Annotated in this window: 49 protein-coding genes (2 of these 49 cut by a window edge); 13 read left to right on the top strand and 36 right to left on the bottom strand. The window is 70.8% G+C overall.

What is annotated here, in order from left to right; translation table 11 throughout:
* From lepB (ACQEWB_RS35015) to proS, 11 genes are all read right to left on the bottom strand, one after another.
* Nucleotides 1-156: the 5' end (the start) of a signal peptidase I gene (gene lepB / locus ACQEWB_RS35015; protein WP_432838204.1), read on the bottom strand. Its footprint begins 621 nt before the window's first position; only the first 156 of its 777 coding nucleotides appear in the window; the start codon lies at nt 154-156; its stop codon lies beyond the left edge, outside the window.
* A gap of 104 nt (nt 157-260) precedes the next feature.
* The gene (gene lepB / locus ACQEWB_RS35010; RefSeq protein ID WP_432838202.1) at nt 261-1,181 is read right to left on the bottom strand and encodes a signal peptidase I; all 921 of its coding nucleotides are present in this window, start codon (nt 1,179-1,181) and stop codon (nt 261-263) included.
* Entirely contained in the window at nt 1,132-2,277 is a 1,146-nt protein-coding gene (gene lepB / locus ACQEWB_RS35005; protein ID WP_432838200.1) for a signal peptidase I, read from the bottom strand. The genes lepB (ACQEWB_RS35010) and lepB (ACQEWB_RS35005) overlap by 50 nt, the downstream gene beginning before the upstream one ends.
* A complete protein-coding gene (lepB, locus tag ACQEWB_RS35000; RefSeq protein WP_432838198.1) occupies nt 2,270-2,965 on the bottom strand; it encodes a signal peptidase I in 696 nt (231 codons plus the stop codon). Before lepB (ACQEWB_RS35000) ends, lepB (ACQEWB_RS35005) begins: the two co-directional genes overlap by 8 nt.
* A 45-nt stretch (nt 2,966-3,010) precedes the next feature.
* Nucleotides 3,011-3,361: a 50S ribosomal protein L19 gene (rplS, locus tag ACQEWB_RS34995; RefSeq protein ID WP_003973398.1), complete on the bottom strand. Its 351-nt coding sequence runs from the start codon at nt 3,359-3,361 to the stop codon at nt 3,011-3,013.
* Between the two features lie 132 nt (nt 3,362-3,493).
* Nucleotides 3,494-4,327: a tRNA (guanosine(37)-N1)-methyltransferase TrmD gene (trmD, locus tag ACQEWB_RS34990; protein WP_432838195.1), complete on the bottom strand. Its 834-nt coding sequence runs from the start codon at nt 4,325-4,327 to the stop codon at nt 3,494-3,496.
* Between the two features lie 3 nt (nt 4,328-4,330).
* Nucleotides 4,331-4,873, bottom strand: coding sequence for a ribosome maturation factor RimM (gene rimM, locus ACQEWB_RS34985; RefSeq protein ID WP_432838193.1), 543 nt, complete (start codon nt 4,871-4,873; stop codon nt 4,331-4,333).
* Between the two features lie 84 nt (nt 4,874-4,957).
* On the bottom strand, nt 4,958-5,197 hold the full coding sequence (locus ACQEWB_RS34980) for an RNA-binding protein (protein ID WP_003973401.1): 240 nt from the start codon (nt 5,195-5,197) through the stop codon (nt 4,958-4,960).
* Nucleotides 5,198-5,199: 2 nt separating this feature from the next.
* A complete protein-coding gene (gene rpsP, locus ACQEWB_RS34975; RefSeq protein ID WP_274243681.1) occupies nt 5,200-5,619 on the bottom strand; it encodes a 30S ribosomal protein S16 in 420 nt (139 codons plus the stop codon).
* A gap of 306 nt (nt 5,620-5,925) precedes the next feature.
* Nucleotides 5,926-6,522, bottom strand: a complete 597-nt coding sequence (locus ACQEWB_RS34970) for a hypothetical protein (protein ID WP_432838190.1) — start codon at nt 6,520-6,522, stop codon at nt 5,926-5,928.
* Between the two features lie 261 nt (nt 6,523-6,783).
* Nucleotides 6,784-8,199: a proline--tRNA ligase gene (gene proS, locus ACQEWB_RS34965; protein ID WP_432838188.1), complete on the bottom strand. Its 1,416-nt coding sequence runs from the start codon at nt 8,197-8,199 to the stop codon at nt 6,784-6,786.
* Between the two features lie 198 nt (nt 8,200-8,397).
* Between proS and ACQEWB_RS34960 the strand changes: the two genes are divergently transcribed.
* On the top strand, nt 8,398-9,303 hold the full coding sequence (locus ACQEWB_RS34960; protein ID WP_432838186.1) for an SAM-dependent methyltransferase: 906 nt from the start codon (nt 8,398-8,400) through the stop codon (nt 9,301-9,303).
* On the opposite strand, the gene ftsH is transcribed toward ACQEWB_RS34960, so the two are convergent.
* The 6 genes from ftsH to nsdA form a co-directional block, all read right to left on the bottom strand.
* A complete protein-coding gene (gene ftsH, locus ACQEWB_RS34955; protein ID WP_432838184.1) occupies nt 9,300-11,243 on the bottom strand; it encodes an ATP-dependent zinc metalloprotease FtsH in 1,944 nt (647 codons plus the stop codon). The two genes, ACQEWB_RS34960 and ftsH, sit on opposite strands and share 4 nt — an antisense overlap.
* A 100-nt stretch (nt 11,244-11,343) precedes the next feature.
* Nucleotides 11,344-12,906, bottom strand: a complete 1,563-nt coding sequence (gene ffh / locus ACQEWB_RS34950) for a signal recognition particle protein (RefSeq protein WP_432838182.1) — start codon at nt 12,904-12,906, stop codon at nt 11,344-11,346.
* 86 nt (nt 12,907-12,992) lie between these two features.
* Nucleotides 12,993-15,440: a [protein-PII] uridylyltransferase gene (locus ACQEWB_RS34945; protein ID WP_432838180.1), complete on the bottom strand. Its 2,448-nt coding sequence runs from the start codon at nt 15,438-15,440 to the stop codon at nt 12,993-12,995.
* Nucleotides 15,441-15,464: 24 nt separating this feature from the next.
* On the bottom strand, nt 15,465-15,803 hold the full coding sequence (locus tag ACQEWB_RS34940; protein WP_003997576.1) for a P-II family nitrogen regulator: 339 nt from the start codon (nt 15,801-15,803) through the stop codon (nt 15,465-15,467).
* On the bottom strand, nt 15,800-17,131 hold the full coding sequence (locus ACQEWB_RS34935) for an ammonium transporter (protein WP_432838177.1): 1,332 nt from the start codon (nt 17,129-17,131) through the stop codon (nt 15,800-15,802). Before ACQEWB_RS34935 ends, ACQEWB_RS34940 begins: the two co-directional genes overlap by 4 nt.
* Before the next feature lie 326 nt (nt 17,132-17,457).
* The gene (nsdA, locus tag ACQEWB_RS34930) at nt 17,458-18,942 is read right to left on the bottom strand and encodes a transcriptional repressor NsdA (protein WP_432838175.1); all 1,485 of its coding nucleotides are present in this window, start codon (nt 18,940-18,942) and stop codon (nt 17,458-17,460) included.
* A 445-nt stretch (nt 18,943-19,387) separates the two neighbouring features.
* On the opposite strand from nsdA, the gene ACQEWB_RS34925 reads away from it, so the two are divergent.
* On the top strand, nt 19,388-20,047 hold the full coding sequence (locus ACQEWB_RS34925) for a bifunctional DNA primase/polymerase (RefSeq protein WP_432838173.1): 660 nt from the start codon (nt 19,388-19,390) through the stop codon (nt 20,045-20,047).
* Nucleotides 20,048-20,155: 108 nt separating this feature from the next.
* On the opposite strand, the gene ftsY is transcribed toward ACQEWB_RS34925, so the two are convergent.
* Entirely contained in the window at nt 20,156-21,358 is a 1,203-nt protein-coding gene (gene ftsY, locus ACQEWB_RS34920) for a signal recognition particle-docking protein FtsY (protein WP_432838171.1), read from the bottom strand.
* A 108-nt stretch (nt 21,359-21,466) separates the two neighbouring features.
* Here ftsY and ACQEWB_RS34915 point away from each other — a divergent pair, with 108 nt between their 5' ends.
* Together ACQEWB_RS34915 and ACQEWB_RS34910 are read left to right on the top strand one after the other, a co-directional pair.
* Nucleotides 21,467-22,885, top strand: coding sequence for a cytosine permease (locus ACQEWB_RS34915; RefSeq protein WP_432838169.1), 1,419 nt, complete (start codon nt 21,467-21,469; stop codon nt 22,883-22,885).
* Between the two features lie 54 nt (nt 22,886-22,939).
* Nucleotides 22,940-23,968, top strand: coding sequence for an LLM class flavin-dependent oxidoreductase (locus ACQEWB_RS34910; RefSeq protein ID WP_432838167.1), 1,029 nt, complete (start codon nt 22,940-22,942; stop codon nt 23,966-23,968).
* 78 nt (nt 23,969-24,046) lie between these two features.
* Here ACQEWB_RS34910 and ACQEWB_RS34905 read toward each other — a convergent pair whose 3' ends face one another.
* The 4 genes from ACQEWB_RS34905 to ACQEWB_RS34890 form a co-directional block, all read right to left on the bottom strand.
* Nucleotides 24,047-25,465: a sugar porter family MFS transporter gene (locus ACQEWB_RS34905; RefSeq protein WP_432838165.1), complete on the bottom strand. Its 1,419-nt coding sequence runs from the start codon at nt 25,463-25,465 to the stop codon at nt 24,047-24,049.
* A 193-nt stretch (nt 25,466-25,658) separates the two neighbouring features.
* The gene (gene smc / locus ACQEWB_RS34900) at nt 25,659-29,282 is read right to left on the bottom strand and encodes a chromosome segregation protein SMC (protein WP_432838163.1); all 3,624 of its coding nucleotides are present in this window, start codon (nt 29,280-29,282) and stop codon (nt 25,659-25,661) included.
* A 215-nt stretch (nt 29,283-29,497) separates the two neighbouring features.
* The gene (locus tag ACQEWB_RS34895; protein ID WP_037649730.1) at nt 29,498-29,701 is read right to left on the bottom strand and encodes a hypothetical protein; all 204 of its coding nucleotides are present in this window, start codon (nt 29,699-29,701) and stop codon (nt 29,498-29,500) included.
* Between the two features lie 381 nt (nt 29,702-30,082).
* Nucleotides 30,083-30,364 carry an acylphosphatase gene (locus ACQEWB_RS34890; protein WP_432838160.1) on the bottom strand — a complete coding sequence of 94 codons (282 nt, stop codon included), beginning with the start codon at nt 30,362-30,364 and terminating at the stop codon, nt 30,083-30,085.
* Between the two features lie 169 nt (nt 30,365-30,533).
* On the opposite strand from ACQEWB_RS34890, the gene ACQEWB_RS34885 reads away from it, so the two are divergent.
* Nucleotides 30,534-31,688, top strand: a complete 1,155-nt coding sequence (locus tag ACQEWB_RS34885) for a CAP domain-containing protein (RefSeq protein ID WP_432838158.1) — start codon at nt 30,534-30,536, stop codon at nt 31,686-31,688.
* 79 nt (nt 31,689-31,767) lie between these two features.
* Nucleotides 31,768-32,169 carry a winged helix-turn-helix transcriptional regulator gene (locus ACQEWB_RS34880; protein WP_432838156.1) on the top strand — a complete coding sequence of 134 codons (402 nt, stop codon included), beginning with the start codon at nt 31,768-31,770 and terminating at the stop codon, nt 32,167-32,169.
* Here ACQEWB_RS34880 and mutM read toward each other — a convergent pair.
* From mutM to ACQEWB_RS34840, 8 genes are all read right to left on the bottom strand, one after another.
* Nucleotides 32,142-33,002, bottom strand: coding sequence for a bifunctional DNA-formamidopyrimidine glycosylase/DNA-(apurinic or apyrimidinic site) lyase (mutM, locus tag ACQEWB_RS34875; RefSeq protein WP_432838154.1), 861 nt, complete (start codon nt 33,000-33,002; stop codon nt 32,142-32,144). The two genes, ACQEWB_RS34880 and mutM, sit on opposite strands and share 28 nt — an antisense overlap.
* Before the next feature lie 117 nt (nt 33,003-33,119).
* Nucleotides 33,120-33,971: a ribonuclease III gene (rnc, locus tag ACQEWB_RS34870; RefSeq protein WP_432838152.1), complete on the bottom strand. Its 852-nt coding sequence runs from the start codon at nt 33,969-33,971 to the stop codon at nt 33,120-33,122.
* A 7-nt stretch (nt 33,972-33,978) separates the two neighbouring features.
* Complete coding sequence (gene rpmF, locus ACQEWB_RS34865) at nt 33,979-34,152, bottom strand: 50S ribosomal protein L32 (protein WP_003951102.1); 174 nt, start codon at nt 34,150-34,152, stop codon at nt 33,979-33,981.
* Between the two features lie 2 nt (nt 34,153-34,154).
* Nucleotides 34,155-34,805, bottom strand: coding sequence for a YceD family protein (locus ACQEWB_RS34860; RefSeq protein WP_432838150.1), 651 nt, complete (start codon nt 34,803-34,805; stop codon nt 34,155-34,157).
* 134 nt (nt 34,806-34,939) lie between these two features.
* Entirely contained in the window at nt 34,940-35,998 is a 1,059-nt protein-coding gene (locus ACQEWB_RS34855) for an ATP synthase F0 subunit B (protein WP_432838148.1), read from the bottom strand.
* Nucleotides 35,999-36,073: 75 nt separating this feature from the next.
* On the bottom strand, nt 36,074-36,553 hold the full coding sequence (gene coaD / locus ACQEWB_RS34850; RefSeq protein WP_432844179.1) for a pantetheine-phosphate adenylyltransferase: 480 nt from the start codon (nt 36,551-36,553) through the stop codon (nt 36,074-36,076).
* A 26-nt stretch (nt 36,554-36,579) separates the two neighbouring features.
* A complete protein-coding gene (rsmD, locus tag ACQEWB_RS34845) occupies nt 36,580-37,182 on the bottom strand; it encodes a 16S rRNA (guanine(966)-N(2))-methyltransferase RsmD (protein ID WP_432838146.1) in 603 nt (200 codons plus the stop codon).
* 126 nt (nt 37,183-37,308) lie between these two features.
* Nucleotides 37,309-40,473, bottom strand: coding sequence for a helicase-related protein (locus tag ACQEWB_RS34840; RefSeq protein WP_432838144.1), 3,165 nt, complete (start codon nt 40,471-40,473; stop codon nt 37,309-37,311).
* Between the two features lie 167 nt (nt 40,474-40,640).
* Between ACQEWB_RS34840 and ACQEWB_RS34835 the strand changes: the two genes are divergently transcribed.
* Complete coding sequence (locus ACQEWB_RS34835) at nt 40,641-42,503, top strand: HSP90 family protein (RefSeq protein WP_432838142.1); 1,863 nt, start codon at nt 40,641-40,643, stop codon at nt 42,501-42,503.
* On the top strand, nt 42,503-45,535 hold the full coding sequence (locus tag ACQEWB_RS34830; RefSeq protein WP_432838140.1) for a tetratricopeptide repeat protein: 3,033 nt from the start codon (nt 42,503-42,505) through the stop codon (nt 45,533-45,535). Before ACQEWB_RS34835 ends, ACQEWB_RS34830 begins: the two co-directional genes overlap by 1 nt.
* Before the next feature lie 21 nt (nt 45,536-45,556).
* Here ACQEWB_RS34830 and ACQEWB_RS34825 read toward each other — a convergent pair whose 3' ends face one another.
* Nucleotides 45,557-47,266, bottom strand: a complete 1,710-nt coding sequence (locus ACQEWB_RS34825) for a DAK2 domain-containing protein (RefSeq protein ID WP_432838138.1) — start codon at nt 47,264-47,266, stop codon at nt 45,557-45,559.
* A 201-nt stretch (nt 47,267-47,467) separates the two neighbouring features.
* Here ACQEWB_RS34825 and rpmB point away from each other — a divergent pair, with 201 nt between their 5' ends.
* From rpmB to ACQEWB_RS34810, 3 genes are all read left to right on the top strand, one after another.
* Nucleotides 47,468-47,653, top strand: a complete 186-nt coding sequence (gene rpmB / locus ACQEWB_RS34820; protein ID WP_003993230.1) for a 50S ribosomal protein L28 — start codon at nt 47,468-47,470, stop codon at nt 47,651-47,653.
* 113 nt (nt 47,654-47,766) lie between these two features.
* Nucleotides 47,767-50,775 carry a BTAD domain-containing putative transcriptional regulator gene (locus ACQEWB_RS34815; RefSeq protein ID WP_432838135.1) on the top strand — a complete coding sequence of 1,003 codons (3,009 nt, stop codon included), beginning with the start codon at nt 47,767-47,769 and terminating at the stop codon, nt 50,773-50,775.
* Nucleotides 50,776-50,809: 34 nt separating this feature from the next.
* Nucleotides 50,810-52,006, top strand: coding sequence for an FAD-dependent monooxygenase (locus ACQEWB_RS34810; protein ID WP_432838133.1), 1,197 nt, complete (start codon nt 50,810-50,812; stop codon nt 52,004-52,006).
* Here the strand turns inward: ACQEWB_RS34810 and thiD are convergent.
* Nucleotides 51,981-52,787, bottom strand: coding sequence for a bifunctional hydroxymethylpyrimidine kinase/phosphomethylpyrimidine kinase (thiD, locus tag ACQEWB_RS34805; protein WP_432838131.1), 807 nt, complete (start codon nt 52,785-52,787; stop codon nt 51,981-51,983). The two genes, ACQEWB_RS34810 and thiD, sit on opposite strands and share 26 nt — an antisense overlap.
* Nucleotides 52,784-53,752 (bottom strand): thiamine-phosphate kinase, encoded by a 969-nt coding sequence (locus tag ACQEWB_RS34800; protein WP_432838129.1) that lies wholly within the window; start codon nt 53,750-53,752, stop codon nt 52,784-52,786. The genes thiD and ACQEWB_RS34800 overlap by 4 nt, the downstream gene beginning before the upstream one ends.
* Nucleotides 53,753-53,949: 197 nt before the next feature.
* On the opposite strand from ACQEWB_RS34800, the gene ACQEWB_RS34795 reads away from it, so the two are divergent.
* The gene (locus tag ACQEWB_RS34795; RefSeq protein WP_003997603.1) at nt 53,950-54,183 is read left to right on the top strand and encodes an Lrp/AsnC family transcriptional regulator; all 234 of its coding nucleotides are present in this window, start codon (nt 53,950-53,952) and stop codon (nt 54,181-54,183) included.
* 20 nt (nt 54,184-54,203) lie between these two features.
* On the top strand, nt 54,204-54,689 hold the full coding sequence (locus ACQEWB_RS34790; RefSeq protein WP_432838126.1) for a DUF3515 domain-containing protein: 486 nt from the start codon (nt 54,204-54,206) through the stop codon (nt 54,687-54,689).
* Between the two features lie 25 nt (nt 54,690-54,714).
* Here ACQEWB_RS34790 and ACQEWB_RS34785 read toward each other — a convergent pair whose 3' ends face one another.
* The 3 genes from ACQEWB_RS34785 to ACQEWB_RS34775 all read right to left on the bottom strand — a co-directional run.
* A complete protein-coding gene (locus ACQEWB_RS34785) occupies nt 54,715-55,869 on the bottom strand; it encodes a D-alanine--D-alanine ligase family protein (RefSeq protein WP_432838124.1) in 1,155 nt (384 codons plus the stop codon).
* Between the two features lie 69 nt (nt 55,870-55,938).
* Nucleotides 55,939-56,949 carry an NAD(P)H-dependent glycerol-3-phosphate dehydrogenase gene (locus tag ACQEWB_RS34780; RefSeq protein WP_432838122.1) on the bottom strand — a complete coding sequence of 337 codons (1,011 nt, stop codon included), beginning with the start codon at nt 56,947-56,949 and terminating at the stop codon, nt 55,939-55,941.
* A protein-coding gene (locus ACQEWB_RS34775) for a lysophospholipid acyltransferase family protein (protein ID WP_432838120.1) crosses the window boundary here: on the bottom strand, nt 56,946-57,671 show its 3' portion. Its footprint extends 51 nt past the window's final position; only the last 726 of its 777 coding nucleotides appear in the window; its start codon lies off the right edge, out of view; the stop codon is at nt 56,946-56,948. The genes ACQEWB_RS34780 and ACQEWB_RS34775 overlap by 4 nt, the downstream gene beginning before the upstream one ends.

Here is a 57,671-nt window from a genome sequence, read left to right as displayed (position 1 = left end):
GTACACCACCGCTCCCCAGGCGAACCCTCCGAGGAACAGCACAATGCCCAGTGCGACCGCGATGCCGGACAGTCGCTGTCCGGCCTTGCTGCCCACCGGGCCCGTGCTCTTGCCGCCGCTGCGCGGGGCCGTACGCGTCGTGCTCTCGCCACCCATGGGTCCGCACCCTACCCGGCGGTACCTGACCCGGTCAGCCCCTCACGGGCCGCCGAGGTCACAGCTCCACCAGGGTTTCACCAAGGCGGGGTGCGGGACCCCGCTCAGCGCGTCTCGGCCGCCGCGATCTTCCTGCGCCGCCACAGCGCCACCGGTACGACACCGGTGAGGGCGAGCGCGTTCGGCGCGGCCGTCAGGGCGCCGGCCGCCGAGGCCTGCTTGCCGAGGCCGGGCTGGTCGAAGGTGTCCGGGATCGGCAGGGTGTCCCAGCGGTTGATCGGCCAGGCGATGACGATGGCGCGTCCGACGACCTTGTCGACCGGGACCATGCCGTGGTTCTTGTCGCTCTGGTTGTAGCGGGAGTCGCGGGAGTTCTGCCGGTGGTCGCCCATGACCCAGATGTAACCCTTGGGGACCTTCACCGTGAACTGGCCGCCCTGGTCGTCCACGCTGCACGGGGTGTTGCCGGCGTAGACGAACGACGTGTCGTTGAGCGGATGGCCGTTGACCTTCAGCGGGCCGCTGCCCTTGCAGGAGACCGTGTCGCCACCGACGCCGATGACGCGCTTGATGAGGTCCTTCTCCTCGGCGGACGGCATCAGGCCGATCCAGCTGAGGACCTTCTGGAACGCGTTCGGGTTCGCCGTGGGCTCGCCCGCCAGCCAGTTGTCGGGGTCGTGGAAGACGACGACCTCGCCGCGCTCGGGCTTGGAGCCGAACCAGGGGGTGAGCTTGTCGACGAGAACGCGGTCGCCCTGCTGGAGGGTGTTCTGCATCGAGTCCGACGGGATCGAGAACGCCTGCACCAGGAACGTCTTGATCAGCAGCGCGAGGACGAGCGCGATGCCGATGAGGATGGGCAGCTCCTTCCAGAAGGAGCGCTGCTTCTTCGGCCTGGGCGCCGAGTCGCCCGGCCCCTGGCCGTCCGACCTGGTCTGCGTGTCGCGCGGCGTACCGTCGTCGCCCGCCGCGGAGTCACTCCCGGAGGTCACGGCGCTGTCCGCGGCCGGGACGGCTGCCGACATCCCTTGACCGGGCTGCCCGCGGTGCTCCTCGCCGTCGTGTCCGGACCGTGCGCCAACCGCCACATCCCCCACGCCAACTCCTCACTCTGTGCCGCTGCCTGCCCCACCTACGACGCAGGCCCACCACTCCCATAACGAGCGGGAGTTCCGCAGGGGTCGGGAGTTGGATCGCTGTGTTCAGATCGTCGGGAGCAACCCTATGCGACAGCTGCGGGGACGCGGTCGTCCCCGACACCGAGTTGGAAACGGAGGAGAAAGTTTTAGGTTCCGCCAGGGAGGTCCAGTGGCCCATCGGCCACGCGATGACCTTCGCCCGCCCCACCACGGAGTCCAGTGACACCGTGCCTCCGTAGGCGGTGTTCATGTGGGCGCGGGAGTCCGCGGAGTTGCCCCGGTGGTCGCCCATCACCCACAACCGCCCCTTCGGGACGGTGATGTCGAACTCCTGGGTGGACGGGGCGTTTCCGGGATAGAGGTAGTCGCCCTCGGTCAGCGGTACGCCGTTGACGGTGACGCGCCCTTGCGCGTCACAGCACTTGACGCGGTCACCGCCGACACCGATGACCCGCTTGATGAGGTCCTTCTCGTTGTTGGACGGCAGCAGGCCGATGAAGGTCAGCCCCTCCTTGACCTGCTTGACCACGATGGGGTCGCTGCCGGTCGTCGTGGTCTGCTCGTCCGCGAGCCAGCCGCCGGGGTCCTTGAAGACGACGACGTCACCGCGCTTGGGCTCGGAGCCGAACCACGGCGTGAACTTGTCGACCAGGACCCGGTCGCCGATCCGGATCGTCTGCTCCATCGAGCCGGACGGGATCACGAACGCCTGGACGAGGAAGGTCTTCAGGACCAGGGCTATGAGTACGGCGACGCCGACCAGGAGGGGTATCTCCCTGACCGCGCTGCGCCTGCGCTTTCGCTTGACCTTGCGCTGGAGCTTGCGCCGCTCCGCGCGGCTACGGCCGCCACCGCCGACACCGCCGCCGCCGCCGCTGGAACCCGTACCGCCGCCGGCCCGCCGGGAGCCGGTGGGCAGCAGGTTCTCGGTGCCGAAGGGGCTGCTGGGCGCCGCGCCGCGCGGCTTGCCGCGGTTACCCATGCGCACCGTCCGCGGCGGGCACGCGCGCGTAGGCGCTCGGGCGGTGCAGACGCGTGAGGTGGGCGGCCGGCCAGACGATCCAGTCGGCCCGTCCGATCACGTCGGAGAGCGGGATCATGCCGCCGCCGGGCGAGCCCAGATGGTCGCGGGAGTCGCTGGAGACGCTGCGGTGGTCGCCGAGGACGAAGAGGGTGCCCTCGGGCACCACGACGCGGAACGGCACCGTGGACGGAGTGTCCCCGGGGTACAGGAAAGTCGACTCGTCGACCGACCGCCCGTTCACCTCGATCCTCCCCTCCTTGTCACAGCAGACCACGCGGTCTCCCCCCACACCCACGACGCGCTTGATGTAGTCGGCGTTCCCGAAGTAGCCGGTGCCGTCGAACACAACGACATCTCCCCGCCGCGGCTGGGCACCGAAACGGTACGCCAACTTATTTACGAGAACGCGGTCGCCGATCCTCAATCCCTTTTCCATGGATCCGCTGGGAATCTGGAAGGGTTGCACCACGAAAGCGTTGAGGAGCAGCAAAAACACCAGGCAGACCAGCAGGTTCAGGGTGATCCACCCGCCCGGCAGCCAGTCGGTGATCCGCGCCACCAACGCGAAACGCGACCGGTCCTCCACAGCCACTGGTTCAGGGCGGGAGGAGCGGTCGCGCTCCGTCTGCTGTGCTTCGGTGTCCATCGGGGCCAGATGCTATCCGGCCCCGCTGTGACCACCGGCGCGAGCTCAGCTGTCGCGCTTCTCCTTGATCTTCGCGGCCTTACCGCGCAGCTCACGCAGGTAGTAGAGCTTGGCGCGACGCACGTCACCGCGGGTGACGAGCTCGATCTTCTCGACGATCGGGGTGTGCACCGGGAAGGTGCGCTCGACGCCGACGGAGAAGGAGACCTTGCGGACCGTGAAGGTCTCGCGGACACCGGCGCCCTGGCGGCGGATCACAACGCCCTTGAACTGCTGCACACGGGAGCGGTTGCCCTCGATGACGCGGACGTGGACGTTGACGGTGTCACCCGGGCGGAAGGCCGGGACGTCGCTGCGCAGCGACGCGGCGTCGACGGAGTCGAGCAGGTGAGACATTTCGTCTGCTTTCTTCGCCCATGCCACAGGTCATAGGCGGGAACTAGGTTTTCAGAGGATGCTGTCCGGGTCGGGGCGGGCGTCGTGTCCCCCTGTGGCAGGGGCGCACGCCGGACGACGCACAACAGCGGTCTATTCTTCCACGCCCTCTGGCCTGCGCCAAAATCGGCCGTACGGCTCACCCTCCGGATCCGGGGCCCAGCCCAGGATGGAGAGCATCTCGCGGTCCTTCTTGTCGAAGACCTTGGGGTCGCAGCGCTCGATGAGGTCGGGCCGGTTGGCCGTCGTACGCCTGAGGGCCTCGTCGCGGCGCCAGCGGGCGATCTTGCCGTGGTGGCCGCTGAGCAGCACGTCCGGAATGCCGCGGCCGCGCCACTCCGGAGGCTTGGTGTAGACGGGCCCTTCCAGGAGGTTGGCCATGGCGCCGGGCGCGAACGAGTCGTCGCGGTGCGACTCGGCGTTGCCGAGGACGCCGGGGAGCAGGCGGGCCACGGCCTCCGTGACCACCAGTACGGCCGCCTCGCCGCCGGCGAGGACGTAGTCGCCGATGGACACCTCGTACACCGGCATACGGGTCGCGTACTCGTCGACGACCCGGCGGTCGATGCCCTCGTAGCGCGCGGGCGTGAAGATCAGCCAGGGGCGCTCGGAGAGCTCGACGGCGAGTTCCTGGGTGAAGGGGCGTCCGCTGGGCGTGGGGACGATCAGCGCGGGCGCGCGGGAGCCCGTCTCGTAGCCGTCGGCGAGGGCCGAGTCCAGGGCGTCGCCCCAGGGGTCGGTCTTCATGACCATGCCGGGGCCGCCGCCGTAGGGGGTGTCGTCGACGGTGTTGTGGCGGTCGTACGTCCACGCGCGCAGGTCGTGCACATGGACGTCGAGCTGTCCACGCGCGCGTGCCTTGCCGACGAGGGAGACGTTCAGGGGTTCCAGGTACTCGGGGAAGATCGTGACGACGTCGAGGCGCATCTCTTACGACTCTTCCCGCGAGGAGACGATCTCCGCCTGGTCGTCGATCAGCCCGGGCGGAGGCTTGATGACCGCCCGCTGCTCCTCCAGGTCGATCTCGGTGACGATCTCCTCGACGAAGGGGATCATCACCTCGCTCCCGTCGGGCCGCTCGACGATGAAGAGGTCCTGCGAGGGCAGGTGTGAGATCTCGGTGATCCGGCCGACCTCTACACCGTCCGCGGTGACCACGTCCAGGTCCATCAGCTGGTGGTCGTAGTACTCGTCCTCCTCTTCGGGCAGCTCCTCCGGGTCGACCTCGGCGATCAGGAGGAGGTTACGCAGGGCCTCGGCGCCGGTGCGGTCCCTGACGCCCTCGAAGCGGAGAAGGAGACGACCGCTGTGGACGCGGCCCGCCTCGATGGTGAGCGGGCCGGCCGAAGCCGGATCGGTGGCCAGTACGGCCCCGGGCCCGAGCCTGAGCTCCGGCTCGTCGGTGCGGACCTCGACGGTGACCTCGCCCTTGATCCCATGGGCACGGCCGATACGAGCGACTACCAGCTGCACTGTGCTTGCTCTCCTGTAGATACGACTACGGGCCGGGGACGGCCCAGTGGCCCTCCCCGGCCCGAGCCGGTGCTGCGTTCGGCGTCAGCGGACGTGGTCGACGTCGACCAGGTCGACGCGGACACCGCGGCCGCCGATGGCGCCCACGACGGTGCGCAGAGCGCGTGCGGTGCGGCCGTTGCGGCCGATCACCTTGCCGAGGTCGTCGGGGTGGACCCGGACCTCGAGCACGCGTCCGCGGCGCAGGTTGCGGGACGCGACCTGCACATCGTCAGGGTTGTCGACGATGCCCTTCACGAGGTGCTCGAGAGCCTCCTCGAGCATGCTCAGGCCTCGGCCGACTCGGACTCGGCGGCAGCCTCGTCCTTCTTCTCCGCCTTCTTCTTCTGGGTGATCGCCTCACCCTTGCCCGCGTCGTCGCCACCGAGGGCCTCGAACGACGGGCGCGCCTTCTTCGGCTCGGCGACCAGCAGCGGAGCCGGGGCGGGCTCGCCCTTGAACTTCTGCCAGTCGCCGGTCTTCTTCAGAATGGCGAGGACGGGCTCGGTCGGCTGAGCGCCGACACCCAGCCAGTACGCGACGCGGTCGGCGTCCACCTCGATGACCGACGGGTTGTAGGTCGGGTGGTACTTGCCGATCTCCTCGATCGCACGGCCGTCACGGCGGGTGCGGGAGTCGGCGACGACGATGCGGTAGTGAGGCGAACGGATCTTGCCCAGACGCTTCAGCTTGATCTTGACTGCCACGGGAGTGGGTTCTCCTGGTTTTGACGTGGTTGGGCACGGCGAGATTGCCGCGTGGGGTTGCGGTACCCGAGTGCCCGATGGACGCGTCAGCCGGAGGAGAGAGGGGTCCTGTGCGGCTGTCGAGTACAGCTAGCCATTGTGCCACACCCTGCGGGTCACTTCCGGCCGAGGGCGGGGGTACGGGCGCCGGGGCATGCCTAAGGGGCGCCGGGCACCGCAGTCGCCGTAACGACGCTGCGCGGCCCGGCGCCCCGGGGCGGCTGATACCGGCAGCCACGAGATGCCGGTCTCCGAGCCCCCGCGCGGCTAGGCCGCCCCGACGACCTCCGGGATCTGGAAGGGCTTCCCGCAGCCCCCGCAGACGATCGGCGCCTGGGCCAGCACCGAGGGGACGACCCGGACGTTACGACCGCAGTCGCAGACCGCCTTCACGCGCACCCCGCCGCCCGAGGAGCCGTGCCGGGCCGCCGGGCCCCGGAAGCTCTTCGGAGTGTCCGCGGAGGTGGCCGCCGTGTGGGCCTTGAGGGCGCGCTGCAGCCGCTCCATGGTGGGGCGGTAGCGGCGCTTGGCCTCGGGGTTGAGCGTGACCAGCGAGAAGCCGCTGCTGGGATGCGGTTCCTCGGGGTGGTCCAGGCCCAGCTCCTCGGCGATCGCGAGGAATCTGCGGTTGTGGTACCGGCCGGCGCGGGACGTGTCGCGCACGCCGCGTGCCGCGGCGATGCCGTGGACTGCCTCATGGAGCAGTCGCTCGAAGGAGAGTTCGTGACCGCACGCGGACGACGACTCCCCGATCAGGGACTCTGGCGCGGCAAGGTCAGGCAGCTCGGGGTGGTACCGCTGAATATCGGCCCACGCCTCTGCCAGCTCTGCGGCGAGAACAGGTGGTGTCTGTGTCGTGCTCACGTAATGACAACGAGCGGGGGTGCCGCTGTGTTCCTATTCCGGGCCATCCCAAATAATTTGCACGTACCCGTCAGTTGCCGCTGATGCGTGGAGACGAGTACGGGTGCGCTGATCTGCGGAGAAGCCTCACAGCTCGTACCAAGCCGGTACGTAGCCTGACGTACGCACCGGCGCGTAGCGGATGTCCACGCGCCGGTGCGGCTGTGATCCGCAGGTGCGCAAGGGGCGTTTCGGTCGCTCTCGCGGCGGAAGCCCGCTACCTCAGTAAGCGCGCGCGACGACCGCGACGTTACCGGGTGCGTCCTCGGAGTCCGGCACCGACCCGTCGGAAGCGACCAGACACCGTACGGTCACCGCGTGCTCGGCCAGCCGGGCCTCGCCCTCTTCGCCGAGGTCGGCCCACGGGATGCGGGCCCAACCGCCGGCGGCGACCGCCTCGACGGCCTCCTCGATCGTCGACACGTCGGCCGTTCGCGACTCCCGGCGCTCGCGGGACTGGGCCAGGAGCAGCGCCTGGTCCTCTTCGAGCATCGCGGGCAGCAGTCGTACGAGCGTGTCGATCGCGACCGGCTCCTTGCCTCCCGGGATCCGGCGGGCCAGCATCGCCGTGCCGTTCTCCAGGTCGCGGGGTCCGACCTCGACACGTACCGGCACGCCCTTGAGTTCCCAGTCGACCGCGCGGCGGCCGAAGGGGGTGTCGGTGCGGTCGTCGACATGGACGCGGAGGCCCGCCGCCGTCAGCCGGTCGCCGATTTCGCGGACCTTGGCCAGAACCGGCTCGTCGCCCTTGATCGCCAGGACGACGACCTGGATCTGCGCGAGCCGCGGCGGGACGCGCAGGCCTTTGTCATCTCCGTGAGTCATCACCAGGGCGCCGATCATGCGGGTGGTCGAACCCCAGGAGGTCTGCCAGACGAGTTCCTGCTTGCCCTCCCTGGACAGGTACCGGGTGTTGAAGGCCTTGGCGAAGTTCTGGCCCAGCTCGTGGCTGGTGACCATCTGGAGGGCCTTGCCGTCGCCCATCATGCTTTCCAGCGTGAGGGTGTTGATGGCGCCCGCGAAGCGCTCCTTGACCGTCTTGCGGCCGGCCACGAAGTCCATGGCGAGGACGTTCTCGACGAACTCCCCGTAGACGTCGCGCTGGATGTGCGCGGCGAAGTCGCGCGCCTCCTCGTAGCTCGCGTGCGCCGTGTGGCCCTCCTGCCACAGGAACTCCGTGGTGCGCAGGAAGAGACGGGGGCGCAGCTCCCAGCGGACCACGTTCGCCCACTGGTTGATCTTCAGGGGCAGGTCGCGGTAGCTCTGCACCCACTTCGAGAAGTAGTCGTTGATGATCATCTCGGAGGTGGGGCGGACGACCGCGGGCTCCTCCAGCTCCTTGCCGCCGCCGTGGGTGACCACGGCCAGCTCGGGCGCGAAGCCCTCGACGTGGTCGGCCTCCTTGGCGAAGTACGACTGCGGGATCAGCAGCGGGAAGTACGCGTTCTGCGTGCCCGTGGCCTTGATCCGGGCGTCCATCTCGGCCTGCATCCGCTCCCACAGCCCGTATCCGTACGGTCGGATGACCATGGTGCCGCGCACCGGACCGTTGTCGGCCAGCTCGGCCTTGTTGATCAGATCCTGGTACCAGCGCGGGAAGTCGTCCGCCCGGGATGTGAGTACGGGTGCCTTTGCCATGACGGGATGTTACGGGCCCACGTTGCGCCGATGTGAATTCTTTTTTTCCCGTACGGGCAACCCGCAAGCCGGGACCCACAACCCCTGGACGAGCGGTCGAGTGCGGAGTTACCTGGCATACGGGGGGAGTGCGAGCGCACGTCACGGGGGCTACGGAAACGGGCACAGCGGCAACTCACGGCGGATTGGGGCGCTTTGATGACACCTACGCTCGTGCGGCAGCACCCAGCACACGCGGACGAGGCACCCCGTGTGGATCTGTGTGCACGCGCGCGTGACTGGTCCGAGATCCAGGAGCGGATGCTGGTGCCGCTCTACGAGGCCGTCTACGAGCGACTCGAAGTGGGCCGCGGCACCCGGATGCTGGGCATCGGCTGCGGCTCCGGGCTGGCCCTGCTGATGGCGGCCTCGAGAGGCGCGGCGGTCACCGGTGTCGACCACTCCTCCCCCCAGCGGCTCGCCCTCGCGCGCGAGCGGCTGCTCCCGGACGCGTGGGACGCACGCGCGCGTGCCGACACCCGGATCGTCGACGGTTGGCCCGCCGACCTGGCGTCCGCGGGCGACGCGGAGACGCCCGCGTACACCCTGGTGACGGCTTTCGAGCCGATCGGGTGTCTGGCGGGCGACTCGGAGGGGCTCGGCGGGCTGCTGCGGGCAGCGGCACCGCTCGCCGAGCGCGGGGCGCCCGTGGTGCTCGCCGGCTGGGGTCCGCCGGAACGTTGCACCACGTCGTCCGTGCTGCGGGTGGCCACCAGGCTGGCGGATCCTCCCCCTAGCTCTCGACTTCTCTCGATCTGGGGGGACCCCCAGCGCAGCACCGGCAGTTGGCGCCCCGCCCTTCGCGACGACCTGGAGGAGGTGGCCCAGCGGGCCGGACTGAAGCCCGACGGCTCGGGCCGGGTCGGCTGCCCCTTCGGCTACGCCGGCATGGAGAGCGCGGTGCGCGGGCTGCTGTCGACGGGCCTGTTCGACGCGGCGGTCGCGGCGACCGACCAGACCCAGGTGGACAAGGAGCTGACGGAGGCCCTGCACCCGTATCTGCGCCCGGACGGCACGGTGTGGATGCCGAACGTGTTCCGCTACCTGATCGCACGCACGCCCTAGGTGCCGCCGCTCTCCTTCGTCAGGCGGGTGATCCCGGCGATGCGGTACGCGTCCGCCTCCTCCAGGGTCTCCCGTTCCAGCAACGCCTGGGCCAGTGCGTCCAGTTGGCCGCGGTGGTCGACGAGCTTGCGGCGGGCCTCGTCGTAGCACTCGTCGACGATGCGGCGCATCTCGCCGTCGATGACGTCGAGGGTCTGCGGGGCGGCGGCCAGGCCGTACGCCTGCTGGGCGTCGTTCGGGAGGGCGGAGAGGCGGCCGACGCGCTCGCTCATGCCCCAGCGGGCGACCATGCCGCGCGCGATGTTGGTGACCTGTTCGAGGTCGTTCTCGGCGCCGGTGGTGATCACCCCGTAGACGACCTGTTCCGCCGCCATGCCGCCGAGCGCGCCGATGATCCGACCGCGCAGGTACTCCTCGGTGTACGCGTACTTGTCGGACTCCGGCGTCGAGAGCGTGACGCCGAGGGCGCGGCCGCGCGGCACGATGGTGATCTTGCGGACGGGGTCGGCGCCGGGCTGGAGCATGCCGAGGAGGGCGTGCCCGCTCTCGTGGTACGCGGTGCGGCGGCGCTCCTCCTCGGGCATCACCAGGGGCCGTTCCGCGCCCAGTTGGACCTTCTCCAGCGCCTCCGAGAGGTCGGTCTGGGTGACCTGCTCCTGCTTGCGCTTGACGGCGAGGAGGGCGGCCTCGTTGGCGAGGTTGGCGAGTTCCGCGCCGGTCATGCCCGGGGTGGTGCGGGCGACCTGGGCGAGGTCGACGTTCTCCGCAAGGGGGATCTCGCGGGTGTGGATCTGCAGGATGGCCTCGCGGCCGCCGCGGTCCGGGGGCGAGACCATGACGACGCGGTCGAAGCGGCCGGGGCGGGTGAGGGCCGGGTCGAGGACGTCGGCGCGGTTGGTGGCCGCGATGACGATGACGCCCTCCGAGCCCGAGAAGCCGTCCATCTCGGTGAGGATCTGGTTGAGGGTCTGCTCGCGCTCGTCGTGCCCGCCCATGCCCGAACCGCCGCCGCGGGCCCGGCCGATGGTGTCGATCTCGTCGATGAAGATGATCGACGGGGCCACCTTGCGCGCCTCGGCGAACAGCTCCCGCACGCGTGAAGCACCCACGCCGACGATCATCTCGATGAACTCGGACGCCGAGGCCGAGAAGAACGGCACCCCCGCCTCCCCCGCGACCGCCCGCGCGAGCAGGGTCTTGCCGGTGCCGGGCGGGCCCGCGAGCAGCACGCCCCGGGGCATCTTCGCGCCCATCCTGCGATAGGCGTCCGGGTTCTTCAGGAAGTCGACGACGTCGTTGAGCTCGCCCTCGACCTCGTCGATGCCGGCCACGTCCTCGAAGGTCGTCCGGGTCTGCCCCGGCTCCAGCTCCACCGGCCTGGGCGGCGCCTTGCGCCCGAGCATGCCGCCCGCGCCGCCCAGACCCGAGCTCATCCGCCGCGCGATGAACACCCACAGCACGACCAGCAACAGCATCGGCGCCAGCGAGATCAGCAGGTTGGCCAGGAAGCTGCGGTGCTGGACGACCGGCTCGGCCGTGACGGTGACGTTGTGCTTGGTCAGGTCCTCCCAGAGCTGGTCGTCCGCGAAGGACGGGCGCTGGGTGTTGAACTTGGTGTACTTCCCGCCGCCGTCCGGGTTGTCCTGCTCCTTCTTGAGCTGGCCCTGGATCGCGTCGCCCTTGGCGTAGATCTTGGTGACGTTGCCCGCGTCGACCTGCTTGCTGAACTCCGTGTACGAGATGGTCGGCTCGTCGCCCTCGTTGAAGAACGACAGCACCAGGTTGGCGATCAGGTACACGACCAGCGCGGTCAGGATGAGACTCCACCAGCCGCCGCGCATCTTCCGCCCACCCGGCGGCGGCTTCGGCGGCTCCTCCGGGGTGCCCTCGGTGCGCCAGGGCTGGTCGGGCGACTTGCGTGGCGGCGCGGGGTTGCTCATATCGGGACGTTACGACAGGAAGGCCGCACAGGCATGCGGATGTACGACGCCGGGGGCGCCCTTGGTGAAGGGCGCCCCCGGCGTCGTAGGAGATGAGCCGTCAGCCCATGAACTTCTTGAACTCGTCGGGCAGCTCGAAGTCCTGGCCGCCCTGCTGGCCCGGCAGGCCGAAGGCGCCGCCCGGGGCGCCGCCCTGGGGCCCGGCGGCGCGGCGTGCGGCCTCCTCGGCCTCCTGCTGCTTGCGCTTCATCGGGTTGCCGGAGCGCTGCTTGCCCTTGGCCTGCTTCGGCTGCTTCTTGGAGCGGCCGGGGCCGCCGCCCATGCCCGGGACCCCCGGCATGCCGGGCATGCCGCCGCCCTGGGCCATCCGGGACATCATCTTGCGGGCCTCGAAGAACCGCTCGACCAGGTTCTTGACCGCGCTGACCTCGACACCGGAGCCCTTGGCGATACGGGCGCGACGGGAGCCGTTGATGATCGTGGCGTCGGCGCGCTCGGCCGGGGTCATCGACTTGATGATCGCGGCGGTGCGGTCGACGTCCCGCTCGTCGATGTTGTTGATCTGCTCCTTGATCTGGCCCATGCCGGGCATCATCCCGAGGAGCTTCGAGATGGAGCCCATCTTCCTGACCTGCTCCATCTGGGCCAGGAAGTCGTCGAGGGTGAAGTCCTGGCCCTTCTTGGAGGCGAGCTTGGAGGCCATCTTGGCGGCCTCTTCCTCGCTGAACTCCTTCTGCGCCTTCTCGAACAGGGTGGCCAGGTCACCCATGTCGAGGATGCGGGAGGCCATCCGGTCCGGGTGGAAGACGTCGAAGTCGTCGAGCTTCTCGCCGTTCGACGCGAACATGATCGGCTTGCCGGTGACCGAGGCGATCGACAGGGCCGCACCACCGCGGGCGTCGCCGTCGAGCTTGGAGAGGACCACACCGTCGAAGCCGACGCCGTCACGGAAGGCCTCCGCCGTGTTGACGGCGTCCTGCCCGATCATCGCGTCGACGACGAAGAGGATCTCGTCCGGCGAGACCGCGTCCCGGATGTCCGCGGCCTGCTGCATCATCTCCTGGTCGATGCCGAGCCGGCCGGCGGTGTCGACGATGACGATGTCGTGGACCTTGGTCCTGGCGTGCTGGATCGAGTCCTTGGCGACCTTGACCGGGTCGCCCACGCCGTTGCCCGGCTCCGGGGCGAAGACGGCCACGCCCGCGCGCTCGGCGACCACGCTCAGCTGGGTGACCGCGTTCGGGCGCTGGAGGTCGGCGGCGACCAGGAGCGGCGAGTGGCCCTCGCCCTTGAGGTGCTTGGCGAGCTTGCCCGCGAGGGTGGTCTTACCGGCACCCTGGAGACCCGCGAGCATGATCACGGTCGGCGGCTGCTTGGCGAAGCGCAGGCGCCGGGTCTGTCCGCCGAGGACGGTGACCAGCTCTTCGTTGACGATGTCGAGGACCCGCTGGGCCGGGTAACGCGAGCCCGAGACCTCGGCACCGAGGGCACGCTCCTTGACGTTCTTGATGAACGCCCGCACGACGGGCAGGGCCACGTCCGCTTCGAGCAGCGCGATACGGATCTCGCGCGCGGTGGCGTCGATGTCCGCCTCGCTCAGACGCCCCTTGCCGCGCAGATTCTTGAAGGTCGCTGAGAGGCGATCGGAGAGAGTGTCGAACACGGCGGCGTCGGTCCTCGGGAGTCGGGGGCAGTATGGGCGTCTTCAAGGGTATCCCGGGTCGGTACGACACCGGGATCCCGCGTCCGTCATCCCCTGAGGGTCTCCTCCAGCTTGCGCGCCACGGACGCCGCCTCCTCGCCGGGCAGGGGCGCGCCCTCGGGTCCGGTCACGTAGAAGGCGTCCACGGCGTTCGCGCCCAGCGTGGACACGTGCATGCTGCGCACCCGCACCTTGGCGTCGTCCAGCGCCCGTCCGATCCGGTGCAGCAGCCCCGGGCCGTCCTGGGCGCGCACCTCGATGACCGTGGCAAGACGGGACGCGGCCGAGGCGACGGTCACCCGCGGCGGCGGCGCCACGACGCCACGACGGCGCGGATAGGCGGCGTCCCGCTCGGCGAGCCGGCCCGCGATGTCCAGGGAGCCGTCCAGGGCCCGTACGAGGTCGGCGCGCAGCCGGGCGGCCTGCGGCAGTGAGCCGTACTCGGCGGCGACCCGCCAGTCGAGGAGCAGCACAGCGCCCTCGACGCCGTCCGGCAGGTCCAGGGCGCGCAGTTCCGCGGTGCGCACGGTGAGCCGGTGCACGGCGAGCACGCCGGCGACCGCGGGCAGCACGCCCGGCTGGTCCGGTACGGCGATGAGCAGCTCCACGCCCAGCGGTTCGGGGTCGCCGGAGGGCTGGTCCTCGGCCGGCGGCTCGGTCTGGGCGCGCAGGGACAGCACCGGGCTGCCGGTGGCGATCGCCTCGATGGCGAGCCGCTCCTGCTCGGCGGTGGGCGCCGCGGCCTCGGGCTCCTCGGGCACGTCCCCGGCGAGCACGGCCCCGACCCGCTTGACCAGGTCGGCGACGAGCGAACCGCGCCAGGACGACCAGGCGGCCGGTCCGGTGGCCAGCGCGTCGGCCTCGGTCAGCGCGTGCAGCAGCTCAAGGGTGGACTGCGTCCCGACGGCCTCGGCGACCGAGCGCACGGTGGCCGGGTCCTCCAGGTCACGGCGGGTGGCCGTGTCGATCAGCAGCAGGTGATGTCGTACCAGAGTCGCGAGTACGGCGACGTCCTCGCGGTCGAAGCCGATGCGGGCGGCGACGTCCTTGGCGATGATCTCGCCGGCCACCGAGTGGTCGCCGGGCCAGCCCTTGCCGATGTCGTGCAGCAGCGCGGCGACCAGGAGCAGGTCGGGGCGGTGCACGCGGCGGGTGAACTCGGAGGCGCGGACGGCCGTTTCGATGAGGTGCCGGTCGACGGTCCAGATGTGCACGGCGTTGCGCTGCGGCCGGCAGCGGACCCGCTCCCAGTCGGGCAGCAGCTGCGTGATCAGGCCCTCCGCCTCCAGCGCCTCCCACACCTCGATGGTGGGGTGGCCCGAGCCGAGCAGGGTGACGAGCTGTTCGCGGGCCTCTGCGGGCCAGGGCGCGGGCAGGGGGCGCGTGATGGACGCCATGCGCCGTACGGCGTGCAGGGAGAGCGGGAGGCCGGCCTGTGCGGCGGCGGCCGCGGCGCGCAGCGGCAGCACCGGGTCACGCTCGGGGCGCGCGGCGCGGGCGAGCACCACCTCGCCGTCCTGCTCGACCACGCCCTCGGCCAGCGGGGACCTCTCGGCGACGGGTTTCCCGCCGCCCAGCATGGCGCGCAGCCGCGGCCGCACGGCACGCGACCTGAGCACGCGCCCCACCTCGCGCCAGGTGACGTCACTGGCGTACGAGATGACCCGCGCCGACTCGTAGACCTGGCGCAGCAGCGTGTCCGCGTCCAGCAGGCCGAGCTCGGCGGCTACCTGGTCCTGCTCCTGGAGCGCGAGCCGGTCGGTCGCGCGGCCCGTGGCCAGGTGCAGGGCGTCCCGGACGTCGAGGAGCCGGCGCCGGGCGTCGTCGAGGCCCTCGCGCGGGGCGTCGGCCAGCCAGGAGGCGGCGACGGCGCGCAGGGTGGTGGCGTCGCGCAGGCCGCCGCGGGCCTCCTTGAGGTCGGGTTCGAGGAGGTACTGCAACTCGCCCTGGCGCTCGGCGCGTTCGGAGCACAGTTCCTGGAGTTCGGGCAGGCGCCTGGGCGCCTGGTTGCGCCAGTCGGCGAGGACGGCGGTGCGCAGTCCGGCCGTCAGGCCCAGGTCGCCGGCGATGTGGCGGGCGTCCAGGAGGCCGAGCTGGACCTTCAGGTCCTCGGCGGCGGTCTTGCGCGCCTCCCCCGGGGTGCGCACGGAGTGGTCGAGGGCGAGGCCCAGGTCCCACACGGGGTACCAGATGCGGTCGGCCAGCGCGGCGACCGCCTTGGGCTCACCGCCGTCGTGGAGGAGCAGCAGGTCCAGGTCGCTGCGCGGGGACAGCTCGCCGCGGCCGTAGCCGCCGACGGCGACCAGGGAGACCCCGCGCAGCTCCTCGCTGCCGGCGGCGAAGAGGCCGGTGAGCCAGTCGTCCGTCAGCTCCGACAGCGCCTTACGGCGCGGCGGCCCGGACTGCACCCCCTCGGTGAGGAGGCGCAGCCGGGCCGCCGCATAGCCGCTGGGTCCCGAGTCCTCTGCTTCGTTACGCACGTCCGTACTCGACACCCAGCAGCTCCTGTTCTTCTTCTGTCAGAGCGCGTCGGGTCCGCGCTCGCCGGTCCGCACCCGGACGGCCGTCTCGACCGGCAGGGACCAGACCTTGCCGTCACCGATCTTGCCGGTTCGGGCCGCCTTGACGATGACGTCGATCAGCTGCTCGGCGTCGTCGTCCTCGGCGAGGACCTCGATGCGGATCTTCGGGACCAGGTCGACGGTGTACTCGGCACCGCGGTAGACCTCGGTGTGGCCCCGCTGACGACCGTAGCCGCTCGCTTCGGTGACCGTCAGGCCGTGGACTCCGAAGGCCTGGAGGGCCTCCTTGATCTCGTCGAGCCGGTGCGGCTTGACGACGGCGGTGATGAGCTTCATGCGTCCACCTTCTTGCTCTCGGCCTCAGCGGCCACGGCGACCTTGGCGGAGCCGCCGCCGGCACCGCTGAAGTCGTATGCGGTCTCGGCGTGCTCGGCCTGGTCGATGCCCGAGACCTCTTCGTCCTCGGTGACCCGCATGCCGATGGTCTTGTCGAGGAGGAAGGCGAGGACCGCGGAGGCGACCAGGGAGTAGCCGAGGACCGCGCCGACACCGGCGAACTGCTTCCACAGCTGGGTGAAGGAGTGGTCGCCGTAGAAGACGCCGGTCGCGGTGGACTGGCCCTTGCCGGTGGCGAAGAAGCCGATGAGCAGGGAGCCCGCGATACCGCCGATCATGTGGACACCGACGACGTCCAGGGAATCGTCGTAGCCGAACTTGTACTTCAGTCCGACGGCCGCGGCGCAGGCGACACCGGCGATGGCGCCGACGGCGATCGCGCCGAGCGGGGAGACCGCACCACCGGACGGGGTGATCGCGACCAGACCGGCGACCGCACCGGAGGCGGCGCCCAGCGTGGTGAACGCGCCGTGCCGGATCTTCTCGTAGGCGAGCCAGGCCAGCATGGCGGCGGCGGTGGCGACCTGCGTGTTGACGAACATCAGCGCGCCGACGCCGTCGTCGTTGCCGAGCCACGAGCCGGCGTTGAAGCCGAACCAGCCGAACCACAGCAGACCGGCGCCGAGCATGACCAGCGGCAGGCTGTGCGGACGCATCGGGTCCTTCTTGAAGCCGACGCGCTTGCCGATGACCAGGATGACGCCGAGGGCGCCGGCACCGGCGTTGATGTGGACCGCGGTACCACCGGCGAAGTCGATCACACCGAGCTTGAAGGCCCAGCCGTCGGCACCCCAGACCCAGTGGGCGACCGGGACGTAGACGACCGTCAGCCACAGCGCGACGAACAGCGACCAGGCGGAGAACTTGACGCGGTCGGCGATGGCGCCGCTTATCAGGGCCGGCGTGATGACCGCGAACATCATCTGGAAGACCATGAAGACGAAGATCGGGATGGTGTAGCCGTCCCAGAGCTCCGTCAGGCCGACGTTGCTGAGGCCCAGCCAGTCGGAGTTGAAGCCGATGAAGCCGTTGCTGGAGCCGAAGGCAAGCGAGAAGCCGTAGAGCACCCAGAGGATGGTGACGATCCCGATGCTGATGAAGCTCATCATCAGCATGTTCAGGGTGCTCTTGACGCGGACCATGCCTCCGTAGAAGAAGGCCAGGCCCGGGGTCATGAGCAGCACCAGGGCGGAACAGATGAGCATGAAGCCCGTGTTGGCGGCAGACAGCTTGGGAGCTTCTGCGGCGAGCGAGATGGCTGGGGCCATCGGCGTCTCCTCGTCATTGGTACGGCCCCGTGCGGGCGAAGCCTTGAGCGGGCATGAGGGGTGGGCCGGTTATGCGCCATGAGATTGGCGCAGCGCGGTTTCGGTGGAAGCCCCTCGTTGTTTCGCCGCAGTGACGAAGGCGCCCCGTGTGTTACGCCTCGATGAACTGCCGGATGTCGGCCACGTCGATCGTTATCGTCGCGCAACCTTCCGAGAAGGAAAGGATCCGGCCGCGGACGGCCTTCCGATGACCTGGCACGGGGGAGCCGAGTCGGGCTGTTCGGGAAGGCCGGCCGCGGCCGGGGCTCTGGGGATACGGCGGTTTCTCAGACGGCCTCGGCGGTCTCCGGCAGCTCCAGGGCGAGCTTCTCGGTGAGGTCGACGACCTCGGCGAGGCCCCCGAAGTCGCGCACCGCCGTGTCGACGGTCTTTCGAATACGAGTGTTCACGCGCTCGGAGCGGACCTTCTTGGCGATGTACATGGCCTGCCCGGCCAGCACCGCGCTCTGCTCCGGCTCGCGCTGGAGCAGGTGCACGGTGGCCATCCCGATCAGGTTCAGTGCGTACGACCGCTGGTGCTCGGGGTCCTTGGCGAACAGGTCGACGGCCCGCTCCATGACGGGCTGGGCCAGCGAGGCGTATGTCGGGCTGCGGCCCGCGACATAGGCGAGGTCGCGGAAGGAGTGGCTGTTCTCGCCGTGCAGCTCGGCCTCGGAGAAGAAGCGGATCCAGTCCGGATCCGGGTCGTCCCACTCCTCGACGTCGGCGAAGGTGTCCTCGGCCATCCGGACGGCGCGCTTGCACTTGCCGGGCTGCCCCATGTTGGCGTAGGCGCGGGCCTCCATCGCATACAGCATCGACTGGGTGCGCGGGCTCGCGCAGTCCCGGCTGCCGTACTGCGCGAGGTGGATCAGTTCCAGGGCGTCGTCCGGCCGGCCGAGGTGGATCATCTGGCGGCTCATGCTGGACAGCACGTACGAGCCGAGCGGCTTGTCGCCGGCCTCCTTGGCCGCGTGCAGGGCGAGCACGAAGTACTTCTGGGCGGTGGGCTGGAGTCCGACGTCGTACGACATCCAGCCGGCCAGCTCGGCCAGCTCGGCGGCGACCTTGAAGAGCTTGCGGGTGGTGGACTCGGGCTGGGGTTCCTGGAGGAGGTCGGTCACCTCGTGCAGCTGGCCGACGACCGCCTTGCGGCGCAGGCCGCCGCCGCACTGGGCGTCCCACTGGCGGAACATCACCGTGGTCGACTCCAGGAGGTCCAGCTCGGGCTTGGAGAGGCGGCCGACGCGGCGGCTCGCGTCGGCGGGCTCGGGCTCCGGCTGGGCGGCCTGGGGCGAGGGCACCAGCCAGCGCTGCATCGGTTCGATGAGGGACGGACCCGCGGACAGGACCAGCGAGGTCCCGAGGAAGCCGCGCCGCGCCAGCATCAGGTCGCTGCGCGAGAACTCGCTGAGCAGGGCCACCGTCTGCGGGCCCGTCCAGGGCAGGTCGACGCCGGACACGGACGGTGACTGGCGTGCCGCGCGCAGGCCGAGGTCCTCGACGGAGACCACACAGCCGAAGCGCTCGGAGAACAGCTCGGACAGGATCCTGGGAATGGGCTCGCGGGGATTCTCGCCGTCCAGCCAGCGGCGCACCCGGGAGGTGTCCGTGGAGATGTGGTTGGCGCCCAACTGGCGTGCCCGCCGGTTGACTTGGCGGGCGAGTTCGCCCTTCGACCAGCCGCTGCGCACGAACCAGGACGTGAGCAGTTCGTTCGGGCGCTTCTCCGTGCTGGTCGCGGTCGTCCCGCTTCCGCCGTTGCCGCTCACTGGAACGCCCCCATCCCTGAGACCACTTGTCGCTGAGTGCGCCAAGCCCTATCAGAATGCCGGTAAATAGGTCTGCCCGTCCGGTACTTCTCATCCTTCGAACGGAAAGCCGAGTTGCCTCCGGCATACCCACGAGTGCATGTGCCCCCAGGACTCGTGCACTCAAAGTAATCCTACGATCACGGGTCCAGCCATGGCGATCCCGGAAACGCCACCATTCGCCACCCCTTCGAATGAACTCACGGTCGCCCGCACGCGATTCACTTGACATAGGACGACCGGGAGTAGGCGGAGCGGTGCACTCAGGGGCGCGCGTTACCGAGCTCACCACCCGGGGTACTTCCGAGCGCCGCCTGGACCGAGCGGGGCCGGGAAGTCGGGAACACAGCGTCACGTTCCGCATCCGCGTCGTAACCACCGACGCGTCGGACCCGTTGGAGGGGGCATGGGCTTCACGATCGGCGGCATCCGGGAGATCCGCTCCGGCACGCGCAGGCGCGGCGGCCGCTCCTCCGAGTGCACCGCCGTCGCCGAGTTCACCGGCCTGTGGGGCTGGGACGTGGTGGCGGGGGCACGGGCCGCGGGCGGCGCCTGTTCCTGCGGACGGACGGATTGTGGTGAACCGGGGGCGCACCCCCTGGAGTTCGCGCCCCAGGTGCAGGCCGGCGCCACCCTCGACGAAGTGACCAAGACCTGGGGCGAGTTCCCCGGCGCGTCGGTCATGCTTGCGGTCGGCCGCGCGTTCGACGTCATCGAGGTCGCCGAACCGGCCGGCCGCCGCGCGCTGGTCCGCCTGGAGCGCATGGGCCTCCCGGTCGGCCCGGTCACCGCCACCCCCGAGGGCCGCGCCCACTTCTTCGTCGCCCCCGGCGCCGCCACCGAACTCCCCGAGCTGCTCTACCGGATGGGCTGGGACGACCCGACCTCCCTCGATCTGCGCGGCCTGGGCCCGGGCACGTACATCACGGCTCCCCCGTCCGACCGCGGCGGCCGCGGCCCGGTCCGCTGGCTGCGCCAGCCCGCCCTGGACTCGGCGACGAAGCCACCGGCGGCCCGACTGCTGCTGGGGACGCTGGCCTACGTGGCACACCGGTCGCGCGCATAGCCGTATCCGCGAAGGCGTACACAGCGAAGCGCCCGCTCCCAACTGCACCTTGGGAGGCGGGCGCTTCTTCTCGCCGGACGACGTACCAGAGTTGGTAGGTGGCAGGGGTCACTCTCCGATAAGTGCATCCACGAACGCCTCCGGCTCGAACGGCGCCAGGTCGTCCGCGCCCTCGCCGAGGCCGATCAGCTTGACGGGCACGCCCAGTTCGCGCTGGACCGCGACCACGATGCCGCCCTTGGCCGTGCCGTCCAGCTTGGTCAGGACGATGCCGGTGATGTCGACGACCTCGGCGAACACCCGGGCCTGCACCAGGCCGTTCTGCCCGGTCGTGGCGTCGAGGACGAGCAGGATCTCGTCCAGCGGGGCCTGCTTCTCCACGACGCGCTTGACCTTGCCGAGCTCGTCCATCAGGCCGGTCTTGGTGTGGAGGCGGCCCGCGGTGTCGATGAGGACGACGTCGGAGCCCAGCTCCTTGCCCTCCTTCACCGCGTCGAAGGCGACGGAGGCGGGGTCGCCGCCCTCGGGCCCGCGCACGGTGTGGGCGCCGACCCGTTCGCCCCAGGTCTGCAGCTGGTCGGCGGCGGCGGCCCGGAAGGTGTCCGCGGCGCCCAGCACGACGCTGTTGCCGTCGGCCACCAGGACCCGGGCGAGCTTGCCGGTGGTGGTGGTCTTGCCGGTGCCGTTGACCCCGACGACCATCACGATGCCGGGCTTGCGGTCCTCGGGCTCGGTCTTCACGGTGCGGTCGACGTCGGTGCCGACCAGCTTGAGGAGCTCCTCCTTCAGGAGGCCGCGCAGTTCCTCGGGGGTGCGGGTGCCCAGCACCTTCACCCGCTCGCGCAGGCCGTCGACGAGCTCCTGGGTCGGGGCCACACCGACGTCGGCGGTGAGCAGGATGTCCTCGATCTCCTCCCAGGTGTCGTCGTCGAGGTGCTCCCGGGACAGGAGCGCGAGCAGCCCCTTGCCGAGCGCGTTCTGGGAGCGGGAGAGGCGGGCACGGAGGCGGACGAGCCGGCCTGCGGTCGGCTCGGGGACCTCGATCTCGGGGACTTCGAGGGCGGGCGGTTCCTCGACGGCCACGGGCGCCGAGCCGTCCGGAAGATCCACCTCCTCTATCGTCCGGCGCGGTTCGTCGCGCGGCGTCTCGGCCTCGTCGCCGACGTGCGGCTCGGCCGGAGGGGCGGTGATGTCGGGCGCGACGGGGGGCGGCGGGGGCAGCGACTTCTTGCGCCGGCTGCCGACGACGAGCCCGCCGAGCGCACCGAGCACGACCACGGCGATGACTACAGCAAGGATGACGGTTTCCATAACCCGTCCAGTATCGGCCATGGCTCTCGGCGAGACCCAGCCTGGACTTTCCCTCAAGAACAAAGGCAAACAAAAGGGATTAGTCGGCCTAAAGTAGGATGGCTCGTCATGAGCGGTCCCGAAACCCACGGCCTGGAGCCGGTCCCCCACTCCGAGCGCACCGCCAGGACCCGCGAACTGTTCCCCACCTGGGTCGCCGCCAACATCAGCGTCCTGCTCCTGACCATGGGAGCGACCCTGTCCGTGTCGTACGGACTCAACCTCTGGCAGGCCCTGGTGGTCGGCATCGCGGCGCCGATCGTCTCGTACGGCCTGGTCGGTCTCGTCGGCATCGCCGGCAAGCGCGGCGGCGCCCCCGGCATGGCCCTGTCCCGTGCGGTCTTCGGCCAGCGGGGCAATCTGCTCCCCGGCGCACTGATCTGGGTCGCCCGCTGGGGCTGGGAGACGATCAACGCGGTGACCGGCGCCTACGCGCTGCTGACCGTCCTCGACATCCTCTTCGGCATCGAGAGCAACACGGCCCTGATCGTGGTCACCCTCCTCCTCTTCGTGATCACGACGTTCGCGATCTCGGGCCTGGGCATCAAGGCCGTGCAGAGGTGCAACACCTGGGCGACGTACCTCTTCGGCGCCTTCTCGCTGCTGGTGCTCGGCTATCTGATCGCCGAGACGGACTGGGACAAGGTCTTCGGGCGGAGCGCCGGACCGACGTCGGCGATGATCACGGGCGTGGGCCTGATCGCGGCGGGCGGTATCAGCTGGGTGCCCTCCGCTCCCGACTTCACGCGCTATCTGCCGGGTTCGGCGTCCTCGGCGGCGATCGTGCGCAACACCGTGGGCGGCGCCGGGATCGTCGTACTGCCGATGGTCCTGATGGGCCTGGTGATGGCCTCGGCGACCCCCGATCTGGCCTCCGCCTCGGATCCGGTGTCCTTCCTCGGCGAGATCCTCCCGCTGTGGCTCGCGGTGCCCTATCTGCTGATCGCCCTCGTCGGCACCCTGCTGATCAACTCGATGTCCATGTACTCGGCGGGCTTCACCGCCCAGACGCTCGGTTTCCGGGTCCCGCGCCACTGGGCGGTCTCGGTCAACGCCGCGATCTCCCTCGTCTTCGGCAGCGTCCTGATGCTCGCCGCGACCGGTTTCATGGGCCCGTTCGTCACCTTCCTCTCGCTGCTCGCGGTGGCGTTCTCGGCCTGGCTCGGCGTCTTCGGCGCGGACATGCTGCGGCGGCCCGGCTACGACGCCGAGGCCCTGCTCGACACCACGGCCACCAGCGCCTACTGGTACCGCGGCGGCTTCAGCCCGGCCGCGGTCACGGCCTGGGCGCTCGGACTCGTGACCGGCCTCCTCTTCACCACCTCCGACTGGTTCACCGGCCCGCTCGCGTCCGGCAACCCGATCGGCGAGTATGGCCTCGGCTGGGTGGCGACGATCGTGGTCTCGGGCGGGTTGTACGCGCTGCTGCCGAAGCCGGCGGTCACCAAGTCCGCACCGGCCGAAGAGCCCGAGAGCATGGCGGTCTGACGGTCCGTCAGCTACCGTCCCCCTTCGCATCCACCACGTGAAGGGGGACTCCCCATGCCCGTCACGGTCGTACGTTTCAACCTCGTCGAACCCGGCGCCACCCCCGCCTCGCTCAGCGCCCGCTACCGGGCCGCCCTGGAGATGGCCGCGTACGCCGACGAGCACGGCGTCACCACCGTGCAGACCGAGGAACACCACGGCGTCGACAACAACTGGCTGCCCTCGCCCTTCGCCTTCGCGGCCGCGGTCTTCGGGGCGACGCAAGGAAATTCAGCGCCGCGTAGCGGCTCGTTGAGGGGTGGTGGTCGCGCGACGGGCGGGCGGATCGCGGTCACGGTCGGCGCGATCATCGGGCCGCTGCACGACCCGCTCCGGCTGGCCGAGGAGATCGCGGTGCTCGACCTGCTGAGCGGCGGGCGGCTGGTGACGGTCGCCGGAATCGGCTACCGGCCCGAGGAGTACGCCCAGTTCGGGGTGGAGTGGAAGCGGCGCGGCAGGCTCCAGGACGAGTTGCTGGAGACGCTGCTGAAGGCCTGGTCCGGCGAGGAGTTCGAGTACCGGGGCCGTACGGTACGGGTCACTCCGCGTCCCTTCACCGAGCCGCACCCCCTGCTCCTGGTCGGCGGCTCCTCGAAGGCCGCCGCCCGCCGGGCCGCCCGCCTCGGCCTCCCCTTCTTCCCCAGCGCGCACCTCCCCGAGCTGGAGGCCTACTACAAGGAACGGCTGGTCGAGTACGGCACCGAGGGCTGGACCATGATGCCGACCGCCGAGACCCCGCTGCTGCACATCGCCGAGGACCCGGACCGGGCCTGGGCCGAGCACGGCGAGCACTTCCTGCACGAGGCCCGGACGTACGCCTCCTGGCAGTCCGGGGACATCACGTCGGCGGTGAAGTCGGCGGCCACGACCGTGGACGAGCTGCGCGCGGAGGGCGTCTACCGGATCCTCACGCCGGAGGAGTGCGCAGAGCAGGGGCTCGACAACCTCGTACTGCATCCGCTGGCCGGTGGGATGCCGGTCGAGGAGGGGTGGCGGAGCCTGCGGCTGTTCTGCGAGGACGTACTGCCCCGGCTCGGGGGGTGAGCCGGGGCAGTACGTCGTGCGGGTACGGGGAGAAGGGCAGCGGGGGTTTGGCCCTTCTCCCCGAGTTCGTGCGGGCGGTCAGCCCATCTCCTCCAGGGACTTGCCCTTGGTCTCCTTCACGAACTTCAGCACGAAGGGAATGGAGAGCGCGGCGAAGACCGTGTAGATCACGTAGGTCGCGGAGAGGTTCCAGTCGGCAAGGGACGGGAAGCTCGCGGTGATGGCCCAGTTGGCGATCCACTGCGCGGAGGCGGCCACGCCCAGGGCGGCGGCGCGGATCCGGTTCGGGAACATCTCGCCGAGCATGACCCAGACGACCACACCCCAGGACAGGGCGAAGAAGAGCACGAAGATATGCGCGGCGATCAGCGCGGTCCAGCCCTGCGCGGCCGGCAGCTTGCCGTCGACCAGGTCGAAGGAGAAGGCCCAGGCCTCCAGGCCGAGGCCGATCACCATGCCGACCGAGCCGATGAGGGCCAGCGGCTTACGGCCGATGCGGTCCACGAAGATCATGGCGATCACGGTGCCGACGATGTTGATGATCGACGTCGTGAAGGAGTAGAAGAACGAGTCCGTCGGGTCGACGCCGACCGACTGCCACAGCGTCGAGGAGTAGTAGAACGCGACGTTGATGCCGACGAACTGCTGGAAGACCGAGAGGCCGATGCCGACCCAGACGATCGGCCTGAAGAAGAAGCCGCCGCCGAGCAGGTCCTTGAACGTGGACTTGTGCTCGCTCTTCATGGCGTGCTCGATCTCGTTCACACGGGCGTCCAGGTCGCCGTGCTCGCCCTCGACCTCGGCGAGGATCTCGCGGGCGCGCTCACGCTTGCCGACGGAGATGAGGAAGCGCGGGGACTCGGGGATGGCGAAAGAGAGCAGGCCGTACAGGATGGCCGGGATCACCATGACGCCGAGCATGACCTGCCAGGCCTCCAGGCCCATCAGCTCGCCGCGCTGGTCACCGCCGGCGGCGTTCAGCAGACCCCAGTTGACCAGCTGCGAGATGGCGATGCCGATGACGATCGCGGCCTGCTGGAAGGAGCCGAGCCGGCCGCGGTAGGCCGGTGGGGCGACCTCGGCGATGTAGGCGGGGCCGATGACGGAGGCCATGCCGATGGCGAAGCCGCCGACGACCCGCCAGAAGGCGAGGTCCCAGAGGGCGAAGGGCAGCGCCGAACCGACGGCGCTGATCGTGAACAGCACGGCGGAGATCTGCATACAGCGGATACGGCCGATGCGGTCGGCTATCCGGCCGGCGGTCGCGGCGCCGATGGCACAGCCGATCAGGGCGATGGCGATGACCTGGGCCAGCGCGGCCGAGCCGATGTCGTAGCGGCCCCGGATGGCCTCGACGGCGCCGTTGATCACGGAACTGTCGTAGCCGAAGAGGAAACCGCCCATCGCGGCCGCCGCCGCGATGAAGATGACGTGCCCGAGATGATCGGGATGAGCCGAACCGGCTCCTGACTGCTGTGCCTGCGCTGTGCTGGTCACGTTCAACTCCTCGGGCCACCGGCAACGCTGCCGGGTGGGGGACCCTTCGAGATAGGTGGTATCTGAAGGTAAAAGCAACGTTGCCGAGACTATGCCTTCAAGTTTCGAAGTCAAGAGGATCTGACTGTGACTTTTCAGCGCAGGAGTGACGAGGTTGTGTTCAACTCTTGAATGGATGTTTGAAGAGATGGCCTCAGCGGAGCCGCTGGCTGATGACCTTCGAGACGCCGTCGCCCTGCATGGAGACGCCGTACAGCGCGTCGGCGACCTCCATGGTCCGCTTCTGGTGCGTGATCACGATCAGCTGCGAGGCCTCCTGCAGCTCCTGCATGATCCGGATCAGCCGCTGCAGGTTGGTGTCGTCGAGCGCCGCCTCGACCTCGTCCATGACGTAGAACGGGCTCGGTCGAGCCTTGAAGATCGACACCAGCAACGCTACGGCGGTGAGCGAACGCTCGCCACCGGAGAGCAGGCTGAGCCGCTTGACCTTCTTGCCCGGCGGACGGGCCTCGACGTCGACGCCCGTGGTGAGCATGTTGTCGGGGTCGGTCAGGATGAGCCGCCCCTCGCCGCCCGGGAAGAGTCGGCTGAAGACGCCCTCGAACTCACGGGCGGTGTCCCGGTAGGCCTCGGTGAAGACCTGCTCGACGCGCTCGTCGACCTCCTTGACGACCTGGAGCAGGTCGGCGCGGGTCTTCTTCAGGTCCTCGAGCTGCTCACTGAGGAACTTGTGGCGTTCCTCCAGGGCGGCGAACTCCTCGAGCGCCAGCGGGTTGACCTTGCCGAGCTGCTGGTAGGCCCGCTCGGTCGCCTTGAGCCGCCGCTCCTGCTCGGCCCGGTGGAAGGGCTTCGGCTGGTTGCGCGGGTGCTCCGGATCCTCGGGCAGTTCCTCGCCCTCGGCGGGCGGCGAGGGTGGTACGAGCTGATGCGGGCCGTACTCCTCGACGAGCCCGGCGGGCTCCACGCCCAGCTCCTCCAGCGCCTTGGTCTCCAACTGCTCGATCCGCATGCGCTTCTCGGCGCCGAGGACCTCGCCGCGGTGCACGGAGTCGGTGAGCTTGTCGAGCTCGGACTTGAGGTCACGGCCGGTGTTGCGGGCGGCGGTCAGCTCCTGCTCGCGCAGCGCCTTGGCGGCGTCGGCGGCGGTCCGCTCCTGGTCCGCGCGGGCGACGGAGACCTCGACGTGGGCGAGCAGTTGCCGGGCGCCGGAGGCCACGGCCTCGGCGACGGCGGCCTCGTGGCGCAGCCGGGCCCGGCGCTGCTCGGCACGCGCGCGTGCGTCGCGTTCCGCTCGGGCGGCGCGGTCGAGGGAGTCGGCCCGTCCTGCCAGTCCCTTCACCCGTTCCTCGTGTGTACGGACCTGGAGGCGGGCCTCCATCTCGGTCTGGCGGGCGTTGGCGCCGTCGGCGGCGAGGCGGTCCCGGATCGAGGTGTCCGGTTCCTCCTCCACCGGCATCTCCTCGGCGACGGCGAGGCGTTCGGCGAGTTCCTCCACTTCTTGGAGGGCCTTGTCGAGGGACTCCTGTGCGCGGGACGCTGCCGCGACGGACCGTTCGGCCTCACCTGCGGCGCCTCTCGCCTGGCCGGCCAGCCTGCCGAGTTGCTGTGCCACGGCGGACTTCTCGCGGTCTGCCGCTCGGCGGCGGTCGGCCAGTTCCTCGACTCGGGTGGTGCATTCCTTGCGGTGCTCGCCCGCCGCGTGCTGTGCCTCGGTGAGTTCCTCGCATTTGACGGCGAGTTCTTCGAGTTCCGCGGCGGCTTCGTCCACGGAGGCCTGGACTTCGAGGAGGCTGGGGGCGCCTGCGGAGCCGCCGTGGGCGAAGTGGGCGGCGAGGAGGTCGCCTTCGGCGGTTACGGCGGTGAGGTGGGGGTTTGCGTAGACGAGTTCCTCGGCGTCTTCGAGGGTGGCTACGACGACGATGTCGTGGAGGAGGCGGCGGATGGCTGGCTGCAGGTCGGAGGGGGCGCGGACGAAATCTGCCGCGTGAGGTTGTTCGGCGGCTGCGGGCCCGTCGTGGCTGGTCGCGCCTCGCGGCGGAGCCGCATATTGATGCAGCCCCGCGCCCCTAAGGTTGGCTGCCGTGCCGGCGTCTTCAGGTGCGCCCGCCAACAGCAGCGACGCACGTCCGCCGTCCTGCTTCCGAAGCAGTCGGATGGCGTCGGCCGCCGCCGCCGGAGAAGTGACCGCCAGTGCGTCCGCCGCCGCTCCGAACGCCGCCGCCAGCGCCACCTCGTAACCCGGCGTGATCGTGAGCAGTTCCGCCGCCGGGCCCAGCAGCCCCGTGAGCCGGTCCTTCGCGCCGAGCAGTGCGCCCGTGCCGTCCTTTCGACGCAACCCCAGCGCCAGTGCCTCGTGCCTGGCCTGGGTCGCCGCGCGCTTGCGTTCCGCTGCCGTGGCCGACTCGCGGGCCGCCGACAGGGCCGCTTCCGCCTCCTTCAGTTGCTGCTTGGCCGTCTCGTGCTGGTCGGACAGGGTTTCGTCGCCTGCGTCGAGGGCGTCCACCTCGGCCTTCAGGGCCTCGTACTCCTCCTGGGCCGCGACGGCACGTTCCTGCGCCTCGTCTCTCGCCGATGCCAGGCGGTCGATCTCGGCCTGGGCCGAGGTGGCGCGGGAACGGGCCGCGTTGACCTGGCCGTTCAGGCGGGCGAGGCCCTCTCGCCGGTCGGCGATCGCGCGGGCCACGTCCTTCAGGCGGCGTTCCTCCTGGGTGAGTTCGCGCTCCAGCTCGGCGCGGTGGGCGACCGTGTCCTCCAGGGCGTGCTCGGCCGCTTCGAGGGCCGCTTCGAGCTCGGCCTCCTGCTCCCGGATGCGGGCGGCCTCGCGCTCCATGTCCTCGGGGTCGCGGCCCCGGCGTTCCTCGGGCGGGACCGAGGTCGCGCTCTTCACGCGGGCGTCGGCGAGTGAAATCGTGCCGCGGACGCGTTCGGCGAGCTGGGAGAGCTCGTACCAGGTCTGCTGGGCTCGCTGGAGGCGCGGGGTGAGCTGCCGTACCTCGTCCTCCAGGAGTGCCTCGCGCTGGAGGGCCTTCTTCAGCTCCTGCTCGGCGGTCTCCTTGCGCTCCTTGAGGGCTGCCTCGTCCGCGACCTCGGTCTGCAGTGCCTGACGCAGTCGTACGAGATCGTCCGCGAGGAGGCGGAGGCGGGCGTCGCGGAGGTCGGCCTGGATGACGGCGGCCCTGCGGGCGACGGCGGCCTGACGGCCCAGGGGCTTGAGCTGGCGCCGGAGTTCGTCGGTGAGGTCCTGCACGCGCGCGAGGTTGGCCTGCATCGCGTCGAGCTTGCGGAGGGCCTTCTCCTTGCGCTTGCGGTGCTTGAGGACGCCGGCCGCCTCTTCGATGAAGGCGCGGCGGCCCATCGGGTCGGCGTGCAGGACGGAGTCCAGTTGGCCCTGGCCGACGATGACGTGCATCTCGCGGCCGATGCCGGAGTCGGAGAGGAGTTCCTGGATGTCCAGGAGACGGCAGGTGTCGCCGTTGATCTGGTACTCGCTGCCGCCGTTGCGGAACATGATCCGCGTGATGGTGACCTCGGCGTACTCGATGGGGAGCGCCCCGTCGGAGTTGTCGATGGTCAGGGACACCTCGGCGCGGCCCAGCGGGGGACGCCCGGTGGTGCCGGCGAAGATGACGTCCTCCATCTTGCCGCCGCGCAGCGACTTGGCACCCTGCTCGCCCATGACCCAGGACAGCGCGTCCACGACATTGGACTTGCCCGAGCCGTTCGGTCCCACGACACACGTGATGCCCGGCTCGAACCGGAGCGTGGTCGCCGAGGCGAACGACTTGAACCCGCGGAGGGTCAGGGCCTTGAGGTGCACGCCGCTGGACTCTACCTTCCGGGGGTGTCTCACTCCATGAACCCGCGGTTTCACCCATGAACGTGCAGGGCACACCAGACGTTAAAGAGAGTGGGAGAGTACGCGGGGGAAAGAAAGAAGGGACGCCGGAGCGTCCCTTGCAAACTCTGGAACTCTGACAACTTAGCGGTTGACACGGGCAGCCCAACCACTGCTGTCGTTGTTCGATGCAGTGATCAGGTGAGCGCAGGCTCCGCCTGGTGTGCGTCGATGCTCTCCAGAAGCGAGTCATGAGAAGCGGCAGCCGCGAGCGCGTCGTTCTCGGCCTGGATCCGTACAAGCTCGGATTCCAGATCCTGTACGCGCTGCTGGAGCCGTCGCATCTCGGCGATGAGTCGCGGGTCAGAGCCGCCGACGTAACCGAGAAGCGCCTTTGCCATGATGGATGGTCCTCCACACTGAGTGACCGACCGAAGCGGTGTGGGTCGTGAGGGAATCGCACCCGCGATGCTTGGCACTGTTGAGTTTGTGCTGCCGTTCATCCATGCCAAACAGCTAAGGTGCGCGGGGCTTTCAGCGTCTCACCAAAAAGTTTGACGGTCAACACGATCACGCCCTGTATTGGCGGGCAACCCGGGGGTGCGCGGCCTGAAACCGGCGGCGCTACGGCTCCTGCGGGGCCCTGAGGGCGTGACGATCATTCTTACGTGCGGAGCCTGCCAGAGCCAGGGGTTCTTGGCAACCACCAGGCCCTTTCTGCTCCGGGCAACTGCCGGTGGCAGGTCCCTCCGCTTCCGCCTGGGTCGCTTTACAGAAACCGCTCAGCGGATGGCGAAGCCGTCGTAACCCCCACGAGGTGTGTCCCAGATCTCGGTGACACCGTCCACGCGCCCGGGCGTGTCGTCACCCTCAAGCCAGTCCAGAAGACCTTCACACCGCTCCCGCGGGCCCTCCGCAACCACCTGGACCCGTCCGTCCCCCAAATTGAGAGCAAAACCACTAAGGCTCCCCAGCTCCAACGCCTTGGCACGCGTGAACCAGCGGAAACCCACACCTTGGACGCGTCCCCGCACCCAGGCGACCAGTCGCACATCCTCGCTCATGGGTGCAACCTAACCGGCCAATGTCTCTCGTGACACTCCTTCCTCTGGCGCCATGCGGTACCGTCCCCACCCAATGAATCTCATATGAAACTCACTCGATCGAGTGAGGTGCATCACCCGCAAGATCGATATGAGATGCGCTGATCGCAAGGACGAGAAAGGCAAGGACATGGGACGCCACCGACGCTCCGCCGCCGGCCGCGCCGCCACGGGCCGCGCCACGGGGGTAACAGGAACGGACGGCTCGTACACGAGCGGCTACGACCCCCGGTACCACTCGCCCAGCTACGACTACAGCTACGACCCGCCCGAGGCGTTCGCGGGCGACGAGCGGAACACCCTGGGCACCGCCCCCTATCTGAACACCGGCGAGAATGTGCAGCCGCCCGTCGAGCACGAGCGGTCCGCCGCCGAGCACGAGCGGGCCTCGGCGCGCAGTGCCGCCTACCTGTTCGCCACCGAGGACGACTACACGACCGTCTTCCCGGAGCACGGGCTCGGGCCGGACAAGGGCCGGCGCGGTGGTTCGCGCCGACGCAAGAAGAAGGTCGTCACGCCGGTGAAGACCGGGCTGCTCGGGGTCTCGGCGGCCGTCGCCATCGGCACGGTCGCGGTGGCCACGGGTGCGGTTCCGGGCCTGGAGAACTACAAGCTCGGCGGCGGTGGCAACGACAAGGTGCAGGCCGCGAGCACGCCGACCAACTCGGCCGCCGAGCAGGGCGGCACCTCGGGCAGCGTCGACGGCCGCGACCAGGGCTCCTCCACGAGCCGCGACGCCGACCGTACGGCCTCGCCCTCGCCGAGCGTGTCCGCGTCGGCCGCGCCGACCACCGAGGCTCCGACGAAGAAGCCGAAGGCGACGCCCAGCAAGACGCCGGCGACGACGCCCTCGCAGAAGGAGACCGCCCCGCCGAAGGCGACCACCGCCCCGGTGACCGTCTCCGCGGAGGCCGCCGCCGAGGCGGAGGTCCTCAAGCTGGTCAACGAGGAGCGGGCCAAGGCCGGGTGCAGCCCGGTCGCCGCCAACAGCGCGCTGTCCGACCTCGCGGAGAAGTTCAGCGACGCGATGGCCGCGCAGGGCTTCTTCGACCACACCGACCCCAGCGGGGCCACCCCGTGGGACCGGGCCGCGACGCTCGGCATCACCAACCTGGGCGGCGAGAACATCGCCCGGGGGCAGGCCGACGCGGCCGCGGTGATGGAGGCCTGGATGAACAGCGAGGGCCACCGCGCGAACATCCTGAACTGCGACTTCAAGACCCTCGGGGTCGGCGTGCACTTCGGGTCGGGCGGCCCGTGGTGGACGCAGGACTTCGGCTACTGACACTCCCGACCGACAGGTTGCGCTAACTCCTGGTTAGTGCAACCTGTCGGTTAGCGCTGCCTTCGCGTACGCTGGGCCCATGGACATCACACAGGAGCGCTCGGAGGTGCAGGACCTCCCCTTCAACGTGTTCGCCAAGGCCTGCCCCTCGCGCGGCACCCTGGAGCACGTCACGGGCCGCTGGGGCGCGCTGACGCTCGGCGCCCTGCACGAGGGGTCGCTGCGCTTCAACGAGCTGCGCCGCCGCGTCGACGGCGTGAGCGAGAAGATGCTGTCCCAGACGCTGCACGCGCTGGAGCGCGACGGCCTGGTGCACCGCGAGGCCCAGCCGACCAACCCGCCCCGCGTGGACTACGAACTGACCCCGCTCGGCCGCGAGGTCGCCGAGCGGCTCCTCGGCCTCATCCACCTGCTCGAGGGCCGCATGGACGACGTCCTCACCGCCCGACTGCGTTACGACGAGACGCGCGGCGGCCTCTGACACTTCGGGCAGAAGTAGCTGGACCGGTTCATCCAGGGGCGTCGGCGCATCGGTGTACCGCACCTCCTGCACGGCAGGCCCTCGCGGCCGTACGCGTCCAGCGACCGGTCGAAGTAGCCCGACTCACCGTTCACGTTGACGTAGAGGCTGTCGAAGCTGGTGCCGCCGACGGACAGTGCCGCGTTCATCACATCCCTTACGTGGCCCAGGAGTTCGGCCGTGCGCGGGCGGGTGAAGCCGGCCGTGGGGCGCTCGTAGTGGACGCGGGCGCGCCAAAGGGCCTCGTCCGCATAGATGTTGCCGACACCGCTGATCAACGACTGGTCCAGCAGGGCCCGTTTGATGGTCGTGCGCTTGCGGCGCAGCGCCGCGTGGAAGGCCTCGTCGTCGAACAGCGGGTCGAGGGGGTCGCGGGCGATGTGCGCGATGACGTCGGGCAGGCCCTCGGGGGTGTTGTCGTGCAACGACAGTCCGCCGAAGGTGCGTTGGTCGACGAAGCGGAGCTCGGTCGCGAGGGTGTCGGCGAAGCGGACGCGGATGCGCAGGTGCTTCTCGTCGGGTGCCGCGTTCGGCTGGACCAGCAGCTGGCCGCTCATGCCGAGGTGCGCCAGGACCGACTGGTGGGTGTCCTCCAGGGGCAGCCACAGGTACTTGCCGCGCCGACTGGGCACGCCGACGCGATGCCCCTTGAGCCGGTGCGCGAAGTCGTCGGCCCCGGCGATGTGCCGGCGCACGGCGCGCGGGTGCAGCACCTCGGCGTCGGCGACGACCCGGTGGGCGACCCACCGCTCCAGGCCACGCCGGACGACCTCGACCTCGGGCAACTCGGGCATCACAACCCCCGTACCAGACACTGTGGATGAACCGAGCGCCCGCTCCGGGACCGGGGCGGGCGCTGGGGTGCGCTGTTCTTCAGGGACGGAGGACTCCGCCGTGCGGCGGAGAACCCGTCAGGCAGAGACGGAGGTGGGGCCGTCGCCGTGGTCGGCGACCTGCTCGGCTGCGGACTTCTCGGCCGCCGCCTTCTGGGCCCGCTCGTCCGCCGCGGCCCGGATGGACCGCCAGGCGGACTCGGCGGCCTGCTGCTCCGCCTCCTTCTTGCTGCGGCCGGTGCCGGTGCCGTACGAGACGCCTCCGACGCGGGCGGCAGCAGTGAAGGTCTTCTCGTGGTCGGGGCCGGTCTCCGTGACGAGGTACTCGGGAACGCCGAGGCTCTCGGTCGCGGTGAGCTCCTGGAGACTGGTCTTCCAGTCCAGGCCGGCTCCGAGGTTCGAGGACTTCTCGATGAGCGGGTCGAACAGGCGGTGCACCAGTTCGGAGGCCGCGTCGAGGCCCTGATCGAGATAGACCGCGCCGATCACCGCTTCAAGGGTGTCGGCGAGGATGGACGCCTTGTCCCGGCCGCCCGTGCCCTCTTCACCCCGGCCGAGCCGGATGAAGGAGCCCAGGTCGAGCCCTCGGCTGACCTCCGCCAGCGCACGCGAGTTGACCACCGCGGCCCGCAACTTGGCCAGCTGGCCTTCGGGCAGGTCGGGGTGGGTGGTGTACAGCGTGTCCGTGACGACCAGGCCGAGCACGGAGTCCCCGAGGAACTCCAGCCGCTCGTTGGTCGGCAGACCGCCGTTCTCGTACGCGTACGAACGGTGGGTCAGCGCACGCACCAGAAGGGCGGACTCGAGTTTGTACCCGAGCCGCCCTTCCAGAAGCGTGTGGGACGAGGCCGTGTTGTCCGCTTTCTTCTTCGCGGATGGGTCCGCCTTGGCGTCATCCGCCTTCTTGGCAGTGGACACGGTGCCTCTCACCAGCCGCTCAGACCTCGAGGACCTGGCGCTTGTTGTAAGTGCCGCAAGACGGGCACGCGATGTGCTGCTGCTTGGGCTCGTGGCAGCGCTCGCACGCAACCAGGGTGGGGACCGCAGCCTTCCACTGCGACCGGCGGTGGCGCGTGTTGCTGCGCGACATCTTCCGCTTCGGAACAGCCACGGCTACTTCTCCTGCTTCTCGTCGACGCCCGCTTCCGCGTCAGCGCCGCTCATCTCGTCCTTCTCGCCATCTTCGAGTGAACCGGCGAGTCCCTGCAGTGCCGCCCAACGGATGTCGACGGCGTCGTGGTGGTGGTCCGGGGCGTCCGCCAGCCGGGCTCCGCACTCGGAGCACAGGCCGGGGCAGTCGTCCTGGCACACCGGCTGCATCGGCAGTGCGAGCACCACCGCATCACGCAGCACGGGCTCGAGGTCGAACAGGCCGTCCTCGATGAAGAGCCTGTCCTCGTCTTCCTCGGCGTCGTCGGCCGGCTCCGCTTTCACGCGGCCCCGGTCGTCGGCGTCAGGGTACGAGAACATCTCCTGGAATTCCGCTTCGACGTCCAGCTGAAGCGGCTCCAGACACCTTACGCACTCCCCCTCGGCCTGTGCACGGGCGGTGCCTGTGACAAGCACCCCTTCCATGACCGACTCGAGCCGGAGCGCGAGCTCCACCGGAGCGCCTTCCGGCACTCCGACGACCCCCTGGATACCGAGATCCTTGGGAGCATCGATCGTGCGGGACAGCCGCTGGAGCGCACCGGGACGCCGGCCCAGCTCGTGAGTGTCGAACACGAGGGGGTTGCGGTGGTCGAGGCGAGCGTTGGGAGCCATCCTGCTTTCGTTCTTCTGAGCTCAGAGGGACGCCGCCCCTGTGGTGTTTCCCGGGCAGCGTTGATCGCGGACGTACGCGCGACCGAAGAGCCAGGATACTGGACCTTTCGCTCACGGCCCAATCCGGTGGTTCCTTACTGGCCGCGACCTTGCTCGTAGGCCCTCAGCTGCTCCGGCGTGATCATGCCGGTGTCGAAGAGGCTGGTCTCGTCGAGAGCGTACGACTGCTGCGGCTGGTGCTGCGCCTGGTTCGGGTCGTAGACAGGCTGCTGACCGGTGTCGTAGCCCTGGTAGGCGTAGGGATCGGCCTGCTGCTGGTAGCCGTAGGCGTCCTGCTGGCCGTAGCCCTGCTGCTGGTACTGGCCGGCGTAGGGGTCGGCCTGCTGCTGGTAGCCGTAGACCGGCTCCGGCTGGGCGTAGTCCTGCTGCTGGACGGGCTGCTGCTGTTGCTGCTGCTCGGCCGCGTTCTCGCGCTCCGAGAGAGCGGCGAGGTCGGCCAGGTAGTCGGCGTCGCTGGAGTGCTGGAAGGACGTCTGATCGTCGGCGAGGGCGCTCAGGTCGTCGGTGGCGATACGGCCGTGCAGCTTCTGCCGGCCGCGGCCGACCGCCTCCAGGGTCTTGGCGAGCACCGCCTCGAAGGCGCCGAGCTTGACGTCGACGTAGGCGTCGGCGTCCTTGCGCAGGGTCTCCGGGTCGTGGCTGCGCTCGGGGGCGTCCTCGTCCTCGTAACCCTGCTCGTCCAGGCCCGGGCCGGTGCCGAGGAGCTTCTCGCGGCCGCGGCCGACCGAGCCGAGGGTCTTGGTGAGGACGACCTCGAAGTTGGCGAGCTTGGAGTCGACGTAGTCGTCGGCCTCGGCGCGGACCTCCTCGGCCTCCTGGCGGGCCTCGGTGAGGATCCGGTCGGCCTCGGCCTGGGAGCGGCGGGCGACCTCGGTGTCGGAGATCAGCGAGCCGCGCTCCTGGTGCGCCTGCCCGATGATCCGGTCGGCCTCCTGGCGGGCCTGCTCGACCATCTCCTCGCGGCCGCCGATCAGCTCCTGGGCCTGCGCCAGGGAGTCGGGCAGGGCCGCGCGCACCTCTTCGAGCATCGCGAGCAGTTCCGCGCGGTTGACCACGCACGACGCCGACATGGGCATCGACCGGGCGCTGGAGACCGCCGCGACGATCTCGTCGAGCTTCTTCTGCACGTCCACCGTGTGCTCGCCACTCTCTACCGATGTGTTGGAGACGGACGGGACGACTGTAGCCCCATCGGTCCCCGCGCCTCATCAGTCCTTGCGCAGACGCTCGTTGAGGGCCTCCAGGACCAGCGGCGGCACCAGGTGGGAGACGTCTCCGCCCCAGGTCGCGACCTCCTTGACGAGCGAGGAGGACAGGAAGCTGTAGGTCGGGTTGGTCGGCACGAAGAGGGTCTCCACGCCGGACAGGCCGTTGTTCATCTGGGCCATCTGCAGCTCGTAGTCGAAGTCGCTGACCGCGCGCAGGCCCTTGACGATCGCGGGGATGTCCCGTTGCTTGCAGAAGTCGACGAGGAGGCCGTGGAAGGCTTCGACCTTCACGTTGCCGTATTCGGCGGTGACAGTGCGGATCAGGTCGATCCGCTCCTCGATCTCGAACAGGCCCTTCTTCGACTGGTTGATCATCACCGCGACATAGACCTCGTCGTACAGACGGGAGGCGCGGGAAATGATGTCGAGGTGTCCGTTGGTGATCGGGTCGAACGACCCGGGACAGACGGCACGGCGCACTTGAGGTCCCTCGCTCTCCGGTCCGGTCATCGTGCGTCTTCGCACGTAGAGGCGTCATCGCCCGTGGCGGCGCGACCGTACCAAAACGTTCCCTCGCCGTAGCGACGGGCCTTGACCGCGTCGAATCCCGGTGGCCAGGCGAATTCGCCGCCTCTTGTGCTGCGCTCCACGGTGACGAGGGCCTCCGGTGCGAGCCAGTGTTCGGTGCGGAGTGTGAGCAGAATCTCGCGAAGATCGTGATCTGTCACACGGTATGGGGGGTCCAGGAAGACGAGGTCGTACGGCTGTGCCGGCGGGCCCGACTGGATGATCTGCTCGGCCTTTCCCGCGCGTACCTCGGCGCCGGGGAGGCCGATGTTCCTGACGTTCTCCCGGATGGTGCGGGCTGCTCTGGCGTCGGCTTCGACCAGGAGGGTGTGGCTCGCGCCTCGGGAGAGGGCCTCCAGGCCTACGGCGCCTGATCCCGCGTAGAGGTCGAGGACTCGTTCGCCCGCCAAGGGGCCACCGAGGAGGGACTGCCAGGTGGAGAAGAGACCTTCGCGTGCGCGGTCGGAGGTGGGGCGGGTGCCGTTGCCTGGCGGCACGGCGAGACGACGTCCGCCGGCCGTGCCGGCGATCACGCGGGTCATCTTCGGTCCTTGGTAGGGGGTGGCTGTGCAATCAGTTTGGCAGCTGGTTCGTCGTGGTTGCTCGCGCTCGCGCGGCGGTAGCCGCATATTCAATACAGACCCGCGCGCCTGACGGGGCGCTTCGCCTCAGCCCTTTTCCAAGTACTGCTCCCTTTCCTCGTCCAAGAGGGCGTCCAGGGCTGTGCGCAGGCCCGGAAGCGCCGTCAGCTCCGGATCCGCCTCCACCACCGCCGTCGCCTCCTCCCTCGCTTCCGCGATGACGTCCTCGTCCTCGATGACCGCCAGGACGCGGAGGCTGGTGCGGGCGCCGGACTGGGCCTGGCCGAGGACGTCGCCTTCTCGGCGTTGTTCGAGGTCGATGCGGGAGAGTTCGAAGCCGTCGAGGGTGGAGGCGACCGCGTTGAGGCGCTGGCGGGCGGCGCTCGCCTCCGGCATCTCGCTGACCAGGAGGCAGAGACCGGCGGCCGAGCCACGGCCCACTCGGCCGCGCAGCTGGTGGAGCTGGGAGACGCCGAAGCGGTCGGCGTCCATGATCACCATGGCGGTGGCGTTGGGGACGTTCACGCCGACCTCGATGACCGTCGTGGCGACCAGGACGTCGGTGTCGCCGGCGGCGAAGCGGCGCATGACCGCGTCCTTGTCGTCGGGGTGCATACGGCCGTGCAGGACCTCGACGCGGAGGCCCTGGAGGGGGCCGCCCGCCAGTTGGTCGGCGATTTCGAGGACGGCGAGCGGGGGGCGCTTCTCCGCCTCGTCCTCCGGCGACTTCTTCTTGGCGGACTTCTTCGGGTCGTCCTCCTCGTCACCGATGCGGGGGCAGACGACGTACGCCTGATGGCCGTTCTCGACCTCCTCGCGGACCCGCTCCCAGGCGCGGGCCAGGAAGTGCGGCTTGTCGGCGGCCGGGACGACATGGGTGGCGATGGGCGAGCGGCCGGCGGGGAGTTGGTCGAGGACCGAGGTCTCCAGGTCGCCGAAGACGGTCATGGCGACCGTACGGGGGATCGGGGTGGCCGTCATGACCAGGAGGTGCGGGGGCTGTTTGCCCTTGCCGCGCAGGGCGTCGCGCTGCTCGACGCCGAAGCGGTGCTGTTCGTCGACGACGACGAGTCCGAGGTCGTGGAACTGGACCTTGTCCTCGATCAACGCATGCGTGCCGATGACGATCCCGGCCTCACCGGTGACCAGGTCGAGCAGGGCCTGCCGGCGAGCGGCAGCGCCCATGGAGCCGGTCAGCAGCACCACCTTGGTGGCGTGCTCGGTCCCGCCCAGCATCCCGCCCTCGGCCAGGTCACCCATCATCTCGACGACGGAGCGGTGGTGCTGCTGGGCGAGCACCTCGGTGGGCGCGAGCATGGCGGCCTGGCCGCCTGCGTCGACGGTGGCCAGCATGGCTCGTAGGGCCACCATGGTGTTGTGGGTGACCGTGAAATTGTCGGTCACGTACGCGTGGCTCGGGTGGGCGACGCTGATGCACTGGACGGGCTTTCGGCCCACGTACTCGACGGCCCGAATTCCGCGTCGGAAGGTGTCGTACTTCGGCCTGGGGCGCACCCGATCCGCCTTACGGGTCAGCCGGAACGGCAGATACTCGTCGGGCAGAGCCACCGAGACGTCGAAAGCCGCTCGCTTCGGCAGTACGCGCGCACGGCCGCCCAGGGAACGCACGATCCAGGCCACATCGTCGGCAAGCCTGCGCGAAGCGGAACAGAGCGAGATGCTCAAGCCGTCCGCTTGGATGGTGCCGTCTGCGTCCATGAGGCCCTGCAACAGGGCCAGGCGGTTCTTGACCGAAGTGTTCTTGAACTCGTCCGGCACGAATGTGCCGTGCGATGTCACACCCCACAGATGCAGGTCCCGCAGGGTCTGAACGATGGGATTGTGAGCGCCAGGTGCCACCGCGGCTGCCACGGCATCGCGGATCTCGTCGTCGCTGGTGGACAGACGCAGGTTGTGGCGGAACGAACCGTCCCCCAGCAGGAGACCCAACAGGTACGGATCCAGCGGCAGGCCGGAGTCGAGTCCGAGATCCACAGGCGCTGCCGCTGGGATGTACCACTTCGATGATCCATTGGCCTCGAACGTGTCGAGGCGGATCTCGCGCGTCGTCATGACCTTCGGAGCCTGGCCCCGATGCCACGCACAGCTCGTGCCGACGATCCAGAGGTGTTCGTCGTCGCACTCCACGGAACTTCCGTCGGACAGGACCAACCGCCAGACGTCCCGCTCTCCCTGCGGGAAGACGCCGTCGATCAACGCGATCTCGCCCTCGGGCACGACCACCTCGTCCCCCACGCTCAGGTCTCCCATCCGACGGAAACCCGCGGGTGTGAGCACGAGCGAGTCGAGGGGCTGCGCTTTGCCCGATCCGACCTCTCCCTGGAGCAGTCGGTGCATCGGGTGTTCCGTCGCCAGGTCGTCGAAGATTTCCTTCGAGACCTTTTGCTGGCCTTCCGTGAGGGTGAAGGGGAGGCGGTCGTCGAAGGCTGTGAGGAGGCCTTCGGGCTTGGGTTTGCGGGCCACCGCGGGGAGTTGGGCGTCGGCGTGGCGGCGGCGGGCCAGGGCCACTTGGAGGACGAAGGCCTCGTCCCATTTGAGGCGGGAGCGGGCGTCCTCGATGTCGGCCTTGGTGTGCGGGCGGTGGATCTTGAGGAGGGCCTCGGGGAGGGTGACCAGGCCGCGGCCCTCGCGGAGGGCGGGCGGGAGGGGGTCGACGGCCTCCTGGGCGGTGGGGAGGACCGTCTGGAGCGCCTTGCCGATCTTCCAGGACTCCAGCTTGGCGGTGGCCGGGTAGATGGGGATCAGGGCGCCGGCCCAGGTCTCGACCGTTTCGTCCGTGTCGCCCCGTAGCAACTCGTAGGCGGGGTGCGCCAGTTGGAGGCGGCGGTTGAAGGCGGAGACCTTGCCCGCGAACATCGCGCGTGTGCCCGGCAGGAGTTCCTTGTGCGGCTTGTGGACGCCGTTGCCGAAGAAGACCAGTTGGAGGCGGCCGCTGCCGTCCGTGATCGTGACCTCCAGGCGCTGGCCCTTGCCGCGGGGGGCCTTGGTGGAGGCGAAGGTGTGCAGGCGGGCGTCGGCGACCATCGCGACCACCGTGACGTGCTCGTCCATGGGGAGGTCGGCGAGGTGGGTGAGCTGGCCGCGCTCCTCGTATCTGCGCGGGTAGTGGTGCAGGAGGTCGCCGACGGTGTGCAGGCCGAGGTGCTCGGCCATCACCTTCGCGGTGGGTGGTCCGAGCACCGCCTTCAGCGGTTGGCGCAGTGGTTCTTCCAGTCCGGGCACGAGATCCATTGCACACCACGCCACTGACATTGCCGTATACGTATCGCGAAACCCCTGGTCAGACGGCTGGTTCGGGCTCTAGGATGGCGCGCTCCGGCCATCCCCCGCGGTCACCGCCCCAACCGGGACCGCCCGACCCCGCGCCGACGCGAAGTCCCCCCACCGGCGCTGCGACGATGGACTCCCAGACCTCGAAGTCATCCCAGCCGTCCCAGTCACCCCAGCCGCCTCACACCTTCCAGGTCGACCTGCGCGGCCTGGTGGACCTGCTCTCGCACCACCTCTACTCCAGTCCCAAGGTCTATCTGCGGGAGCTGCTCCAGAACGCCGTGGACGCCGTCACCGCCCGGCTGGCCGAGCAGCCCGACGCCCCGGCGCGGGTGCGGTTGTACGCCGAGGCGGGTGCCCTGCGTGTCGAGGACACCGGCGTCGGCCTCACCGAGGCGGACGTGCACGACCTGTTGGCCACGATCGGGCGCAGTTCCAAGCGGGCCGAGGGGCTCGAAGCGGCCCGGTCCGAGTTCCTCGGGCAGTTCGGCATCGGGCTGCTGGCCTGTTTCGTGGTGGCCGAGCGGATCCGGGTCGTCAGCCGCAGCGCCCGTACGCCGGACGCGGCGCCCGTGGAGTGGACGGCGAGCGACGACGGTTCGTACACCGTGCGGACGCTGCCGGCGGAGGCCCGGCCCGAACCCGGCACGACCGTGCACCTGGTGGCGCGGGCGGGGGCCGGTGAGTGGCTGACGCCCGAGCGGGTGCTCGCGCTGGCGCGGGACTTCGGCTCGCTGCTGCCGTACGACGTCCGGGTCGGCGAGGAGGCGGTCACCGACCTGCCGGCGCCCTGGGACCGGTCGTACCCCTCCCCCGCCAATCGGCGCGTGGCACTGGCCCGGCACTGTCATGACCTGTTCGGCTTCACGCCGTTGGACACGATCGAGTTGAGCGTGCCGCTCGCCGGGATCCGCGGGGTGGCGTACGTGCTGCCGTCGGCGGTCAGCCCGGCTCAGCGGGCCACGCACCGCGTGCACCTCAAGGGCATGCTGCTGACCGAGCGGGCCGAACAGCTGCTGCCGGACTGGGCGTTCTTCGTGCGCTGTGTGCTGGACACGGACAGTCTGCGGCCCACGGCCTCGCGCGAGTCGCTGTACGAGGACGAGACGCTGGCGGCCGTACGGGAGGCGCTGGGCGAAAGGATTCGGTCCTGGCTGACCGGGCTCGCCGCGGGGGATCCGGAACGGCTCGCCGGCTTCCTGTCGGTGCACCACCTGGGCGTGAAGTCCCTTGCGCGGCACGACAGGGAGATGCTGCGGACGATGCTGCCGTGGCTGCCCTTCGAGACGACCGACGGGCGGCTGTCCCTGGAGGAGTTCGCGCAGCGGCACCCGGTGGTGCACTTCACGCGGACCGTGGAGGAGTACCGGCAGGTCGCGCCGATCGCGGCCGCGCAGGGCGTCGGGGTGGTCAACGGCGGTTACACGTACGACAGCGAGCTGGTCGAGGCGCTGCCGTCGGTGCGGCCGGGGACGGTGGTCGCGGAGCTGGACGCGGACACGGTGACCGCGCATCTGGACGCGGTGGATCCGGCGGAGGAGCTGGCGCTGTCGGGGTTCCTGGCGGCGGCGCGGGCCCGGCTGGACGCAGTGCAATGTGACATAGTACTGCGCTCCTTCCACCCCATCTCGGTGCCCGCACTGCACCTCGACGACCGCGACTCCCGCCACGAACAGGTCCGGGCCGACGCCGAGGAGCAGGCCGACGACCTCTGGGCCGGGATCCTGGGTTCGCTGCGGGGCAGCGCCCCGCGCGCACGTCTGGTGCTCAACCACCTCAACCCGCTGGTCCGCAGGATCAGTTCACTGGGCGATCCGGAACTGATCGGCACCGCCACGGAGTCCCTCTATGGGCAGGCTCTGCTGATGGCGCAGCGCCCGCTGCGGCCGACCGACACGGCGCTGCTGAACCGGGCGTTCATCGGTCTGCTGGAATGGGCGACCCACGGCGAATCCGACACGCCGGGCAACTCCGCGGGGGGCGGTCACTGATGAGTGGGATCACGGACTTCGACGCCCTGCGGCGGGCGATGGCGGAGAACTCGGAGCGGCCGGAGGGCCCGGCACGCAACGCGCGTGCGGAGGAACTGCTGGCCGAGGCCGAGAAGCTGGGCATCCCGCTGGCCGTCGTCGAGGCGCTCGGGCACCAGCTGAAGGTCTACAACTACAGCTCCGAGAAGGACAAGATGTTCGTCCCCTTCGCGCGTCTGCTGCGCATGTGGGACGAGCGGCCCGAGGACTTCGACGAGTACGAGGTGCACTCGCTGCACTGGGTCTTCAAGTGGATGTCGTCCGGCATGCTCGACCAGCCGCACGTTCCGCTCGCCTCGATCGAGAAGTGGCTCGGCGAGATGGAGCACCGCTACCGGCTCGCGGGGCACTCCGAACGGGCCGTGCGCAGCGCCGAGTTCAGCGTGGCCGCGCATGTCGGGGACGTCCCGCGCGCGCAGCGGGCGTACACCGCGTGGCTGGCCGCGGACCGGGACGACATGGCCGACTGCCACGCGTGCGAGCTGCACGGACAGGGCTGGTGGCAGGCCGAGCAGGAGCGGGACGCGGAGGCGCTGCTGCTGTGGCGGCCGGTCCTGGAGGGCGAGTTCACCTGCGCGCACGAGCCGCACACGGTGCTCGCCTCGTCCCTGGTGCCGCTGCTGCGGCTGGGCCGCACGGACGAGGCGCGCGCCAACCATCTGCGCGGCTTCCGGCTCGTCCGGTCCATGGAGAGCATGCGGGGCGCGTACGCGGACCACGTGGAGTTCTGCGCGCTGACCGGCAACGAGGCGCGCGGTCTGGAGCTGCTCGCGGAGCGGCCGGCGTACTTCACGGACAGCGGGCATCCGCGCAGCCGGCTGGAGTTCCTGAGCGTGGTGACGCTGCTCATGGAGCGCCTTGACGAGGTCGGGCTGGGTGAGCGGCAGGTGCCGGGACCGGCCGGGCGCACATGGACCGCGCTCGAACTCGCCGCACACGCGCGTGCCGAGGCGCTCGCCCTGGCCGCGCGCTTCGACGAGCGCAACGGCACGGCGTACGTGAGTGAGCGGGCACGCGCGCGTATGGCGCAGCGCCCGCTGGTGGACCGGCTGCCGCTCGGGGTGCGCGCGGCGGTGCGCCCGGTGGCGGCTCCGGCCGCCCCGGTGGTGCCGGTCGCGGTGAACGACGCGGCGGAGCCGGATCTGCCGGCCCTGCTGGCCGCGGCGCGGCGGTTGTCGGACACCCTGCGGCCGAACGCCGTGGAGGCCTGGGCGGCCGTCTCCCGGGCCGCCGAGGGCGCCGAGCTGGACGCCCGCGACCGTGCGGAGATCGTCGACCACGAAGCGATGGACCGGGGCCCCGAGGGCGCCGAGCTCTTCGAGCGGGCCGCCGAGTTGTACGCCGAGGCGGGCGATCCCGGTGAGGCGCTGGCGGCACGCACGCGTGCGGCGTACGTACGCGCCCTGGCGGGCCGGGTGGACGAGGCCCTCGCCGCGGTCGCCGAGCCCTACGACCGGGTCCTCGCCCTCTATGCCGACGACGCCACGGAGGTACGGCAGACCGCGTCCGTGCTGATGGGGCGGGCGCGGATCCTGATGCGGCGGGTGCACGAGGCGAACGAGTCCGCGGAGGGCGCCGGTCAGGTCAACGGCGCGGTGGAGGAGGCCGGTCCGGCCGGCGAGAGCGGTCCGGCCGGCGGCGGTGGCAGCGCTGCGGCACCTTCGGGCGAAACGGTTCTGGGGGACGCCGAGGCCGCCGTGCGGGAGTTGCTCGCGCTGGTCGGCGGGTACTCCGGAGCCGACGTACGGATCGCCTCCCGGGAGGCCGAGGCGCGGGCCATGCTCGCCGAACTGGCCGTGCAGCGCGGAGACCTGGAGGGCGCCGTCGAGCTGTTCGGGCGGGCCTCGGCGGGGTTCGTGGGGGCCGGGCTGCCGTGGTTCGCCGTGGAGTACGAGGCGCGGCTGGCCGGGCTCGCCCACCACCTGGGCGACATCGCGGAGGCGGAGCGGGCGCTGCGGGCGGCCCTGGAGCACGGCGGAGCCCAGCTGGAGGCGGTGGGACGGGCCCAGCTGCATCTCCAGCTCGGCGAGGTGCTCGGCGGCCGTGGGCTGTCCGTGGAGGCGGCTGAGCACGCCCTGGAGGCCGCGCACTGGGCGGACGAGGCGGGCGAGGGGCGGACGCTGGGCGCCTGGGCCCGGCACCAGCTGGGCGGGTTCCTGCTGCGCCAGGGGCGCTGGGCCGAGGCCGCGGAGGTGCTGGAGTCGGCGCTGCCCGACCTGACCGCCGAGACGCACGGCGACGGCGCGGTCGTACAGACGCAGTGGTGGCTCGGCGACTGCCTGAGCGAGCTCGGCGAGCACCGGGAGGCGGCCGAACGGCGGCTGCAGGCGGCCGAGACCGCCCGGCACTGGCCCGAGCAGCACGACCACGCGACGCTCGCCCATCTCGCCGCCGAGTCCCTCGGGGCCGCGGGACTGCCCGCCGAGGCGGACCGGGCGTATGCGCGGGCGGGCGAGCTGTGGCGCTCGCTCGGCAATGTGCACGGCCTGGTGCGGTCCTTGCGCGCACGCGCGTGGCTGGCGCTGCGGGCGGACGACGGGGCGGACGCGGCGCGGGAGTTGATGGCGGCCGCGGTGCGGGAGTGCGAGTCGGTGCTGGGCGACGGCGTGGACGACGAGGAGGCGCGGGAGCGGCTGGTCGCCGAACTCGGCCACACCCACCGCCAGTTCGGTGACCTGCTGGCCCGCTCGGCCGCCGAGGACGCCGACGACGACTCGATCCGGGCCGCTTTGGAAGAGGCGCTGGCCCAGGTCGGCGAGGCCGTCGCGGTGTTCGCCTCCCTCGGGGACGACGCCCTGCACAGCCGTACCGGCGCCGAACTGGCCGCGGGCTGGCTGGAGTCCGACCTCAGCCGCCCCGCCCGGGCGGCGGCACGCGCGCGTGCGGTGCTGGCGGCGTACGACGGCGCCGGCGACGCGGACGGGACGGCGCAGGAGCGGCGGACGGAGGCGGAGCAGATGCTCCAGGTGGTGGAGGAGCAGGGGGCGGACTAGGTCCGACCGGGCCGGGGGCGGCTACTCGACGCCGATCAGCAGCAGCGCGCCCTGTCGGCCGCCCCGGTACACCACCGTGTCGACGGCGAGGTACGACTCACGCACGCGTGCCTCCAGGTGCGCGGCGACGGACTCGGGGGCCTCGTCGCCGAGGACCAGGGTGACGAGTTCGCCGCCGGCCTGGAGCATGCGGTCCAGGACGGACTCGGCGGTGGCGGTGACGTCGGTGCCGATCACGGCCACGTCGCCGTCGACGAGGCCCAGGACGTCGCCGGCCTGGCAGATGCCGGCCATGGTCCAGGACTGGCGCTCGGCGACGGCGACCTCGGCGTAACGGGTGGCGCCGGCCGCGGAGGTCATCGACACGACGTCCTCGTCGAAGCGGCGTTCCGGCTCGTGCACGGCGAGCGCCGCGATGCCCTGGACGGCGGACCGGGTCGGGATCAGGGCCACGCGGATGCCCTCGGTACGGGCCTGTTCGGCCGCCGCGGCGGCGGTGTGGCGCAGGTCGGCGTCGTTGGGCAGCAGCACGACCTCGCGCGCGTGGGCCCGCCGTACCGCCTGGACGAGCTCCCCGCTCGCGGGCGGCTCCCCGGGGCGCGCGAGCACGGTCGTCGCGCCGGCCTCGGTGTACAGCCCGGCCAGGCCCTCGCCGGGCACGACGGCCACCACGGCGCGCTGGACGCGTTCCCGGGGCGGCCGTTCCGCACCGGTGGTGTGCACGTCACCGGCGCCGAAGTGGGTGATCCGGATCCGGTACGGCCGTCCGGCCTCGACGCCCGCCTCCACGGCGGTGCCCGCGTCGTCCACGTGCACATGCACGTTCCACAGGCCGTCGCCGCCGACCACGACCAGGGAGTCGCCGAGGGCGTCGAGCCGGTCGCGCAGCCGGGCCACCGCGGCGTCCTCGGCCTCCAGCAGGTAAATCACCTCGAAGGCGGGGCCGCCCGCCGCCGGGGCGCACTCGTCGTCGGCGAGGGAGTCTCCGGCAGCGGCCGTATCGCCGACCACGCGTGCGTGCCCCGCGGAAAGCGCGTGCCCCGCGGAAACCACGACCGCCCCCGGCGTCTCCCCCGTGAACGTCTCCACCAGCGCCCCGAGCACCGCCACGAGCCCCCGGCCGCCCGCGTCGACCACCCCGGCACGTCCCAGCACGGCCAGCTGCTCCGGGGTCGCGGCCAGTGCGGCGCGGGCTCCCTCGTAGGCGGCCCGCGCGACCGTCCCGCAGTCGCCCTCCGTCGCCTCGGCCGCGTCGGCGGCGGCCGAGGCGACGGAGAGGACCGTGCCCTCGACCGGATGGGCGACGGCCCGGCGGGCGGAGTCGGCGGCCTGCCGCAGGGCCAGGCGGAGGCCGGAGCCGTCGGTGTGAGGCGTCTCACCGTCGGCGGCGAGGACCTGGGTCATGCCGCGCAGGAGCTGGGCGAGGATGGTCCCGGAGTTCCCCTGGGCGCCTATCAGCGCGCCGTGCGCCATCGCGTGCGCGGCGTCGGCGAGCGCGGGCTTCCCCGTCAGCCCCCCGGCGCCGACCTCGTGGCCTGCGAAGACGGCCTCCACGGCGGCGGCCGCGGACTCCAGGGTCAGATAGAGGTTGGTGCCGGTGTCGCCGTCCGCCACGGGATAGACGTTGATCGCGTCGATCTCCTCGCGCGCGCGTCCGAGAGCCTCCAGCGCGAGGCCGCACCAGGTGCGCACCGCGAGAGCATCGAAGAATGTCTGCGGCACCTGCGCCACCTACGGCCTCCCTGAGCTGCTGGACTGCACGCAGCGTAGAGCAGCCATGGTAGTTTCGTTCTACTGGCGCAGTCGTTGTATGCTGCTCCGGTTGCCCGATCCGATCGGGCCGTTCCCCTGGCAGCGCCACTCAGATCTCAGATCTCGATCCCGGCATGCCGGGATTAACCGTAAGTGCATCTGAAGCTTTTGGAGTGACCCGTGGCTGCCAACTGCGACGTCTGCGGCAAGGGCCCGGGCTTCGGCAACAACATCTCGCACTCGCACCGCCGTACGTCCCGTCGCTGGAACCCCAACATCCAGCGCGTACGTACCGTGGTCGGCGGGACGCCGAAGCGCGTGAACGCTTGCACCTCGTGCATCAAGGCCGGCAAGGTCTCGCGCTGACGCACAGTTAAGCGCGCGGCCACTGCTGGTTCGCTGCACTCGGCCGGTCCACCTCAGGGTGGGCCGGCTTTTTGCCGTACCTGACAAGAGATCCCGCCTGACAAGCTGTCCCCATGCGCTTCGGCATCCTGGGCCCCTTGGACGTCCGCACCGACGACGGCACCCCGGTGGACCCCGGCGGCCCCCGCCCGCGCGCCCTGCTCGCCCTGCTGCTCCTGGACGCCGGGCACGCGGTCTCCACGCAGCGCCTCACCGACGGCCTGTACGGCGCCGAGCCGCCCGCCGGGGCCGCCAACGCCCTCCAGTCCCAGATCTCCCGTCTGCGCAGGCGGCTGAGCCCGCACGCCGAGATCGAGGCCACGCCCGCCGGTTACCGGATCGCCGTCACCCCCGACACCGTCGACGCCCGCCGGTTCGAGCAGCTCTCCGCGGCCGGGCGGGCCGCCCTCGCCGCCGGTGACCACGCGCAGGCCGCCGCCCGGCTCCGTGCGGCCCTCGCCCTCTGGCGCGGGCCGGCGCTGCCCGACCTGCCGGACGCGCATGCCGAGGCCACGAAGCTGGCGGAGCTGCGGCTGGCCGCCGTACAGGATCGGATCGAGGCGGACCTGGGGCTCGGTGGCGGGGCGGAGCTCGTGCCGGAGCTGCGGGCGTTGCTGTCGGACCATCCGCTGGGCGAGCGGCTGTACGGGCAGCTGATGCGGGCCCTGCACACGGGTGGGCGGCCGGCCGAGGCGCTCACGGTGTACGAGGAGGCCCGGCGGGCGCTCGCGGACGAGCTGGGCGCCGATCCCTCCCCCGAGCTGTCCGCGCTGCATCTGGAGCTGCTCCAGGGCGGCCCGCGGCCCGAGCGCAGCCGCCTCCCGGTCCAGCTCACCCGTTTCGTCGGCCGCGAGCCCGAACTCGCCCGCATCGCCGCCCTCCGCACCGACTCCCGCCTGGTGACGCTGACCGGCCCGGGCGGGGCGGGCAAGACGCGGCTGGCGATCGAGGCGGCGCAGCATCATCAGGGTGTCTGCTTCGTCGAGCTCGCCCCTCTCACCGACGGCGCCCAGATCCCCTACGCCGTGCTCACCGCCCTCGGTGTCCGGGAGGGTTTCCGCACGCCGAGCACCGACGGCAGCGAGCGGCTGCTGGCCGTCCTGGAGGATCGCGAGATCCTCCTCGTGCTCGACAACTGCGAGCATCTCGTCGAGGAGGCCGCCAGGGTCGCCTCGTTGCTGCTCGCCTCCTGCCCCGGGGTGCGGGTGCTCGCCACCAGCCGGGAGTCGCTCGGCATCACCGGTGAGGTGCTGGTCCCGGTGCCGCCGTTGGAGCCGGAGCCCGCGGTCCGGCTCTTCCTGGACCGCGCCCGGGCGGTGCGCCCCGGTTTCGACGGCCACGCGCGCGTGGGTGACATCTGTGCCGCCCTCGACGGGCTCCCCCTGGCCATCGAGCTGGCGGCGGCCCGGCTGCGCACCCTGACCCCACAGGAGCTGGCCGAGCGGCTGGACGACCGGTTCCGGCTGCTCTCCCGGGGCGACCGCTCCAAGGCGCCCCGGCACCGGACGCTGTGGGCCGTCGTGGAGTGGAGCTGGGGGCTGCTGGACGAGGAGGAGCGGGAGCTGGCGCGGCGGCTGACGGTGTTCTCCGGGGGCGCCACCCTGGAGGCCGTCGAGGCGGTGTGCGGGCTGCCGTACCCGGAGGACGTACTGGCCTCGCTGGTCGAGAAGTCGTTCGTGGAGTTCGTGGAGGTGCCCGAGGGGCGCTACCGGATGCTGGAGACGATCCGGGCCTTCGCAGCACAGGGCGCCCCGGACACGCTCCGGGACGCGCACGCCGCGTACTTCCTGCGGCTGGCCGAGGAGGCGGAGCCGCAGCTCCGTCGCGGCGGTCAACTGCCCTGGCTGGCACGCCTGTCCGCCGAACACGGCAACCTGGACGCGGCACTCCGCCATCTCGTCCGCCACGGCCCCCGGGACGCCCTGCGGCTGATGGCCGTCCTCTCGTGTTTCTGGCAGCTGCGCGGGCTGCACGGCGAGCAGGTGGCCACCGCACGTGAACTGCTGGCCGCCGTGGGGGACACGGCGCCGCCGGGGCTGACGGAGGAGTACGCGCTGTGTGCCATCAACGTGCTCCTGGGCGACGCCGACCACGCGGCGGGCCGGGACGAGCTCGTCGCGCGCGTGGACGCCCTCCTGACCGCGTACGAGGGCCCGTTGCGGCTGCCGTACATCCTGATGCTGTGGTCGCTGGCGGTCGGTCCGCGGCCGGAGAGCAACGAGCGGGCGATCGCCCTGGCCGGCGACGACCCCTGGGCCCGCGCGCTGCTGGAGGTGGGCCTGGGTTTCCAGGAGCGGTTCGCGGGCCGGCCTCGGGAGGCCGAGGAGAGTTTCGCGCGGGCGCTGGAGGCGTTCCGGGCGACGGGCGACCGCTGGGGTATGGCCAACTGCCTCGACCCGCTGGGCGGGTTCGCCCTCGCGCGCGGGGACGCGCGGCGCGCCCTGGAGCTGCTCGACGAGGGGCTGGCGCACCTGCGCGAGGTGGCCGCCCCCGAGGAGACCGCCGATCTGCTGCGCACCCGTGGTGCCGTACTGCTGCACCAGGGCGACACGGCCGGCGCCGAGGCCCACTTCGAGCGGGCACTGACGCTCGCGCGGGACGCCGGTCTGCCCGACAAGGCGGCGGGTGCCCGGCGCGGCCTCGGTGACGCGGCCCGGCTGTCCGGGGACACGGCACGCGCGCGCGTGCACTACGAGGCTGCCCTGGAGACGTGCGCCGCCAACTGGTTCAGCGTCGGTGAGACCGTACGGATCCTCATCGGGCTCGGCCGCACGGCCGCCGCCGAGGGCCGCACCGAGGAGGCCCGTGACTGGTTCCGGCAGGCCGCCGAGCTCGCCGTCGAGGCGCCCGGCGACCTCGAACTCGCCGAGACCGCCGAGGCGTTGGCGTCCGTCGCCGACTCGGCCGAGCGGGCCGCCGTCCTGCTGGGCGCGGCGAGGGGCCTGCGGGGCGCCGGTGACGCGGGCGCCCCGGACGTCGTACGCACCGAGACGGACGTACGCGCGAAGCTGTCGCCCGAGGCCTACGAGCAGGCCTTCGAGCGGGGCCGGAAGCTCCGGTCAGCGGCGGTCAGCGAGCGGTAGGCGGACGGTCAGCGCCCCCGCCGAAGCTCGTCGCATGACCAAGAACCTGTCGCACCTCAGTGTCCTGATCTCCGGCGCGAGCGTCGCCGGTCCCGCCCTCGCGCTCAACCTGGCCCGCCTCGGCGCCCGCGTCACCGTCGTCGAGAAGGCCCCCGAACTGCGCGGCGGCGGCTTCGCCGTCGACTTCCGCGGCCACGTCCACCGCACCGTCCTCACCTCCATGGGCATCTGGGACGAGATCCACGCCCGCCAGACCCACATGGGGCGGCAGACCGTCGTCGACGCGGACGGCAGCCCGCGCGTGGACCTGCCCGCCGAGCTGATGAGCGGTGACGTGGAGATCTTCCGCGGCGACCTCGCGCGGATCATGTACGAGCGGACCCGGGACGACGTCGAGTACGTCTTCGGCGACTCGATCGCCTCGCTCGCCCAGGACGCGGACGGCGTCGACGTCACCTTCGACAAGGGCGCCCCGCGCCGCTTCGACCTGGTCGTCGGCGCGGACGGACTGCACTCCAACACCCGCCGCCTGGTCTTCGGCGAGGAACCCCGCCACCTGCGCTTCTTCGACCACTACGTGGCCGGCTTCGACGTCCCCAACCACCTGGGCCTGGACCGTACGGGGCGGGTCTACAGCGAGCCCGGCCGCGCGGTGGTCATCGGCAACTACGACGGCGACCCGGAGCGCGCCGGAGCGCTGCTGGTCTTCCGGTCCGAGCGGCTGTCGTACGACCGCCGGGACGTCACGGCGCAGAAGCGGATCCTGATGGAACGGTTCGCCGGCATGGGCTGGGAGATGCCGTCCGTCCTCAAGGCGCTGGAGGAGGCCGACGACCTGTACTTCGACGCGATCGCCCAGATCCACCTCGACCGCCTCACCGAGGGGCGCGTGGTGCTGCTCGGCGACGCCGGGTACGGGGCGACCATGGGCGGCATGGGCACGGGTGTGGCGATCGTCGGCGCGTATGTCCTCGCCGGTGAACTCGCCCTCGCCGGCGGCGACTTCCGCACCGCCTTCGCCGAGTACGACGCCCGGATCCGGGACTTCGCGAAGGGCTGTCAGAAGATCTCCGGCAACGCGGGCCCGTTCTTCGCCCCGCCGACCGAGCGGCGCATCCGCACCCGGGACCGCATGTACCGGATCCTCGGCGCCCGCCCGCTGGGCCGCTTCTTCAAGAAGCTGACCGAGAAGGCGGCCACGGACATCAAGCTGCGGGAGTACCCGTTCTGAGGGCCCAGGCGTGGTCCACGGGCCCGATCCCGCCGCCGAGCGCGAACCCGGCGGCGATCGCCCCGGTGACGTACTCCTTGGCCGCCGCCACCGCCTCCGGCACGGACTGCCCCTTCGCGAGCTGCGACGCGATCGCGGACGCGAGGGTGCAGCCCGTGCCGTGCGTGTGCCGGTTGTCGTGGCGGGGTGCGCGCAGCCAGTGCTCCACGGAACCGTCCGTAAGCAGGTCCACGGCGTCGCCGGGGAGATGGCCGCCCTTGATCAGCACCCATCGCGGCCCGTACGCCAGCACGGCCGCGGCGGCCTCGCGCAGCTGCTCCTCCGACTCGACCTGTACGCCGGTGAGTTGGGCCACCTCGTCGAGGTTCGGGGTGGCGACGGTGGCGACCGGAAGCAGTTTCCGCCGTACGGATTCCAGCGCCTCCGAGGCCAGCAGGGAGTCGCCGTGCTTGGAGACGCCGACGGGGTCGACGACCGCCGGAGCGTCCGTGGCCGCGATCAACTCGGCGACCGCCTCGACGAGTTCGGCCGAGGCCAGCATCCCGGTCTTCACCGCCTGTACGCCGATGTCGTCCACGACGCTCCGGTACTGGGCCCGCACGGCCTCCACCGGCAGCTCCCAAGCGCCCTGCACACCAAGGGAGTTCTGCGCGGTGACCGCCGTGACGACGCTCATGCCGTGCACGCCGAGCGCGAGCATGGTCTTCAAGTCGGCCTGGATTCCGGCCCCTCCGCCGGAGTCGGAGCCCGCGACCGTCAGCACCCTGACCGGGGCGCTCACGACTCGATGTCCCCGCCGAAGTGGTCCCAGCCGCCCTTGCTGGTCCACGGCGCCCCGTCGACCGTCACCTGGGGCAGCGCCGAGGGGTTGAGCACCTCGCCGATCACCTTCCAGCGGGCGGGCAGCTTCACGTCCGGCGGGAAGGTCGCCACGATCGCGTGGTCCTCGCCCCCGGTCAGCACCCACTGCATCGGGTCGACGCCGACGGCCTGCCCGATGTCGTTCATCTGCGACGGGATGTCGATCGCGCCGGACCGGATGTCGATCCGGACCTTGCTGGCCTCGGCGATGTGTCCGAGGTCGGCGATCAGCCCGTCGCTCACGTCGCACATCGCGGTCGCGCCGAGCCCGGCCGCCGCCGGACCCGCGTGGTACGGCGGCTCGGGGCGCCGGTGCGCCTCCACGAAGGCCCGCGGCGAGCGGAAGCCGCGGGACAGCACCGCGTACCCGGCCGCCGACCAGCCCAGCCAGCCGGTCACCGCGACGAGGTCGCCGGGCTGGGCGCCGCCCCGGGTGATCGGCTCCTGGTTGCGCAGATCGCCGAGCGCGGTGATCGACACCATGATCGTGTCGCCTCGTACGACATCACCGCCGACCACCGACGCGCCCGCCACCTGGCACTCGTCCCGCAGCCCGTCCATCAGCTCGGAGGGCCAGGTCACCGGGAGTTCGGCAGGGACGACCAGGCCGAGCAGCAGGGCGGTCGGTACGGCGCCCATGGCGGCGATGTCCGCCAGGTTCTGCGCGGCCGCCTTGCGGCCGACGTCGTAGGCCGTGGACCAGTCGCGGCGGAAGTGCCGGCCCTCCAGGAGGATGTCGGTGGAGGCCACGACCCTTCGGTCGGGCGCGGCGACCACCGCGGCGTCGTCGCCCGGGCCGACCCGGACCGCCGAGGTGGTGGTGAGACGGGAGGTGAGCTCCCTGATGAGCCCGAACTCCCCGAGCTCACCAACAGTGCCCTTCATTGCCCTTGCTCCCCTTCTGTCCCTTGCCGTGCCCGGTCGCGCGTCATCAGTGTCCTCGATACGGTCGAGACAACCGTCAACCCGTGTCGTACCGGCATCCCGGCGCGGGAGCCCCGGGTCTCCCCGTGGCGAGCGACGACGCGATACCGTGGCGTTCCTTTTCCCCACATGATCCTCGTGGCCGCCCTGGAGGTTCCGTGGTACAGGCGTACATCCTGATCCAGACGGAGGTCGGCAAAGCGTCGACCGTCGCCGAGACGATCAGCAAGATTCCTGGGGTGATCCAGGCCGAGGACGTGACAGGACCCTATGACGTGATCGTGCGCGCCCAGGCCGACACCGTGGACGACCTCGGCCGCATGGTGGTCGCGAAGGTCCAGCAGGTGGACGGCATCACCCGCACCCTGACCTGCCCGGTCGTGCATCTGTAGCCCCCGTCTACCCTTGGCCGGTGAACTTCTTCTTCCGTCACCGGCTGACCGGTCTGCCCGTGCTGGCCCTGCTGATCACGGCCGCGGGCTGTTCCTCAGCAGACGACAGTGCCCGGGCCGCGGTTCCCAGCCCGGGCACGAAGGTCGCCGAGCTGTGCCGGAACCTGGACAAGGTGCTGCCGGCCAAGGTCGACGGCCAGGGCCGCCGGGATCCCGAGCCCGCGTCCGCACTGACCGCGGGCTGGGGGAACGCGGCGATCATACTGCGCTGCGGTGTCGAACGGCCCGCGAAGATGAGCGACCCGGAGGCCGACGGCGTCGAGGTCGACGGCGTGGGCTGGCTGCTGGAGAAGCAGAGCGACGGGTCGTTCCGCTTTACGACGACCCTGCGCAAGGCGTATGTCGAGGTGAGCATCCCGAAGGACCGCACGGGAGACGGGATGGCCCCGCTGGTCGACCTGGCCCCGGCGATAAAGAAGGCGATCCCCGAGGGGATCGCCGACTAGGCGCTGCGCCGGCTGAGCCGGTCGGTCAGCGCAGGCCCGTCGACCTGCGGAGGGCCGCCTGGATGAGCCGGTCCACGAGTTCCGGGTAGTCGATCCCGCTCGCCGCCCACATCTGCGGGTACATCGAGATCGGCGTGAAGCCGGGCATCGTGTTGATCTCGTTGATGACGAAGCCGTCGTCCGTGAGGAAGAAGTCCGCGCGGACCAGGCCCTCGCAGGAGGCCGCCTCGAAGGCGTCCACGGCGAGGCGCTGCACCTCGGCGGTCTCCTCGGGCGTCAGCGGCGCCGGGACCAGGCCCGGGGTCGAGTCGATGTACTTCGCCTCGAAGTCGTAGTAGGCGTGCGCGTCCGGCGGCGGGATCTCCGCCGGGACGGAGGCCCGCGGGCCGTCCTCGAACTCCAGGACGCCGCACTCGATCTCGCGGCCCCGCACCGCCGCCTCGACCAGGATCTTCGGATCGTGTCGCTGCGCCTCGGCGATCGCGTCGTCCAGCCCGGACAGGTCGTCGACCTTGGTGATGCCGATCGAGGAACCCGCGCGCGCGGGCTTCACGAACAGCGGCCAGCCGTGGTCGCCGACCAGGTCGACGATCTTCTTGCGGGCGGCGGACTGGTCCAGCTCCCACTCGCGCGGCCGGATCACCACGTACGGGCCGACCTTGAGCCCGAACGAGGTGAACACCCGCTTCATGTACTCCTTGTCCTGGCCGACGGCCGAGGCGAGCACGCCCGAACCCACGTACGGGACACCGGAGAGCTCCAGCAGGCCCTGCAGGGTGCCGTCCTCGCCGTACGGGCCGTGCAGCACCGGGAAGACGACGTCGATCTCGCCGAGCGCCTTGGGCACCGATCCCGGTTCGCTGTAGACGACTTCGCGGTTGGCCGGGTCGACGGGGAGCACCACACCGCCCTCGCTGGACTCGGCGAGGTCGTCGACCTCCGGCGTACGGCGGTCGGCGATCGCCATGCGGTCGGGTTCGTCGGCCGTGAGCATCCAGCGGCCTTCCCGGGTGATGCCGATCGGCAGGACGTCGTACTTCGTCCGGTCGACGGCACGCAGTACGGCGCCGGCGGTGACCACGGAGATCCCGTGTTCGGAGCTGCGACCGCCGAACACGACGGCCACGCGCGGCTTGCGGGCGGGCTGCTCAGGGCTCTGGGGGAGGTTCTCGGTGCTCATATCGGCTTGAGAGTACCCGTTGGTAGTGCCCTGACACAGCGACCGGCCCGCACCGGAGAAGGGCGTCGCTCAGCGTCGTTCGGACTTCGCACTGCGCGACATCAGCTCCTTGAGGGCGACCACCGGAGGCTTGCCCTCGTGCACGATGTCCACGACCGTCTCGGTGATCGGCATCTCCACGCCGTGCCGGCGGGCCAAGTCCGCGACGGACTCACAGGACTTGACGCCCTCGGCGGTCTGCTTGGTGACCGCGATGGTCTCCTGCAGGGTCATGCCCTTGCCGAGGTTGGTGCCGAAGGTGTGGTTGCGGGAGAGGGGCGAGGAGCAGGTCGCCACCAGGTCGCCCAGGCCCGCGAGTCCGGCGAACGTCATCGGGTCGGCGCCCAGCTCGACACCGAGCCTGGCCGTCTCGGCGAGGCCGCGTGTGATGAGCGAGCCCTTGGCGTTGTCGCCGAGGCCCATGCCGTCCGCGATGCCGACGGCGAGCCCGATGACGTTCTTGACCGCGCCGCCCAGCTCGCAACCGACCACGTCCGTCTCCGTGTACGGCCGGAAGTACGGCGTGTGGCAGGCCGCCTGGAGCCGCTGGGCCACCGACTCGTCGGTGCAGGCGACCACCGCGGCGGCCGGCATCCGGGCGGCGATCTCCCGCGCGAGGTTCGGTCCGGTGACGACGGCGATGCGGTCGGCGCCGACCTTGGCGACGTCCTCGATCACCTCGCTCATCCGCATGGTGGAACCGAGTTCGACGCCCTTCATCAGGGAGACGAGGATCGTGTCGGGCGCGAGCAGCGGCGTCCACTCGGCGAGGTTGGCGCGCATCGTCTGGGACGGCACCGACAGGATCGTGAAGTCGGCGCCCGCGGCGGCCTCGGCGGGGTCGGTGGTGGCCCGCAGGTTGGCCGGGAGTTCGACGCCGGGCAGGTAGTCGGGGTTCGTACGGCCGGAGTTGATGGCCTCGGCCACCTCCGCGCGCCGCGCCCACAGGGTGACCTCGCACCCCGCGTCGGCCAGCACCATCCCGAACGCCGTACCCCACGAACCGGCGCTGAACACCGCCGCCTTGACGGGCTTGCTCACGTACCCTGCTCCTCTTCCTGCTCTGCCTTCTCGTGCGTCTGCGCCTGCGTCTTGTGGCGCTGCTCGATCCGCTCGCGCCGCGGGTCGTAGGGCGTCTCGGGCGCCTTCTCGCCGCGGATGTCCTCCAGCAGGCGGGTGACGGCGGCCATGATGACCTCGGTGGCCTCCTTGAGGACCTCCGCGGACATGTCCTTGTCGTAGAAGCGCGAGAGGTCCACCGGCGGGCCGGCCAGCACATGGTGGGTCTTGCGCGGCAGGACGTACGCCTTCTTGCTGTACGGCGGCAGCAGTTCGTTGGCGCCCCACTGGGCGACGGGGATCACCGGGCACTTGGTCTGGAGGGCGACCCGCGCGGCACCGGTCTTGGCGGTCATGGGCCAGCCGTCGGGGTCGCGGGTGATCGTTCCCTCGGGGTAGAACACGACGCACTCGCCGCGCTCCACGGCGTCCACGGCGGCCCGGAAGGCGCTGAGCGCGTCGGTGGACTCGCGGTAGACGGGGATCTGTCCGGTGCCGCGCATCGCGGCGCCGATGAATCCCTTCTTGAAAAGGCCGCTCTTCGCCAGGAATCGCGGAACCCGCCCGGTGTTGTACTGGAAGTGCGCGTACGCGAAGGGGTCCACGTGAGAATTGTGGTTCACCGCGGTGATAAATCCGCCGTCGACCGGAATGTTCTCCATTCCGCGCCAGTCCCGCTTGAACAGAGGCACCAGCAGCGGTTT

The sequence above is a fragment of the Streptomyces sp. CA-249302 genome (assembly GCF_050936785.1).
Classification (GTDB): Bacteria; Actinomycetota; Actinomycetes; order Streptomycetales; family Streptomycetaceae; genus Streptomyces.
Note: the sequence above shows the minus strand (reverse complement) of the source record. Positions and strands in the feature narration are given on the sequence as shown.

Excerpts from the sequence above, each read along its gene's own strand:
- ACQEWB_RS34830 (WP_432838140.1), top strand. The coding sequence starts at position 42,503 with ATGAGTGGGATCACGGACTTCGACGCCCTGCGGCGGGCGATGGCGGAG.
- ACQEWB_RS34980 (WP_003973401.1), bottom strand. The coding sequence starts at position 5,197 with ATGCTCGAGGAGGCTCTCGAGCACCTCGTGAAGGGCATCGTCGACAAC.
- ACQEWB_RS34935 (WP_432838177.1), bottom strand. The coding sequence starts at position 17,131 with ATGGCCCCAGCCATCTCGCTCGCCGCAGAAGCTCCCAAGCTGTCTGCC.
- ACQEWB_RS34925 (WP_432838173.1), top strand. The coding sequence starts at position 19,388 with ATGGGCTTCACGATCGGCGGCATCCGGGAGATCCGCTCCGGCACGCGC.
- ACQEWB_RS34835 (WP_432838142.1), top strand. The coding sequence starts at position 40,641 with ATGGACTCCCAGACCTCGAAGTCATCCCAGCCGTCCCAGTCACCCCAG.
- ACQEWB_RS34880 (WP_432838156.1), top strand. The coding sequence starts at position 31,768 with ATGGACATCACACAGGAGCGCTCGGAGGTGCAGGACCTCCCCTTCAAC.
- ACQEWB_RS34810 (WP_432838133.1), top strand. The coding sequence starts at position 50,810 with ATGACCAAGAACCTGTCGCACCTCAGTGTCCTGATCTCCGGCGCGAGC.
- ftsH (WP_432838184.1), bottom strand. The coding sequence starts at position 11,243 with ATGAGCAACCCCGCGCCGCCACGCAAGTCGCCCGACCAGCCCTGGCGC.
- lepB (WP_432838198.1), bottom strand. The coding sequence starts at position 2,965 with ATGGACACCGAAGCACAGCAGACGGAGCGCGACCGCTCCTCCCGCCCT.
- ACQEWB_RS34785 (WP_432838124.1), bottom strand. The coding sequence starts at position 55,869 with ATGAGCACCGAGAACCTCCCCCAGAGCCCTGAGCAGCCCGCCCGCAAG.
- ACQEWB_RS34840 (WP_432838144.1), bottom strand. The coding sequence starts at position 40,473 with ATGGATCTCGTGCCCGGACTGGAAGAACCACTGCGCCAACCGCTGAAG.
- ACQEWB_RS34915 (WP_432838169.1), top strand. The coding sequence starts at position 21,467 with ATGAGCGGTCCCGAAACCCACGGCCTGGAGCCGGTCCCCCACTCCGAG.
- ACQEWB_RS34895 (WP_037649730.1), bottom strand. The coding sequence starts at position 29,701 with ATGGCAAAGGCGCTTCTCGGTTACGTCGGCGGCTCTGACCCGCGACTC.
- ACQEWB_RS34940 (WP_003997576.1), bottom strand. The coding sequence starts at position 15,803 with ATGAAGCTCATCACCGCCGTCGTCAAGCCGCACCGGCTCGACGAGATC.
- ACQEWB_RS34860 (WP_432838150.1), bottom strand. The coding sequence starts at position 34,805 with ATGGCTCCCAACGCTCGCCTCGACCACCGCAACCCCCTCGTGTTCGAC.
- ftsY (WP_432838171.1), bottom strand. The coding sequence starts at position 21,358 with ATGGAAACCGTCATCCTTGCTGTAGTCATCGCCGTGGTCGTGCTCGGT.
- rplS (WP_003973398.1), bottom strand. The coding sequence starts at position 3,361 with ATGTCTCACCTGCTCGACTCCGTCGACGCCGCGTCGCTGCGCAGCGAC.
- ACQEWB_RS34800 (WP_432838129.1), bottom strand. The coding sequence starts at position 53,752 with ATGAAGGGCACTGTTGGTGAGCTCGGGGAGTTCGGGCTCATCAGGGAG.
- trmD (WP_432838195.1), bottom strand. The coding sequence starts at position 4,327 with ATGCGCCTCGACGTCGTCACGATCTTCCCCGAGTACCTGGAACCCCTG.
- ACQEWB_RS34815 (WP_432838135.1), top strand. The coding sequence starts at position 47,767 with ATGCGCTTCGGCATCCTGGGCCCCTTGGACGTCCGCACCGACGACGGC.
- rsmD (WP_432838146.1), bottom strand. The coding sequence starts at position 37,182 with ATGACCCGCGTGATCGCCGGCACGGCCGGCGGACGTCGTCTCGCCGTG.
- ACQEWB_RS34910 (WP_432838167.1), top strand. The coding sequence starts at position 22,940 with ATGCCCGTCACGGTCGTACGTTTCAACCTCGTCGAACCCGGCGCCACC.
- proS (WP_432838188.1), bottom strand. The coding sequence starts at position 8,199 with ATGGCAAAGGCACCCGTACTCACATCCCGGGCGGACGACTTCCCGCGC.
- lepB (WP_432838200.1), bottom strand. The coding sequence starts at position 2,277 with ATGGGTAACCGCGGCAAGCCGCGCGGCGCGGCGCCCAGCAGCCCCTTC.
- ACQEWB_RS34960 (WP_432838186.1), top strand. The coding sequence starts at position 8,398 with ATGACACCTACGCTCGTGCGGCAGCACCCAGCACACGCGGACGAGGCA.
- ACQEWB_RS34885 (WP_432838158.1), top strand. The coding sequence starts at position 30,534 with ATGGGACGCCACCGACGCTCCGCCGCCGGCCGCGCCGCCACGGGCCGC.
- mutM (WP_432838154.1), bottom strand. The coding sequence starts at position 33,002 with ATGCCCGAGTTGCCCGAGGTCGAGGTCGTCCGGCGTGGCCTGGAGCGG.
- ACQEWB_RS34890 (WP_432838160.1), bottom strand. The coding sequence starts at position 30,364 with ATGAGCGAGGATGTGCGACTGGTCGCCTGGGTGCGGGGACGCGTCCAA.
- lepB (WP_432838202.1), bottom strand. The coding sequence starts at position 1,181 with ATGTCGGCAGCCGTCCCGGCCGCGGACAGCGCCGTGACCTCCGGGAGT.